At 54.9% G+C, this 57,671-nt stretch carries 51 protein-coding genes and 1 tRNA gene (2 of these 52 only partly in view); 20 read left to right on the plus strand and 32 right to left on the minus strand.

The annotated features are described in order from the left end of the window. Positions 1-362: the 3' portion of a tyrosine-protein phosphatase gene (locus tag O4G22_RS04085; RefSeq protein ID WP_094136694.1), read on the plus strand. It extends 211 nt beyond the left edge of the window; the window shows 362 of its 573 coding nt (coding positions 212-573); the start codon falls outside the window, past its left edge; the stop codon is at positions 360-362. 74 nt (positions 363-436) lie between these two features. Here O4G22_RS04085 and O4G22_RS04090 read toward each other — a convergent pair whose 3' ends face one another. Beyond that, positions 437-2,368, minus strand: coding sequence for a beta-galactosidase (locus O4G22_RS04090; RefSeq protein WP_306702233.1), 1,932 nt, complete (start codon positions 2,366-2,368; stop codon positions 437-439). A 202-nt stretch (positions 2,369-2,570) separates the two neighbouring features. Here O4G22_RS04090 and gpmA point away from each other — a divergent pair, with 202 nt between their 5' ends. The 4 genes from gpmA to O4G22_RS04110 all read left to right on the plus strand — a co-directional run bounded on the left by gpmA (position 2,571) and on the right by O4G22_RS04110 (position 7,126). Beyond that, the gene (gene gpmA / locus O4G22_RS04095) at positions 2,571-3,335 is read left to right on the plus strand and encodes a 2,3-diphosphoglycerate-dependent phosphoglycerate mutase (protein WP_094136693.1); all 765 of its coding nucleotides are present in this window, start codon (positions 2,571-2,573) and stop codon (positions 3,333-3,335) included. A 17-nt stretch (positions 3,336-3,352) separates the two neighbouring features. Then, positions 3,353-4,375: a 2-hydroxyacid dehydrogenase gene (locus O4G22_RS04100; protein WP_022198101.1), complete on the plus strand. Its 1,023-nt coding sequence runs from the start codon at positions 3,353-3,355 to the stop codon at positions 4,373-4,375. A gap of 130 nt (positions 4,376-4,505) precedes the next feature. Continuing rightward, entirely contained in the window at positions 4,506-5,654 is a 1,149-nt protein-coding gene (locus tag O4G22_RS04105; RefSeq protein ID WP_306702234.1) for an acyltransferase family protein, read from the plus strand. 113 nt (positions 5,655-5,767) lie between these two features. After that, positions 5,768-7,126 (plus strand): DHA2 family efflux MFS transporter permease subunit, encoded by a 1,359-nt coding sequence (locus tag O4G22_RS04110; protein ID WP_306702235.1) that lies wholly within the window; start codon positions 5,768-5,770, stop codon positions 7,124-7,126. Positions 7,127-7,148: 22 nt separating this feature from the next. Here the strand turns inward: O4G22_RS04110 and O4G22_RS04115 are convergent, their stop codons facing one another. After that, entirely contained in the window at positions 7,149-7,616 is a 468-nt protein-coding gene (locus tag O4G22_RS04115; protein WP_306702236.1) for an acyl-CoA thioesterase, read from the minus strand. 229 nt (positions 7,617-7,845) lie between these two features. On the opposite strand from O4G22_RS04115, the gene O4G22_RS04120 reads away from it, so the two are divergent. The 3 genes from O4G22_RS04120 to O4G22_RS11565 all read left to right on the plus strand — a co-directional run bounded on the left by O4G22_RS04120 (position 7,846) and on the right by O4G22_RS11565 (position 9,743). Beyond that, complete coding sequence (locus tag O4G22_RS04120) at positions 7,846-8,106, plus strand: hypothetical protein (RefSeq protein ID WP_290489378.1); 261 nt, start codon at positions 7,846-7,848, stop codon at positions 8,104-8,106. 362 nt (positions 8,107-8,468) lie between these two features. After that, positions 8,469-9,368, plus strand: coding sequence for an SDR family oxidoreductase (locus O4G22_RS04125; protein ID WP_306702237.1), 900 nt, complete (start codon positions 8,469-8,471; stop codon positions 9,366-9,368). A 165-nt stretch (positions 9,369-9,533) separates the two neighbouring features. Next, positions 9,534-9,743, plus strand: coding sequence for an alginate lyase family protein (locus O4G22_RS11565; protein WP_306702424.1), 210 nt, complete (start codon positions 9,534-9,536; stop codon positions 9,741-9,743). Between the two features lie 95 nt (positions 9,744-9,838). Here O4G22_RS11565 and O4G22_RS04130 read toward each other — a convergent pair whose 3' ends face one another. From O4G22_RS04130 to O4G22_RS04150, 5 genes are all read right to left on the minus strand, one after another. Beyond that, positions 9,839-10,348 carry a thermonuclease family protein gene (locus tag O4G22_RS04130; RefSeq protein WP_290489374.1) on the minus strand — a complete coding sequence of 170 codons (510 nt, stop codon included), beginning with the start codon at positions 10,346-10,348 and terminating at the stop codon, positions 9,839-9,841. A 206-nt stretch (positions 10,349-10,554) separates the two neighbouring features. Further along, positions 10,555-10,749 carry a hypothetical protein gene (locus O4G22_RS04135; protein ID WP_094136685.1) on the minus strand — a complete coding sequence of 65 codons (195 nt, stop codon included), beginning with the start codon at positions 10,747-10,749 and terminating at the stop codon, positions 10,555-10,557. Between the two features lie 16 nt (positions 10,750-10,765). Then, the gene (locus tag O4G22_RS04140) at positions 10,766-11,281 is read right to left on the minus strand and encodes an IbrB-like domain-containing protein (protein WP_094136684.1); all 516 of its coding nucleotides are present in this window, start codon (positions 11,279-11,281) and stop codon (positions 10,766-10,768) included. Then, positions 11,278-12,573, minus strand: coding sequence for a phosphoadenosine phosphosulfate reductase (locus O4G22_RS04145; RefSeq protein ID WP_306702238.1), 1,296 nt, complete (start codon positions 12,571-12,573; stop codon positions 11,278-11,280). The genes O4G22_RS04140 and O4G22_RS04145 overlap by 4 nt, the downstream gene beginning before the upstream one ends. 783 nt (positions 12,574-13,356) lie before the next feature. Next, positions 13,357-13,431: transfer RNA gene (locus O4G22_RS04150), tRNA-Asn, on the minus strand. Between the two features lie 166 nt (positions 13,432-13,597). Here O4G22_RS04150 and leuB point away from each other — a divergent pair. The 4 genes from leuB to O4G22_RS04170 all read left to right on the plus strand — a co-directional run bounded on the left by leuB (position 13,598) and on the right by O4G22_RS04170 (position 18,450). Beyond that, positions 13,598-14,707 carry a 3-isopropylmalate dehydrogenase gene (gene leuB, locus O4G22_RS04155; RefSeq protein ID WP_306702239.1) on the plus strand — a complete coding sequence of 370 codons (1,110 nt, stop codon included), beginning with the start codon at positions 13,598-13,600 and terminating at the stop codon, positions 14,705-14,707. A 132-nt stretch (positions 14,708-14,839) separates the two neighbouring features. Then, on the plus strand, positions 14,840-15,880 hold the full coding sequence (locus O4G22_RS04160) for an NAD(P)/FAD-dependent oxidoreductase (RefSeq protein ID WP_306702240.1): 1,041 nt from the start codon (positions 14,840-14,842) through the stop codon (positions 15,878-15,880). 84 nt (positions 15,881-15,964) lie between these two features. Continuing rightward, positions 15,965-16,840, plus strand: coding sequence for a rhomboid family intramembrane serine protease (locus O4G22_RS04165; RefSeq protein WP_306702241.1), 876 nt, complete (start codon positions 15,965-15,967; stop codon positions 16,838-16,840). Between the two features lie 74 nt (positions 16,841-16,914). Then, positions 16,915-18,450 (plus strand): YifB family Mg chelatase-like AAA ATPase, encoded by a 1,536-nt coding sequence (locus O4G22_RS04170; RefSeq protein ID WP_306702242.1) that lies wholly within the window; start codon positions 16,915-16,917, stop codon positions 18,448-18,450. A 106-nt stretch (positions 18,451-18,556) separates the two neighbouring features. Here the strand turns inward: O4G22_RS04170 and O4G22_RS04175 are convergent, their stop codons facing one another. The 10 genes from O4G22_RS04175 to lysS all read right to left on the minus strand — a co-directional run bounded on the left by O4G22_RS04175 (position 18,557) and on the right by lysS (position 29,165). After that, positions 18,557-19,138: a PEP-CTERM sorting domain-containing protein gene (locus O4G22_RS04175; protein ID WP_306702243.1), complete on the minus strand. Its 582-nt coding sequence runs from the start codon at positions 19,136-19,138 to the stop codon at positions 18,557-18,559. Between the two features lie 458 nt (positions 19,139-19,596). Then, the gene (locus O4G22_RS04180; RefSeq protein ID WP_345784516.1) at positions 19,597-20,886 is read right to left on the minus strand and encodes an O-acetylhomoserine aminocarboxypropyltransferase/cysteine synthase family protein; all 1,290 of its coding nucleotides are present in this window, start codon (positions 20,884-20,886) and stop codon (positions 19,597-19,599) included. Positions 20,887-21,149: 263 nt separating this feature from the next. Beyond that, a complete protein-coding gene (locus tag O4G22_RS04185) occupies positions 21,150-22,397 on the minus strand; it encodes a radical SAM protein (RefSeq protein WP_297406857.1) in 1,248 nt (415 codons plus the stop codon). Further along, entirely contained in the window at positions 22,390-23,451 is a 1,062-nt protein-coding gene (locus tag O4G22_RS04190) for a radical SAM protein (protein WP_306702245.1), read from the minus strand. The genes O4G22_RS04185 and O4G22_RS04190 overlap by 8 nt, the downstream gene beginning before the upstream one ends. 70 nt (positions 23,452-23,521) lie before the next feature. After that, on the minus strand, positions 23,522-24,340 hold the full coding sequence (locus O4G22_RS04195) for a hypothetical protein (protein ID WP_297545717.1): 819 nt from the start codon (positions 24,338-24,340) through the stop codon (positions 23,522-23,524). A gap of 141 nt (positions 24,341-24,481) precedes the next feature. Then, on the minus strand, positions 24,482-24,916 hold the full coding sequence (locus O4G22_RS04200; protein WP_102735582.1) for an exosortase system-associated protein, TIGR04073 family: 435 nt from the start codon (positions 24,914-24,916) through the stop codon (positions 24,482-24,484). A gap of 57 nt (positions 24,917-24,973) precedes the next feature. After that, positions 24,974-25,984 (minus strand): NAD(P)H-dependent glycerol-3-phosphate dehydrogenase, encoded by a 1,011-nt coding sequence (locus tag O4G22_RS04205; RefSeq protein ID WP_295979668.1) that lies wholly within the window; start codon positions 25,982-25,984, stop codon positions 24,974-24,976. A gap of 1 nt (position 25,985) precedes the next feature. Beyond that, a complete protein-coding gene (gene plsY / locus O4G22_RS04210; RefSeq protein ID WP_295979669.1) occupies positions 25,986-26,630 on the minus strand; it encodes a glycerol-3-phosphate 1-O-acyltransferase PlsY in 645 nt (214 codons plus the stop codon). A gap of 251 nt (positions 26,631-26,881) precedes the next feature. Beyond that, entirely contained in the window at positions 26,882-27,667 is a 786-nt protein-coding gene (locus O4G22_RS04215; RefSeq protein WP_295979670.1) for a PP2C family protein-serine/threonine phosphatase, read from the minus strand. 16 nt (positions 27,668-27,683) lie between these two features. After that, entirely contained in the window at positions 27,684-29,165 is a 1,482-nt protein-coding gene (gene lysS, locus O4G22_RS04220; RefSeq protein WP_290489353.1) for a lysine--tRNA ligase, read from the minus strand. Positions 29,166-29,473: 308 nt separating this feature from the next. Here lysS and nifJ point away from each other — a divergent pair, with 308 nt between their 5' ends. Then, entirely contained in the window at positions 29,474-33,052 is a 3,579-nt protein-coding gene (gene nifJ / locus O4G22_RS04225) for a pyruvate:ferredoxin (flavodoxin) oxidoreductase (protein WP_295979673.1), read from the plus strand. A 245-nt stretch (positions 33,053-33,297) separates the two neighbouring features. Here nifJ and O4G22_RS04230 read toward each other — a convergent pair whose 3' ends face one another. Further along, complete coding sequence (locus O4G22_RS04230) at positions 33,298-33,486, minus strand: hypothetical protein (RefSeq protein ID WP_306702246.1); 189 nt, start codon at positions 33,484-33,486, stop codon at positions 33,298-33,300. Beyond that, entirely contained in the window at positions 33,483-33,920 is a 438-nt protein-coding gene (locus O4G22_RS04235) for a cupin domain-containing protein (protein WP_306702247.1), read from the minus strand. Before O4G22_RS04235 ends, O4G22_RS04230 begins: the two co-directional genes overlap by 4 nt. A 124-nt stretch (positions 33,921-34,044) precedes the next feature. On the opposite strand from O4G22_RS04235, the gene O4G22_RS04240 reads away from it, so the two are divergent. Beyond that, positions 34,045-34,365: a winged helix-turn-helix transcriptional regulator gene (locus O4G22_RS04240; RefSeq protein WP_094136664.1), complete on the plus strand. Its 321-nt coding sequence runs from the start codon at positions 34,045-34,047 to the stop codon at positions 34,363-34,365. 78 nt (positions 34,366-34,443) lie between these two features. Here O4G22_RS04240 and O4G22_RS04245 read toward each other — a convergent pair whose 3' ends face one another. Genes O4G22_RS04245 through O4G22_RS04255 form a run of 3 tightly spaced genes read right to left on the minus strand, consistent with a single transcriptional unit; the run spans position 34,444 to position 37,702 of the window. Further along, a complete protein-coding gene (locus O4G22_RS04245) occupies positions 34,444-36,576 on the minus strand; it encodes a glycoside hydrolase domain-containing protein (protein WP_306702248.1) in 2,133 nt (710 codons plus the stop codon). A 53-nt stretch (positions 36,577-36,629) separates the two neighbouring features. Further along, positions 36,630-37,397 carry an imidazole glycerol phosphate synthase subunit HisF gene (gene hisF / locus O4G22_RS04250; protein WP_094136662.1) on the minus strand — a complete coding sequence of 256 codons (768 nt, stop codon included), beginning with the start codon at positions 37,395-37,397 and terminating at the stop codon, positions 36,630-36,632. Further along, the gene (locus tag O4G22_RS04255; RefSeq protein ID WP_297603069.1) at positions 37,361-37,702 is read right to left on the minus strand and encodes a hypothetical protein; all 342 of its coding nucleotides are present in this window, start codon (positions 37,700-37,702) and stop codon (positions 37,361-37,363) included. Before O4G22_RS04255 ends, hisF begins: the two co-directional genes overlap by 37 nt. 2 nt (positions 37,703-37,704) lie before the next feature. Here O4G22_RS04255 and O4G22_RS04260 point away from each other — a divergent pair, with 2 nt between their 5' ends. Then, complete coding sequence (locus O4G22_RS04260; RefSeq protein ID WP_306702249.1) at positions 37,705-39,453, plus strand: TrkH family potassium uptake protein; 1,749 nt, start codon at positions 37,705-37,707, stop codon at positions 39,451-39,453. 10 nt (positions 39,454-39,463) lie between these two features. Further along, positions 39,464-40,168, plus strand: coding sequence for a potassium channel family protein (locus tag O4G22_RS04265; protein WP_094136660.1), 705 nt, complete (start codon positions 39,464-39,466; stop codon positions 40,166-40,168). Positions 40,169-40,257: 89 nt separating this feature from the next. On the opposite strand, the gene hrpA is transcribed toward O4G22_RS04265, so the two are convergent. The 3 genes from hrpA to O4G22_RS04280 form a co-directional block, all read right to left on the minus strand. Further along, complete coding sequence (gene hrpA, locus O4G22_RS04270; RefSeq protein ID WP_306713945.1) at positions 40,258-43,953, minus strand: ATP-dependent RNA helicase HrpA; 3,696 nt, start codon at positions 43,951-43,953, stop codon at positions 40,258-40,260. 67 nt (positions 43,954-44,020) lie between these two features. After that, positions 44,021-44,503: an acetolactate synthase small subunit gene (ilvN, locus tag O4G22_RS04275; RefSeq protein WP_094136658.1), complete on the minus strand. Its 483-nt coding sequence runs from the start codon at positions 44,501-44,503 to the stop codon at positions 44,021-44,023. Positions 44,504-44,624: 121 nt separating this feature from the next. Then, positions 44,625-46,088 (minus strand): trypsin-like peptidase domain-containing protein, encoded by a 1,464-nt coding sequence (locus O4G22_RS04280; protein WP_290489338.1) that lies wholly within the window; start codon positions 46,086-46,088, stop codon positions 44,625-44,627. A 250-nt stretch (positions 46,089-46,338) separates the two neighbouring features. Here O4G22_RS04280 and holA point away from each other — a divergent pair, with 250 nt between their 5' ends. Together holA and mnmG are read left to right on the plus strand one after the other, a co-directional pair. Beyond that, positions 46,339-47,445 (plus strand): DNA polymerase III subunit delta, encoded by a 1,107-nt coding sequence (gene holA / locus O4G22_RS04285; protein WP_306713946.1) that lies wholly within the window; start codon positions 46,339-46,341, stop codon positions 47,443-47,445. Continuing rightward, positions 47,445-49,331 carry a tRNA uridine-5-carboxymethylaminomethyl(34) synthesis enzyme MnmG gene (mnmG, locus tag O4G22_RS04290; protein ID WP_306702252.1) on the plus strand — a complete coding sequence of 629 codons (1,887 nt, stop codon included), beginning with the start codon at positions 47,445-47,447 and terminating at the stop codon, positions 49,329-49,331. Before holA ends, mnmG begins: the two co-directional genes overlap by 1 nt. A gap of 460 nt (positions 49,332-49,791) precedes the next feature. Here the strand turns inward: mnmG and O4G22_RS04295 are convergent, their stop codons facing one another. Then, complete coding sequence (locus O4G22_RS04295) at positions 49,792-50,052, minus strand: dihydrofolate reductase family protein (protein ID WP_306713947.1); 261 nt, start codon at positions 50,050-50,052, stop codon at positions 49,792-49,794. Continuing rightward, complete coding sequence (ribD, locus tag O4G22_RS04300; RefSeq protein WP_306713971.1) at positions 50,040-50,861, minus strand: bifunctional diaminohydroxyphosphoribosylaminopyrimidine deaminase/5-amino-6-(5-phosphoribosylamino)uracil reductase RibD; 822 nt, start codon at positions 50,859-50,861, stop codon at positions 50,040-50,042. The genes O4G22_RS04295 and ribD overlap by 13 nt, the downstream gene beginning before the upstream one ends. Positions 50,862-51,262: 401 nt before the next feature. On the opposite strand from ribD, the gene O4G22_RS04305 reads away from it, so the two are divergent. Then, positions 51,263-52,105 carry a hypothetical protein gene (locus O4G22_RS04305; RefSeq protein ID WP_306713948.1) on the plus strand — a complete coding sequence of 281 codons (843 nt, stop codon included), beginning with the start codon at positions 51,263-51,265 and terminating at the stop codon, positions 52,103-52,105. A 69-nt stretch (positions 52,106-52,174) separates the two neighbouring features. Here O4G22_RS04305 and O4G22_RS04310 read toward each other — a convergent pair whose 3' ends face one another. Further along, entirely contained in the window at positions 52,175-52,903 is a 729-nt protein-coding gene (locus O4G22_RS04310) for a LamG-like jellyroll fold domain-containing protein (RefSeq protein WP_306702254.1), read from the minus strand. A gap of 283 nt (positions 52,904-53,186) precedes the next feature. On the opposite strand from O4G22_RS04310, the gene dnaN reads away from it, so the two are divergent. Beyond that, positions 53,187-54,287 (plus strand): DNA polymerase III subunit beta, encoded by a 1,101-nt coding sequence (gene dnaN, locus O4G22_RS04315; RefSeq protein ID WP_094136651.1) that lies wholly within the window; start codon positions 53,187-53,189, stop codon positions 54,285-54,287. Positions 54,288-54,575: 288 nt separating this feature from the next. Here dnaN and O4G22_RS04320 read toward each other — a convergent pair whose 3' ends face one another. The 4 genes from O4G22_RS04320 to O4G22_RS04335 all read right to left on the minus strand — a co-directional run. Continuing rightward, positions 54,576-55,016 (minus strand): hypothetical protein, encoded by a 441-nt coding sequence (locus O4G22_RS04320; RefSeq protein ID WP_297404513.1) that lies wholly within the window; start codon positions 55,014-55,016, stop codon positions 54,576-54,578. A 102-nt stretch (positions 55,017-55,118) separates the two neighbouring features. Continuing rightward, positions 55,119-56,171, minus strand: coding sequence for a hypothetical protein (locus O4G22_RS04325; protein WP_306702255.1), 1,053 nt, complete (start codon positions 56,169-56,171; stop codon positions 55,119-55,121). 410 nt (positions 56,172-56,581) lie between these two features. Continuing rightward, entirely contained in the window at positions 56,582-57,313 is a 732-nt protein-coding gene (locus tag O4G22_RS04330; RefSeq protein WP_094136648.1) for a L,D-transpeptidase, read from the minus strand. Positions 57,314-57,343: 30 nt separating this feature from the next. Then, positions 57,344-57,671, minus strand: partial view of a LysM peptidoglycan-binding domain-containing protein gene (locus tag O4G22_RS04335; RefSeq protein ID WP_290489323.1) — the 3' portion only. Its footprint extends 146 nt past the window's final position; the window shows 328 of its 474 coding nt (coding positions 147-474); the start codon falls outside the window, past its right edge — the gene reads right to left on this strand; its stop codon occupies positions 57,344-57,346.

The following is a 57,671-nucleotide window of genomic DNA, read 5'->3' on the forward strand; positions in this document are numbered from 1 at the left end:
GGGAATACCACAACGACGCCGGCAAGGCGGAACATACCGGATTGCGCCTGTACCGCATGAGACTGGCGGCAGGAAAAGTAACCCGGAAAGAACTCATGGACTGCCTGCTGATCATCAGCAGCGCTCCCAAACCCATTTTGGTGCATTGCTGGCACGGCTCCGACCGCACCGGCATTGTCTGTGCAGCCTACCGCATCGTCATGCAGAACTGGACATCGGAAAAGGCGCTTGAAGAACTGATGGATGAACGCTTCGGACACCACCAGTCCTACTACTCCAACCTCGCGGAACTGATCAAAAATACGGACTGGCAGGCATTCAAGGAAGAATTCCGGAAAAAACAGCAGGCTCAGGGCATCTGACACCCGGGCCACTCCCATGAAGCGATTTCATGGAAACAGCCTTTTCAGCATCGTAGGCAGAAAGCCCGGCGGCTTTACCACTGGTTATCCAGATTTTTGGTATTTATCTTTCCGGGTTCCTTGTTGCGTTCCTTCATGCCGCGGACAGGTTTGGGTTCCTTTTCATGCAGGTCCAGAATATCAATCACATTCTCCCCTTTTTTCAGGAATGGAGCCGGAACATACAGCCTTAATTGAGGGCCCACATTCCAATACCGTCCCACGTTGATTCCGTTCACCCATACATACCCCTTGACATAGCGGGACATGTCCAGAAACGTGTCCTGAGGCTCTTCAATATTCACGACGGCCCGGAAATGCGCTCCTTCCCGTTTCTGGGAAGGCCCCTTTCCTTTGGGAGCACGCACAATGGAGTCGGCTTTCAGGGGAAGCGCCCTCACCGTCCAGTTCTTTAACTCGCGCGTTCCCAGCTTCACAGGGCCGTACACCCCCTTGCAGTCACTCTCCATGCTGATATGGAAATTGATATGCCCCATGGCCTCCACCAGAATTTCCAGCATTCCCGGCTTCCTGCGCTCCGGCAGCTTCACACTCTTCTGCCCCAGCCGCCGGTCCAGCGTGCCGACCAGCTCCCCGTCCAGATATACCTGGGCATAGTCATTAACATTGGCGAATTCCAGCGTTTCAGGCGGTCCTGCCGGAACGGCAGTGCTGTAAACGGCAATGCCCTGATTCTGATTCCACTGTTCGAAATAGGGAGGCTGAGGGAACTTGCTCCGGAAAGGCTTGGGCAGGTTCTCCCAAAGGCCGGCATGCACTGCGGGCGTGAACTCCGGAATTTCCATGGCCGGAATGTCTGCGGGAGGTTCCGGCACCGCGGCTTCGGGGGGCAACTTTTCCAAGATGATTTCCCGCATCTGGGCATAATATTCATTCATCCGCCCCTGCTCATCCACGGGAGAGCCGTAATCATAACTCGTCAGGTCCGGCTGGTATTTTCCCGGCCCCCCGTTGTTGGCTCCGGCCGAAAATCCGAAATTGGTGCCTCCATGGAAAACGAACAAGCTGAAGGAGCGTCCCTTGTCCATAAACCAGCGGACATGATTGACAACGCCAGGGGTGGGGGCCCAATTCCCCTCCCCCCAGTGCCGCAGCCAGCCAGGATACGTTTCCGAGGAAAAAACGGGAACTCCCGGATTGCATTTATTAGCCACCTTCCAATGGCCGTCATTCAACCCCGGATCCAGCCCTACGGCCACGTCCGGAAGCACCACCCCTTTCAGAAAATGCTCTCCCGCGCCGTCGGATGTGTAAAAGGGGCCAAAACCCTTCCTGCTCCAGAACGCCTTCAGCCATTCCATATACTTGCGGTCTTTCCGCTGGTAGCTCCCGTACTCGTTTTCAAGCTGGGTCATCAGAATGGGCCCCCCGTTGTTGGCTAAAAAAGGTTCCGCCACACGGGCCACGGCCTCCAGATAACGCGTCTGCGCCTTCATGAATTTGGCGTCTTCCGTAGTTCTCAATTTAGCCTTGGGATCCTTCAGCAAATAATGAGGCAGCCCTCCCAGGTCCCATTCCCCGCACGCATAGGGGCCGGGACGGAACAAAACCCACATGCCTTCCTCCTGGCATAACTTGAGAAACCCTTCCAGATCCCGGTTCCCCGTCTTAAAGTCAAAGCTGCCGTCCGGCTGCTCATGGTCATTCCAGAACACGTAAAATGCAATCGTATTCAGCCCCATGGCCTTGGCGGTCCTGATGCGGTGCCTCCAGTATTCACGGGGAATGCGCTGGGGATGCATCTCCGCGCCGCGGATCTGGAATGGTTTTCCGTTCAGCATGAACTCCTGGTTCCCTTCCCCGCCGAACCCGAATACAACGGGGGTTCCTCCGGAAAGAGCGGGTTTCTGTACATTCTGGACAGCCTCAGGGCCGGCCCATGCCAATGCTCCCACTCCGACAGCCATCAGGGCGGCAGACCAACTGAAACCATATTGCTTCATCATATTGAACAGTTAATTCATTTGAAGACGGTTGCCAATAACAATTTTTCTCTCTTCTCCGAATCTGCGGAATGCCCTTCCCCTCCGCCAGAAATCTGACGGGGCCGGACGGCACGAATGCCTTCCGTTCCGTGGAATGTGATCATGTCATGTATCCTCATTCCTTTGTGCGAAAACCGGAGGGCGCCTGTCTAAATTTATCAATATGAAAACAATTGTCCTTCTGCGCCATGGAGAAAGCACGTGGAACCGTGAAAACAGATTCACCGGATGGACGGACGTGGACCTGACGGAATTGGGAATACAGGAAGCCAACCGCGCGGGCGACCTTCTGAAAGACAGGGGAATGGCCTTTGACCATGCCTACACCTCTTATCTTAAGAGGGCCGTGAAAACGCTCAACTGCGTGCTGGACCGTTTGGACCAGGACTGGCTGCCCGTCTCCAAAAGCTGGAGGTTGAATGAAAAGCACTACGGCATGCTCCAGGGACTGAACAAAAGCGAAACGGCCAAAAAATACGGAGACGAACAGGTACTGATCTGGAGGCGCAGCTATGACGTGGCGCCTCCTCCCCTGGCGGAGGACGATCCCGCCAACCCCAAATGGGATCCCCGCTATAAGGAAGTGCCGGACAGCGAGCTTCCGCGCACGGAATCACTGAAAGAAACTATCAACCGTATGATGCCCTATTGGAAAGGAACCATTCTTCCTTCTCTCCGGACGCTGGACAATATCCTGATCGTAGCCCACGGCAACACGTTGCGGGGCATGATCAAATATTTGAAAAACATTCCTGACGAACAGCTTCTTTCCCTGAATCTTCCTACCGCCACCCCTTATGTATTTGAATTTGACGACTCCCTGAACCTGGAAAAAGACTACTTTCTTGGGGATCCGGAAGAAATCCGCAAACGCATGGCGGCCGTCGCCGGCCAGGGAAGCGCAAAGAAAAAAACGCCTACAGACTAACCTCACGCCCCCTCCCTATGACCGACCATTCCTGCCGCATTGCGTTCTTTGACGCCAAGCCCTACGACCGGGATTCCTTCAATCCTGTCAATGAGCGCGAATTCCATGACGACATACGCTACTTCAAAGGGCATCTCACTCCGGACAGCGTGCCTCTGACCCGCGGTACGGACGTAGCGTGCATTTTCGTCAACGACACGGCAAACCGGGAAGTAATACGGCGCCTGAAGGAAAACGGCGTCAAATTGCTGGCTTTGCGCTGCGCCGGATTCAATAATGTGGATCTGAAAGCGGCGGAAGAAGCGGGACTGCCCGTCGTGCGGGTGCCCCAATATTCTCCCTATGCGGTGGCGGAACATGCCGTGGCCCTGATGCTCTCCCTGAACCGAAAAATACACCGCGCCTACTGGCGCACCAGGGACGGCAATTTTTCCCTTCACGGCCTGATGGGCTTTGACATGAATGGGAAAACGGCCGGCATCATCGGAACGGGGAAAATCGCCAGAATCCTCATCCGCATTCTCAAAGGCTTCGGGATGAATATCCTGGCCTATGACCCGTACCCTGACCGGCGCTTTGCGGAAGAAGCCGGCATCACGTACACCACTCTGGATGATCTGTATGCCCGGTCCGACATCATTTCCCTGCACTGCCCCCTTACTCCGGAAACGGAACACCTGATCAATACGGATTCCATCGGAAAAATGAAGGAGGGAGTAATGATTATCAATACGGGACGCGGCAAGCTGATTAACACGGAAATGCTGATTGACGGCCTGAAATCAAAAAAAGTGGGGTCTGCCGGACTGGACGTGTATGAAGAAGAAGGAGAATATTTCTACGAAGACAAATCTGACAAAATCATTGATGACGACACCCTGGCCCGCCTTCTTTCCTTCAACAACGTTATCCTGACTTCCCACCAGGGCTTTTTCACGAAAGAAGCCCTGCACAATATTGCGGAAGTCACCCTGCGCAACATCCGGGATTTTCTGGAAGGCAAACCTCTGATCAACCGCGTCACGCTCCAGTCACGCTGAACGTGTCCGGCGGGTATTTCACGGAAATACGGAACTTTCTCATCCTCCTTCTGCCGGACAGAAGGAGAAATCCGGGGAAAGACGGCAGCTTTTTATGTAAAAACCACCATTTCCCTCCGTATTTCATACTATGAACGCTCCACACCCTGCTTCCGTCCTGGCTCCCAAACCGCACTACGCCGCTTTGGACGGCCTCCGCGGGGTGGCCGCTGTCATGGTAGTTCTGTTCCACATGTTTGAAGGCAGCGCCAGGGACCTCCAGTTCCATACGGACCAGATCATCAACCACGGTTATCTGTCCGTGGACTTCTTCTTCATGCTGTCCGGCTTCGTCATCGGATACGCCTATGACGATCGCTGGGGAAACATGACCCTGTGGAACTTCTGCAAGCGGCGGCTGGTGCGCCTTCAACCCATGGTGGTCATGGGAATGCTGTTGGGGGGAATCCTCTTTTACTTCCAGGGCTCTGAAATCTTCCCGAACATCGAGCAAACCCCCGTATGGAAAATGCTGCTGGTCATGACCGTGGGATTCACGCTGCTGCCCGTTCCCGTTTCCCTGGATGTGCGCGGATGGTCGGAAATGCACCCGCTGAACGGTCCGGCCTGGTCCCTCTTCTTCGAATACGTCGCCAACATCCTTTACGCCGTGCTCATCAGAAAGTTTACCAGCAGATGGCTGGCGGTCCTGGTCTTTCTGGCGGGCTGCGCCCTCATTCACCAGTGCTACACGCAGGGCAACAACATCGGCGGCTGGACTCTGGATGCGGAACAGTGCCGTGTGGGGCTCACACGGCTCATGTTCCCCTTCTTCGGCGGCCTGTTCCTGTTCCGCCTGTGCAAACCGGGACGGATCAGGCATGGTTTCTGGTGGTGCAGCCTGCTTCTGGTGGGGGCGCTGGCGGCTCCCCATGTAGGAGGCGCGGAAAATTTCCGCCTGAACGGCCTGTATGACGCCTTCTGCATCATCGTCATCTTTCCCGCGGTAGTCTTCCTCGGGGCCAGCGACATCCCCGGAGACATTTCCGCCCGAGCCAGCCGGTTTTTGGGAAACATCTCCTATCCCCTTTATATCACCCACTATCCTATCGTATATCTCTACCTGGCCTGGGTTCACGACGCGGAAGTCCCTCTTTCCCGTGCGCTCCCCGTGGCGGCTGGCGTCTTACTCCTCTGCATTGCCGTAGCCTGCGGGTGCCTGAAGCTTTATGACGAGCCCGTGCGCGCATGGCTCTCCAAACGCGTGCTGAAGCGACGCCCTCCGGAACCCGGGGCGTAAAGCGGAACAAACATCTGCCTTGCCCCGGATGGAGCCAGGCCGGATACTGCCGGCGGTCTTTCATGGAAAAACTGCCGACATCCTTCAAAGCTCTGCGCTACCTGCCCTTTCTTGTGGCATCGGCATTCTTTATGCAAATGCTGGATGCCACCATCCTGAACACGGCCATTCCCACCATTGCCCGCAGCTTCAACAGCCATCCGCTGCAACTCCACTCCCTGGTAACGGCCTATACGCTCACCGTCTGCGTCCTGATACCGGCCTCCGGATGGATCTCCGACAAGCTGGGCTCCCGCCGTACTTTCCTGCTAGCCATCTCTGTTTTTTCTGCGGGGTCCCTCCTGTGCGCCCTTTCCACCTCCATTACCATGATGACGGCATGCCGCGTCATCCAGGGAATAGGCGGCGCCTTCCTGATGCCCGTCGGGCGCCTTGTCGTCCTGCGCTCCTATCCCCGTTCCATGTTCGTCAATGTCCTGAACATTGTGACGATTCCTGCGCTGCTGGGTCCCCTTCTGGGGCCGGTGCTGGGCGGCATCATCGCGCAGTACGCTTCCTGGCACTGGATATTCCTGATCAACATCCCGGTTGGCATGGCGGGCCTGTGGGCCACCCGGAAGCTGATGCCGGACCTGAAAGCGGTTCGGGAACAAAAATTCGACTGGCGGGGGTTCTTCCTCTTCTCCTCCTCCGCCGTGCTGGCTACAATGGGCCTCTCCTCCGCGGGAGGCGTAACCGATAAGACGCGCATGGCCATCCTCACGTCAGCCGGAGGCATTCTCCAGCTTCTGTACTGGACGCTGGCGTTCCGTTCAAAAGCCCCCATCTTCAGCCCGGCTCTGTTCCGCATCAGAAACTTTGCCATCGGAATCGCCGGCAACATCGTCTGCCGCCTAGGCGGAAGCTGTCTGCTGTACCTGATCCCGCTTTTCTTTCAGGTGGTGCTCGGTTATTCCGCCCTTCAATCCGGCCTGTCCCTGATTCCGCTGGCCCTGAGCAATTTACTGGCAAAAACGGTTGCACCGCGTCTGCTCGGGAAATTTGGTTACCGGAACATCATGGTCGTCAATACCTTTACCATAGGCGTTCTGCTGGCCTCCTTCCATTTTGCAGGCCCCGGAACCCATGAGCTCATTCTTCTGGGCATGCTCGCAATGCTGGGCGGGGCCAACTCCATTCAGTTCACCTGCATGAACACTCTGACGCTGATTGACCTCCCCAATGCAGACGCCAGCAGCGGAAACTCCCTGCTTTCCACAATCATGCAGCTCTCCATTGTTGTCAGTATTGCCGTGGCTTCCCTGCTGCTGGACAGTTTCGGCGGCCATGCGGCTACCTCCGGGAAAGCTGTGGAAGCCGCCTTTCATGCCACTTTCGCCACCATCGGCGCCATTGCCGCGGCCAGCTCCTTCATCTTCGCCCTGGTGGACAAAGACAAGGGAATCACCCGCAAACGCAGAAAAGCAGCCTGAAGGGGAAAACCTCCGCCCCTGTTCAGGAACAGGAAGAGGGGCCTTCCGCCTCAAGGGAACAGCACTGCGCAAACCGGGCGCGGGACTCTTCCAGAGTAATCGGTTTCTTATCCTCCCCCAGGGCTACATAAACCAGCTCCGCCTCGGTAATCTTGGCAATGTTATTGCAGAGCTTCTTCAGGCGTTCCGCGTACACCTCCACCTTCACGGTAATGGAAGTGCGGCCCACCCTGACAATCTCCGCATAAAAGGAAACGACGTCGCCCACCAGCACGGGAGCTTCAAACGTCAGGCTGCTTACCGCACGCGTCACAATATAGCGGCTTAACGCATAGCGCATGGCGGTATTGGCTCCCGCCAGGTCCACCTGGCTCATCACCCAGCCGCCGAATACTTCCCCGCTTTGATTGGTGTCCGCAGGCATGGGTTCCACGCGCAGAGCGGGAATGCGCCCTTCCGGGAGCCGGGTATGATGATATGTATTTTCCATAAATAAGAATAATTATAAATTAATGAAAACATGCTTATCTATCACAGCCCTCTTGTAAAGGGTAAAACGCGGAAGCGGAAAATGGGGGGCGCCGGCACGCTCTGCGGGAAAAAGAAATCAACCAGAAATAAAATGCCTTCCCAGATTGATTATTGCTGGACGGGCGGATTTCCGTGTCTTATCCCGGGGCTTTTCCACCATGGCCGGCAAAGGCGGTTGTCCATTACTCATGGACCGCAACCATGAATCCAAAATGAAAAAAGTGGACGGAGAGGAACATCCCGCTTCCGACTTTGCCTACGTTCCCGATCCGGAAAAGCCTTCCACCTGGAAACTGCCGATTTTCAATATGCGCCATGTAGGAGGGGCCCTGGCCGCCATGACCGGCGACTATCGCGGCAATCCCGTTGAAATACCGGAAAGAGATCGCCGTGCCGTCATGAAAAAAATCCTGGCCAGGAAAGTGAAACTGGAACAGGAGGAAAACTGATTCCGTTTTCTTTCATTCCGTTTTTCCGCTTTTAAAAAGAAATTTAATTATTCGAAAATTATCAAGCATCCCAAGGATGTTTTTCTTTAAGGCGGATTGGGAAATTCAACCAGATTCAAAAAATCTGAAAATCAAACATCTTTCTCCGGTCTATAAAAACAACATGCATAAAATTCCTATATAAATAAATATCAATGACATATTGAAATAAAAACATGTCTTCCCCTGAACAGGCCGTTCGAATCCAGGTCATCACGGATAGGAAATGAAGAATGCCGGGAAAAAATGCTGCCGGTCATTTCCCGCATGGCAGCGCTTTTCCCCTTCCGTCAACTCCGTCCCAAAATATAACTGATGATAAAATGAACACAGAAGACATTAATAAAATACAGGACCCGCGCGGCGAATTCCGCCAGGAAGGATATGAACAACAACAGCAGAAAGCCCCCGGCCTGCAATCCGAAATGAAACCCGTGCCGGATTCCGGGGAACAGAGCTACCATGGCTGCAACAGGCTCCGTGGCCGAAAAGCCCTGGTCACAGGGGGAGATTCGGGCATAGGCCGGGCGGCGGCTATTGCCTACGCACGCGAAGGAGCCGACGTAGCCTTGAACTATCTTCCTGAAGAACAAAGCGATGCCGAAGAAGTGGCGGAACTCATCAGAAAGGAGGGCCGGAAGGCCGTCCTGCTGCCGGGAGACCTCAGCGATGAAGCCTTTTGTAAAAAACTCGTCAGGGATGCCCTGGAAAAACTTGGCGGGCTGGACATCATGGCCCTGGCAGCCGGCAAGCAAGTGGCGGTGGAAGATATTCGTGACATTACCACGGAACAATTAACCAAGACATTTGAAGTAAATGTGTTCTCTCTGTTCTGGGTTGCCAGGGAAGCCCTTCCGCATCTCAAGCCGGGGACGAGCATCATTACCTGCTCATCCATCCAGGCCTACCAGCCCGGCAAGAACCTGGTGGACTATGCCTCCACGAAAGCGGCTATCATCGCGTTCAGCCGCGCCCTGGCCAAGCAGGTCGCTCCCAAAGGCATCCGGGTCAATGTGGTGGCTCCCGGCCCCATCTGGACAGCTTTGCAAGTAACCGGAGGCCAGCTGCAGAAAGACCTGCCGGAATTCGGACGGAAAACGCCCCTCAGAAGGGCAGGCCAGCCTGTAGAGCTCTCCGGACTGTACGTCTTTCTCGCCTCCCAGGAATCCAGCTTCATTACTGCGGAGGTCTTTGGCGTTACCGGCGGCATGCATCTGGCCTGATGCGGAATCCCTATCCGCAGGCCACACCTCCGGATAACCGGGAAAGCGGCCGGAAACGGCTCTGCAAAGAAATCAGGGCATGGCTCCATTTCCCGGTTATCCCGGAAAAAGATTCCTGCTTGAATAGCAGGTAATGGCATTCCGGAGGTTTTAGCACGGGGATACCTGGCGCATCTTGCAGAACGCATGGGCGACAAAAACTACCGTTACCGGAAAACGCCCGCCGGTGCTTCCATCCAGAAAGCTGTGTACTATCTCCTGCCTTACCGCGCCAACCCTGAAACATGGCCCCGGCAAGGCTCCGGGGCAAACACTCCCCTTCCCGCCATCTTTGAACCGGCGCAGACGGGCGGGACACAACGGAAACGCTCCTGAACCACGCCCGCCGTTAAAAACGCCCGTTGTTCCTGCTTATTGAACATTCCCTGTTCAGCAGCATTATTAACGGGACCGTTTTCACGGAAAACGGCTTAATAAGAAATTTCCCCGGTGTTTTTTCTGTCAGATTTTTCCTTTCTTTTTGCTGCTTTCCATTCCCACGGAGATATGGGATTCGGGTCAGACCAGATGCCTTTTTGGGCCTTTCTGGCATCCCTTTCAAGAGAAACGAGCTTCCGGCTGGCGGAAAAATTTTTATAAATCCACGCCCATCCTTCCTTTACCATCTCTTCGTTGACGAACATTTTTCCATGCCATATTTCCCCTAAAATACGGCCGTACCTGTCATTCCCGGTATACCGGACTGTAACCGTCTCTCCCCAAATCAGCTTTTCCAGGTATTCCTTGGCGCCTTCATACCCGTCCTGCCCCCTTTCCGGCGTATCAATGCCCTCAAGCCGTATCCGGTGCGTACGCATTTGTTCAGGCGTCTTTTCCAGAAGAATAACCGTGTCGCCGTCAATCACGTTAATCACTACTCCCCTCATACTTTCGGCAAAAACCATGCAGGGACTTATCAGGAAAACCAAAAGCCATTTCATGAAAAATGATATAATCTAAAAAATATCAGGCCGCAACTATTCTTTAGAGGAACTGTTCCCGCACTGTTCATGCGACCGGGAACGAAGGGAAACCTCTCCGGCATCCACAGGCAATCAACCATGCGGCCATGGGGAATGGACTGCAAGTTCAGCAAGGAGAACCGGACGCCCTGCAGCATTCAACGGCATGGGATGAATCATCTTACTCATTTCTTCAATTCTTCTGCTATTCTGCCGAGATTCTTTTCCGTTGCCTTTCTCAATTTCTCCTGCTGTTTCCAGTACCACGCCGTTCTTTCCGATACTCCGGCCTGCTTCGCCAGCCAGCGCACGGCTCCGCTCGTGTCACAGCCCGTTTTCTTCTGAACGGCTTCCAGAAGTTGAGCGACATATTGATTCATGGATTCCGGGGCGATATTATTTCGATTCCCATGCCTGGCTGAATTCCCCCTCCCGGAACAGGGAGGCAATCCCGCTGAGCTGCTTGAGGCGCAGCAATTCCTCCGCGTCCATTCCCAGGTTTTTAAGTATCCACGCATCTGACATGCCCGCCTCCGTCAACTCCTGGATAATACTGGTCATGAGGGCGATATTATGAGATCCCCGGGCACGGTTGTGCCTGATGGTGGAAGCCATGCGGTTTCCAAGAGGCTTGTCGATTACGGCCACCGGCATCATGCCGCCCTCCCGTTCGTAAATATCGCGGTAGGTTTTCATAATCTGGCAGCGGTGGAAACCGTCCACGATTTCATAGGTCCCGTCCTCCAGCTTATAGCAGACAATGGGCATCGTATAGCCGTCCTCCTTGATGCTCTGGTAGAGCAGCTTCATTTCGGGGGGCGCCACGCTGTTCGGGTTGTAAGCGTTGGAACGTATCTGGTCCAGAGGAACGCGCCGGATTTGGTAAACGGGAGATTGATAGGAGCTTTTCATAAAATGTTGCGATATTTATTGACGGCGGCCCGGCGCCGGGCAATCGCTCCCTTGGTTGGGCCGAATCCGGCGTACTTGCAAAAGTAGTCGTTCTTCATGATGCAGATGCACATGCGCTTGTAGGAAGGCACCTGCCGGAAATTGCTGACCGGCATGTCGTCAGGGTAGCCCATGAACCGGACGACGTCGCGGTCGACGTAACGGCCCGACTTTCCCGTCACGGTCGCCAGCGGATAGGCGGCCAGCACTTCATCGGCAGTTCCGGGATCGACGGTGCCCCCTTTCATCCAGTACTTTTTGGACCTTTCCAAAATGTTGTTGTAGTGTTCCGCCGTTTTCCTGTTCATTGTAGAAAGCAGGAATTCATAATAGGACTTCCAGGTATGGCCGGGCGGCAGTTTAATGGTTTTCCAGCCCATGGCCGTCGTGCCTCCGTACAAACCCGTAAAATTGACGCCGTTGACGCGACCGACCATGCGCGCCCAGTTGGCAGGATCAATAACTTTGTAAAGCTTCAGGCTTTCCTGGGCGCAGTCATTGAACGGGCTCGCCACCCGCATCTGCCCGATCGTGAGGCCTGCCTGGTACAGGAGGTCATAAAGGCGGTTGTAGTCAAAACCAAAGCGGGCATTGGCCGTCCAAACGTCACTGACGCGCCAGTCATAAAGAGGGTAGGCGCTGACGGTCATGGCATCAGCCTGTGTAATCCACTTCCTTCCCTCATAAGACGTCCTCTTATTGCCGCGGGCAACGGCGGCGTATCTGTTGAGACTTTCATCCGCCCGCAGCCCTACCATGACGGCAGTGCTTCCGTGTTTTTTGGCAAAATGGCGTGAAAGCTTATCCTGGAATTCATAGTCCACCATGCCGTGCCGGAACGGAACGTCCAGATTCTTTTCGTTGACTACATAGGGATTCTCCGGCATAGGCCGCACCCACAGTTTTTTTTGGGCGGCGCTCCACGGCGTCCAATAGGGTTCCCCTAGGGAGCATGCGGACTGGGCCCTGATCGGCACACAATACCACATTTTACGGATGCCGGGGAATTGCTCCAGAAATGTTCTGGTCACATACTCGGTCGTCATCTGGTATTGGGCCTCATAATCAAGGTGGTACATGGACAGTTTGTCCAGCAGGCCCTGTTCGGCGGCGTAACGATAGCAGAGATTAAGCATGACGCCGCTGTCCTTGCCGCCCGAAAAGGACACTAGGACATTGTCAAACTCCCGGAAACAATAGGCAATGCGTTCTAAAGCCGCCTCATAAACATTTTTATCCAGATATGTTTTCACAATTTTTCCAAAGCCTGGTTTCCGCCATCCGCCGCCAGCTCCCTGCCGGATGAGAACACGCCGCCCCGGATACGGTCGCCGGAAGCCATACATTTTCCCTGAAACCGCTCTTGAAGCCTGCAGTTCATAGGGATATCCCCTGTTCTTTCAAACAGGATTGCAGCGCTTTTATTCCTGCATAAATAAGCAACATCATGTTTTTTCATGTTTTCAAACGCGCAGCATCTTATCGTCCGCTATTTTCCGTCAGCAATACCAACCTACTGAATTATTGCGGCAGGTCAATGTTTTTACTGCAATTATTTCAGTAATTTTATTGTCATCGCTCTTCTTCTCAAAATACCCGCGCTTTTTAGCGAGTAACGCCATTACCGAAACGCCTTGCCTATGGCGTCATGACCTTCTTTCCCTCTCCACGGCATCCCCGCCATGTTCAGAATGCACAAAGCTGCGGCGGCATACACGGTCCCGGAATAGGAGACGCGGAAACGATAATCCGCTTAAAATGATCGTGGCCGGGAAAAGCCCCCTTTTCCTTGTTACAACCCGGGATCCCGACAGAACATGAATCTCCGGCGCACTCCTTAAACATGCCGCCAGATTAGCGCTTCAGGCGTTTCATGATTTTTTCTGAAACGCCAATGTTACGCCAAAACGGAATCAAAAAATGATATACGGCCAGCATTTATGGCTGTTTTTCCGTGGTTTTTTACACTTCCAGCCTCAAAACAGGCAAAAAAGAAGCCCTGTAATCCATTAAAATTACAGGGCTTAGAAAATTAGTGGCTCCCCCGGTTGGGCTCGAACCAACGACCTAGTGATTAACAGTCACCCGCTCTACCGCTGAGCTACAGGGGAGTTTGCATTCCATGGAACGCGGAAGGGTTTTTACTGGAGGCGCAGGCGTTTGGCAAGTACTTTTTTACTCTTGCAGGCTTTTTGACGCAAAAAGATTTCCGCGGCGCGGTCATGGCAACGGTGTTTTCTTGACCTTTGAAGGGAGAATGACCAGACTTTCAGCGACATGAGTGAACATCACCATCATATTGCTGTCCTGGCCGGCGACGGCATTGGGCCCGAGGTTATGGCAGAGGCCCTGAAGGTTCTGGATGCCGTAAGCGGCAAGTTCGGCTTCACTGTAAGCCGCAAGGAGGCTTTTGTGGGGGGGGCGGGCATTGACCACTGCGGCAAGGCCCTTCCCGAAGAAACCATTCGCGCCTGCGAAGAGGCGGATGCCGTTCTGTTCGGCTCCGTGGGCGGTCCCAAATGGGAGCATCTTCCCGCCAATGAACAACCGGAACGCGGAGCCCTGCTGCCTCTGAGAAAACATTTCGGCTTGTATGCCAACCTGCGTCCGGGCGTATGCCTTCCGGCCTTGACCCATGCCTCTCCCATCAAGAATGAACTGATTGAAGGCGGATTTGACATTTTATGCGTCCGGGAATTGACTGGAGGCCTGTATTTCGGCCAGCCCCGTTTCCGCGAACAGGAAGGAGACGACGAAGTCGTCGTGGATACCATGCGCTACCGTAAAAGCGAGATGGTGCGCATCGCCAAAGTGGCGTTCGAGGCCGCGCGCGGCCGCCGCAAGCGCGTCACCAGCGTGGACAAGGCCAATGTGCTGACCAATTCCCTGCTGTGGCGCGAGACGATGATTGAAGTTTCCAGGGATTATCCCGACGTGGAACTGTTGCATATGTACGTGGACAATGCCGCCATGCAGCTGGTGCGCAATCCCCGCCAGTTCGACGTGCTGGTGACGGAAAACCTGTTCGGCGACATTCTTTCCGATGAAATGGCCATGATTTGCGGTTCCCTGGGCATGCTTCCCAGCGCCAGCCTGTGCCAGGGTGCGCAGGACAACGGCCTGTTCTTCGGCCTTTACGAACCCTCCGGAGGCTCCGCCCCGGACATTGCCGGCAAGGGCATTGCAAACCCAATCGCCCAGATTCTTTCCCTTTCCATGCTGTTGCGCTACTCTCTGGGAGAAAAAGCCGCGGCAGACGCCATTGACGCCGCCGTCCGCCGCGTCATTGACCAGGGCTTCCGCACGGGCGACCTGGCTACGGGAGCGCCCGGAGAAATCCGCGTGAACACGGCGGAAATGGGCGACGCCATTATCGCCGCCCTGTAAGCAGGGCCCATTCTTCCGGTGCCGCAGGCCCCTTCCCCTGCGGCATTCCTTGCTTTCGGAGGGAAGGGATGTCCCCTTCCCTCCGTTTTCCTCTCTCATTTCCGGGATTTTCCGGTTCTTCATCCATCTATCATGAACATCCTTATCATTGGCCAGGGAATTGCCGGAAGCTGTCTGGCGTGGGAATTGAAACGCCTCGGCGCGGATTTCACGGTCGCAGACCGCCCCGTGGCGGAAACGGCCTCCCGGGTGGCGGCCGGATTGGTGAACCCCCTGACGGGCCGCGCCTTCCGGCCCGGATGGCGGCAGGAAGAATGCCTGGCGGCGGCAGAAGCCTTTTACCCGGAGACGGAACGGGAATTGGGCGGGTCCTGGTGGCAGAAAACTCCGATTTTCCGTGAAGTGGAGACGGAGGACCAGTTTGAAATCTGGCAGGAACGCCAGACGGCTCCGGAATCCTGCGCCTATGCCGGGCCTCTTTTTCCATGGCCGGAACACTGGGAAGGGCGCGGGAAAGCCGCTTATACGCGAGGCTCCGCCGTGCTGCACGTGGAGAACATGGTTACCGCCATGCGGCGGTTCTTTATGGAACAGGGCCGTTTTGTGGAAGCGGATGTGTCTCCCGCAGATATCCGGCCGGACGTAGACGGCCTTTTCCGCTGGAACGGCCGCACGTTTTCCCACATCGTCTGGTGTACCGGCTGGGAAGCCGGACTCCATCCGGACATGTCTCCGCTGAAGGGGCGCCCCTCCAAAGGAACTATTCTGGATTTGGATTTGAAAGAGCTGGACTGGCATGCCGGCGTCCTGCATTTCGGGCACTGGCTGGTTCATAACGGTTCTTTCTGGCGCTTCGGGGCCACTTACGCGTGGGCGTGGGATGCGCCCGGCATTCCGGAAGCCCCCGCCGTCCAGGAATTGATGCTGGATCTGGTTAAACGCTATTCAGGGAACATGGACGTCATCCGCGCCCGAGCCGCCGTCCGCCCCATCATCCGCCGCAGCCAGCCGGTCGCCGGCCCCATTCCCGGGCTGGACGGCCAGTTCGTCTTCTCCGGGCTCGGCAGCAAGGGGGTGACCACGTCCCCATGGTCCGCTGCCCAGCTTGCCGGGCATCTCGTGCACGGAGCGGACCTGCCGCCGGATCTGTTGCCTGCCGCGCTCTGGAAATAATGCGGGACGCCAGTCGCCCTGCCTTGAACGGAACAGCTATTTTCCTTGTCAAAAGGCTCTGAACGCGATTACATGCGGCCTTATATGCGAGCGGAGAAAGAGAACTGGGGAGATACGGTACGGGAGCGTCTGTTTGACCAGCGCAGCGCCGTCATGGTGCACTGGCTGATTCTGCTCAATGTAGTTGTCTTTATCCTGGGGTTCTTCTTCCAGGTGGACATCCCAAGGAATATTTACCCGCCCGTTCATTTGGACTTGATCCAGCTTTACGGGGCTTACAGCGAATATACGTGTTTTCACGAGGGGGAATTGTGGCGGTTGTTCACCTACCAGTTTCTTCACGCCAATCTGGGGCACATCATGTTCAACATGATTGCCCTGTGGTTTTTCGGCCCGGTTGTAGAGGAGCGTTTCGGCCATGGGCGTTTCCTGCTGTATTACCTGTTTTGTGGCGTGGCGGCGGCTCTGTTTTCCTCCCTGCTGGGGTACATGGGATTCTTTGATCCGGAATGGCGCTTCATTCCCATGGTGGGGGCCTCCGGTTCCATTTATGGCATCATGGCCGCATGCGCGGTGCTCTTTCCCCATGCCCGGGTACAGCTTCTGTTTCCCCCGGTTAATCTGAGCGTGCGCCAGTTTGCCCTGGCCGTTCTCGGCATTGCCGCGGCCGTCATTATTTTCCAATGGAACAATGCGGGCGGGGAAGCCGGCCACCTGGGCGGCATGTTCGCCGGATTTATCCTGACATTGCTGATTCTATGGAAGGAAAAGCTGTCTTCTTCCAGACGAAGGGCGGCCTCTTCTTCCCACTATTCCCCTAAGCTTTCCGGCCGCCGTCCGGCGCAGGCCAGCCCCTCTGAAAAAGAAGTGGATGAAATCATGGAAAAAATATCCAGGTCCGGCCTGTCCAGCCTGACGGAGGAGGAACGGGAAATTCTCCGGCGCGCTTCCCGTCGCTGAACTATTTGTTAGATATTTTTATATTTTTCGTTATTTTCCTTCCTTTTCTGTCATCCATTCCCTAGCATGGACGAATGATGACGCGACTGTATTCCTCCACCGTCCTGGGCGTAGATGGGGTAGAAGTGGAGGTGGAAGTGGATTTCCGCCCCATGGCGGAAAAACGCACCTTTATTGTCGGCCTGCCGGATGCAGCCGTGAAAGAAAGCGGGCAGCGCGTGGACACGGCCATACAAAACAGCGGCCTTCCCTTTCAGCAGGGCGTCTTCGTCGTCAATCTGGCCCCGGCGGATTTAAGGAAGCAAGGCCCCGGATTTGACCTTCCCATCGCCCTGGGAATGGTTGCGGGAGCGGCGGAAAAGGAGATGGACGCTTCTGACTGGTGCATTGTAGGAGAACTGGCCCTGGACGGAACCGTCCGCCCCGTGCAAGGCATTCTGCCGCAAATCATGGAAGCGCGGCGCATGGGCAGGAGACGCATCATGCTGCCGCGCGCCAACGCCTGTGAAGGGCTGCCCGTGCAGGGCGTGGAGATTTATCCCGTTTCTTCCCTGAGGGAAGCATGGCATCTGCTTACTTCCGAAGCCCTGCCGCCTCCATTTACGGGTTCAGGGCAAGAGGTGCGCGCTTCCCGGGACAAAGACGCCGCTGTGGATTTTGACGAAATCAAGGGGCAGCCTTATGCACGCCGCGCCATGGAGATTGCGGCGGCAGGAGGCCATAATATCCTGCTTTGCGGCTCTCCGGGGTCCGGCAAATCCATGCTGGCGCAAAGACTCCCGACCATTCTTCCGCCGCTGAGTCCGGAGGAAGCGTTGGAAACCAGCAAAATCCATTCCGTATGCGGCCTGTTGAAACGGGGGAACGGCCTGGTGGATCAGCGTCCGTTCCGGGCACCCCACCACACCATTTCCGATGTCGGACTGATGGGGGGAGGAGCAAACATCACGCCGGGAGAAGTATCCCTGGCCCACAACGGCGTTCTCTTTCTGGATGAATTGCCGGAATTCCGCCGCTCCGCTCTGGAAACCCTGCGGCAGCCGCTGGAAACCGGCCAGGTAGTCATTTCCCGCGCTTCCGGCACCATGACATTCCCGTGCCGTTTCATGTTGGCTGCCGCCATGAACCCGTGTCCCTGCGGTTATCTGGGAGACAGGAGACGGGCCTGCACCTGCCCCCCGGCGCAGATCGCGCGCTACCGCCGCAAGATTTCAGGCCCGCTGCTGGACCGGTTTGACCTGCTGATGGAAGTTCCCGCCGTGGATCCCTCTATTCTGGCCTCCGCGCCTGCCGGAGAATGTTCCGCCAGTATCCGGGAACGCGTGGCGGCCGCACGGCGGCTCCAGGCCAGCAGATACGCAGGAACGCCTTTCCGCAATAATGCGGCCCTTTCCGGAAAAGCGCTCCAGAAATATTGCCGCCTGCAGCCGGAAGGACGGTCCATCCTGCTCCGCGCCGTGGAAGAGCTGGCCCTTTCCGCCAGAGCCTATGACCGTATTCTCAAGGTGGCCCGGACCATCGCAGATTTGGAAGGAACTTCCGATATTCAGGATGCACATTTGTACGAAGCCGTGCAGTACCGGGCTTTCGAACAATCACTGAGGGATTAGAGCGCCATTAATCCCTTTTCTTTCGCAGCCAGCCAAAAATTATTCTCGTGCTGAAAATAGAAAAGAGGCAGCTTTTCAGCTGCCTCCCGAATAACGAAGGTATTTACTATGAGCGTCTGCGGCGCAACAGCATAGCTCCCAGACCCAGCAGGCCCAAAGACGCGGCGGCAGGCTCGGGCACCGTTTCATAGGAAACCTGTATACCGGTAATTGTATAAGCGGAAGTAGCGGTTCCAGCGCCACCGCGCACCCCGGCGACTACCTTATACCCTTCTTCCCAGGTAAGGGGAGCATCCGACATATCCAGGGAAACTGTTGTTGTTTCCGATGTAGAAGTAAATGAGAAATTCTGTACTCTGGAGAGCTCCTCAACCAAACTGCCGGTTGAATCATATACGGCAAGCACCATGGAATAACTGGTGATGACGGAAGAAGGAGTATTGCAGGAAAACGTAATGGAAGAAACGGAATCACCCTGCTGCGGCCCTCCAAGAACCATGGCGAAGGAATCCCCGCTAACTCCGGCACGTCCGCATAATGTAATGGTTCCTGCATTGTCCTCATTCACCCAAGCGCCTTCATTATTTACCCCCCAATTTGAAATGGAATTGTTATTGCCGCCGGCATATATTCCATTTTGCAGGCCCTTTACTTTGTCCAGAAGTTGTTGCCCTGATGTTCTCGCCATAGTGGCCGTCTGTGTTACGCTTTGCGATTCAGGAAGCTCGGCAATAACCGTAGCCGCCTGGACGGACATCATACATGCGCAACTGGCTGACAAAATATAATGATAGACTCTCATAACGCTTTGCGTTAGTTAGAGGATTGTTAATCCGTTGTCAACATAAAAAATTGAAAGAGCGGTATTCCGGCAGGGGACTTCTTTTTTGAGGTAAGTGTCTTATAGAGACCACTCCTTGCGTTTCTTGCATTTTAACAGCTGCACATCATTTCATAAATCATTGATTATTATCAATCAATAAGATATTGCGAACTATTCTTGAAGGAAATAGTTTCAGGTTTTCCCTCCTGATATTGCGCAAAGAAAAAGAGCGGATTAACAATCCGCTGTTCCTTTTATCCAATCCCTGATGATGAAAAAAGCCGCCTCAGCAACAGTGAGGCGGCCCTCTCCAAGAAGAAACTTTAACGAATAACTTCCAAAGCCTGTTTGAGATCCGCAATAATGTCTTCCGCAGCTTCCGTCCCTACGGAAAACCGGATGAGGTCAGGCCGTACGCCCGCCTCCATGAGCTGTTCATCCGTCAACTGACGGTGCGTATGGCTGGCGGGATGGAGAACGCAGGTGCGGGAATCTGCTACATGGGTCACGATAGCGGCCAGTTTCAGACTGTCCATAAACTTGATGGAACGCTCACGGCCTCCCTTGATGCCGAAGGTTACTACGCCGCAGGATTGGCCGCCGCGGAATTGCTTCTGCGCCAGTTCATAATACTCATTGGAAGAAAGCCCCGGATAATTGATCCAGGCAACATCTTCCTGCCCTTGCAGGAATTCCGCCACTTTTTGCGCGTTTTCACAATGCCGCGGCACGCGCAGGTGGAGGGTTTCCAGGCCCAGGTTGAGCAAAAAGGCGTTCTGCGGGGACTGGATGGAACCCAGGTCGCGCATGAGCTGGACAGTCGCCTTGGTGATGTAGGCGCCCTTGCCGAAGCTTTTGCTGTAGGAGAGACCGTGGTAGGAGGGGTCCGGTTCCGTCAACCCCGGGAATTGATCCCTGTGCGCCTCCCAGTCAAAATTGCCGCTGTCCACAATCACGCCGCCTACGGCGGTGGCATGGCCGTCCATGTACTTGGTGGTGGAGTGGGTGACGATATCCGCGCCCCATTCAAACGGACGGCAATTAATGGGAGTGGCAAAGGTATTGTCCACAATGAGAGGAACGCCGTGCGCATGGGCAATGTCCGCCATTTTACGGATATCCAGCACGCAAAGCGTAGGATTGGAAATAGTCTCCGCAAAGAAAGCCTTCGTATTGGGACGGAACGCTTTGGCGATTTCCTCCGCCGGGGCGTCCTGGTCCACGAAAGTAACTTCAATGCCCATTTTCCGGAAGGTGACGGCAAAGAGGTTGTATGTGCCTCCGTAAATGGCCGCAGCGCTGACGATATGATCTCCAGCCTCGCAAATATTGAAAACGGCAAAGAAGGAAGCCGCCTGGCCGGAAGACGTCAGAATGGCGGCCACACCGCCTTCCAGTTCAGCGATTTTTCTGGCAACCGCCTCGTTGGTGGGGTTCTGGAGGCGTGTATAAAAAAAGCCGGATTCTTCCAGATCAAACAATTTTGCCATTTGTTCGCTGGTCTCATACTTGAACGTCGTGCTCTGGTAAATGGGCAATACGCGGGGTTCGCCCTTTTTAGGCGCCCAGCCCGCCTGCACGCACAGGGTTTCCGGTCTCAATTCCCGATTCATCATGCGGGGCATGCTATGCCATGCCGCCTGCCTTGTAAAGCAGGGAAAACCAGACGTATGGCCAAATCCGTCCCATTCCCCGCCGAAGCGCGCTCCCGTGTTTTTTCCCGGCATAAAACTCCCTGTCCCCGGCAAATCAGCTGCAAAGGCAGGGGCGTTTTACCTGCGCGCGGGACGCTCCTACGATGGAATGAAACGGCAATTCCGCCAATGGCCTTTTCCCGGAACCAACCGTTTTCCGGCAAATGAAGCCGGGCGCATGATTACCTGATTTCCGGCAAGGGGGTGGAAATTTCCTCTTCCGTCAGATAGCAGCCGGGATCTGATCCGTACCAGTGCCCATTGGCAAACGCGGCACGGGTGCGGAAGCCTCCGCCGCACAGGGCGAAGTGAACGCAGCGGCCGCAACGGCCTTCAATCTTTTTCTGCCGTTCCAGAGGGTCGTCAGAGCCGCGCAGCTCAGGCAGCATCTCCACCGCGGCTCCGGCCCTGGCGTCCCATAAATCGGAAAACCGGTCATTCTTCACATTGCCCAGAGTAACGGATTGCCAAAACTGGTCCGGATGCACGGCTCCCTGCGTGTCAATGTTGGCGATGCCCCGGCCGGAACTGTTCGCGCCGCCGCCATTCCACTGGAGCAGGCCAAGGGTTTCCTTCGCCAGAGGGGAGCCTTCCCGGAGCTGGCGCAGAAGCAGGTAAATGCCGTCCGCAGGCTGAGTCACAGTCAGCACTTCACGGTTTTTCCCCTCCGCTTTCCATTCCTCCACACGGGCAATCAGCGTATCCATGGCATTCCGCGCTTCTTCCTGGGTCAGGGTTTGCACTTCCACGCCGCGGCCAGTGGGAACCAGATGGTAAAAACAGACGCGCTGGATGTCGTTGGCGTCAATAAAGTCCAAAATCCGGCCCATGCACTGCACATTGTTGCGGGTCAGCGTCAGGCGCAGACCTGTCTTCTGCCCCACTTCACTGCAAAGCCTGAACCCGCGCACCGCCTGTTCAAAAGAACCTTCCACGCCGCGGAATTTGTCATGAACGGCGCCAATGCCGTCCAGGGAAATGCCTACGTACGCCACGCCCAGTTCCTTGAACCGCGCTGCGGCCTCCGGCGTGATGCGGGTGCCGTTTGTGGAAATGGTCACCTTCAGCCCTTTCCCGGTGGCACGTTCCAGCAGTTCCATAAAGCGTGGATGCACCAGCGGCTCCCCTCCGGAAAAAAGGAGGGCGTTCACCTTGTAGCCCGCCAAATCATCAATGACCGCGCAGCACTGGTCCCAATCCAGCTCCCCCTCAAATTTCCGGGCTGAGGCATCCGCATAACAGTGTACGCATTTGAGATTGCAGGTGCGCGTAATGTTCCAGACCACAATGGGCTTGCGCACGCGGGACGAAGCCGGCGCACAGGAATCCACGGCGCCCCCTGCAAAACGGCCGTGCCCGTGGCCCTGTCCGTATCTCAAATGGTCCGCGGGCTGTTCCGCCCCTGTCCAAAGTCTGGTAATATTAATCATGGTGTTGTGAAAGCCTGGGCTGATAAGGGCAAAGGTTGTCTTCCGCCATCATGTCTCCGTAAACGGCATAGGCGCGGGACCGGGACCCTCCGCAGATGGAACGGTACTCACACCGTCCGCATTTGCCCTGCAACGCATTGTCATCCCGGAGCTTGAGGAAAAGAGGGTGCGTACGGTAGATTTCTCCAGGGTCATCCGTCCGGACGTTCCCTGCCGTCATGGGCAGAAAACCGGAGGGCTGGATTTCTCCGGTATGGGAAATAAACATAATGCCTTTGCCGTCCCGGGTGGGGATGGCGCGGCGGGCAGGCTTGCTGCCCTGGGCGCGGGCTTCCTGAAGCGCCACGCGGCGGTAATGGTGCCCTTCCGTAGTTTTAACGCCGAAGGATACCTCATGGCTTATCCTGCTCAGTTTTTTCCAGACGGCTTCCACTTCTTCCGCGGCAGGCATTTCATCCATGGCGGCGCGGCCTGTGGGCACCAGAAGAAACACGCTCCACATGCCCGGCTTCATCTTATTCATCAGCTCCACAAAGTCGTCAAATTCTCCCAGCGTGCTCCTGGTGATGGTGGTGTTGATTTGCAAGTGCATGCCGGCTTCCTTCGCCATTTCCGCAGCCCGGAGAGTCCGTTCATATGTGTGGAGAACGCCGCGGAAAGCGTCATGGGTACTCTCATGCGCGCCGTCCAGGCTCAACGACATGCTCTGAACTCCGGCTTCTTTCAACGCACGGAAATCCGTGTGCAGCAGCCGGGCGGTAGCAGCAGGGCTCAAGGCCACATGCAGCCCCTTGCCGGAAGCCGCACGGATCAATTCCAGAATATCCGGCCTCATGACCGGGTCGCCGCCCGTCAGCACCAGCATGGGAGGCCGCAGTTCCGCCAACTGGTCAATCAGGCGCAATGCCTCCTCATGGGTCAATTCATCCGGGTGGGGACGCGGCTGGGCTACGGCGCGGCAATGTCTGCACGCAAGCGCGCAAGCGCGCGTCACTTCCCAGAAAACCAGGAAGGGGCGTTCATTGAGATCTGTTTCACTAAAAACCGGGCGCATTTCTCAGGACAGTCAATTTAGAACAATTATAATTTTTGACCAGCTCAAAAGGACGCATCCCCTAAAAAGTTCACTTAACCGCCTCTTCACGGATTTTTTGAACTTCCTTAGGCAATTCGGAAAGGGAATTCACAGCTTCCTTCAGGCTCCTGGAAGCATCCGGAGAAAGCATGATGGCCGTCACATGCTTGACAATGGGCTGCATCATTTCCACAAGTTGCTGCTGCACTCCCATCAGCTTGGCCTGCTGGTTGCGGGTGAGAGGCGGCAGGGCGGCCTGTTTTTTGGCGACGTCCAGCAGAGCTTCCCGGTAACGGCCTATCTGTTCCACAGCAGCCTTGCTGGTTTCTTCATCCTTTGCCTTGGCCAGGGAATCATGAAGCTTTCTGACTTCATCCACAGTTTTGACCAGCAGGGTTTCATGCGTGTTGCCCTCCGCATCCTCCGGGAATGGCTCCGCATGCTCGGCCTTGTCCCGGGAAGCCTGCGCCAGTTCTGTCTGGACAGACCGCAAATCCGCCAGGGCCTTTTGCAAATCGGGCGTAAGCAGTCCTTCCTTCTTTAAACGGGCCAGGGATTCTACCAATTTGCCGGAAATTTTCTGCACTTCCGTCATCTGGGCAGAAACCTGAGCCTGCTCCTGGAGTGTAGCGCCGGGAAGTTCCAGCTGCCTTTTTCCAAGATCCAGCAGTTTTTCGCGCACTTTTTTAACTGTTTCCACAGCAGTGGCCGCGCCGGGTTCATCCGTCACCTTATCCAGGGCTGCCGCAATTTCATGCATGCTGGCAACGCTCTGTCTGGTCAGGGAAAGATGAGAGTCCTGGGCAAATGAAGGAGCTGTCATGAAGACGGCAGCGCCCAAGCCGATGAAAGCAGCGGTTTTATTCATAATATGGAAGCCTTTCCGGCATGGAAGAATACGTTTTCCTCCCTTCCCCGTCAATGGCGGCTATTGTCAGGGCTACTGCATGAAAAAAGGGCTGCCCGCAAGCAAACGGACAGCCCTTCTGAGATTTTTAACAGCCCGGCCTTAATCACGCTGCTGGCGTGAATACTTGTAGTAGCTCTGGAAGCTGAGTTCCGCAGGGAATTCGCTCAGACCGCCATTGGGATTGTACTCCTTGAGGCCGCTCATGCCGCAACGTCCTTGATACGGAGGCTTGTACGTGCACTTGTAAGTGGGAGCCCAGAAGGTGACAAGTTCATAGATTCCGTAGCCCATGCGCTCAAACATGGTAGCGGTGCCATCAACAATGCCTACGGAAAAACCGGCATAATCTCCTTCGCGGCTCGTCCAGTTGATGATTCCCAGCGGAATTTCTTCAACGGAATAAATAAGGTTGGCGATGGCGCGGCCCAGCTTGCGGGTGGGGGTGTATTCGGAAGCGGGGGGAGCCTGAATGTCCGCGCTGGCGACGCCAAGGACGCCGGCGGCAAAAAGAGCTGAGATGATGGCACGTTTCATACTGATTGTTTATATAGTATAATTTGTCGAGGAAAAGCAACTCAAAAAAACAGAAAATCAATCCGACTCCGGCCGGGGGTCACGCGTCATAAGTTCCGCAAGCGCTTCCATCGGCGGCTTGGATTCATAAAGAACGGAATAAACGGCGTCAATCAGGGGAGTCCTGACATCCAGCTTCCGCGCAATTTCATAGACGGAAAGGGTGTTGGGCACCCCTTCCGCCACCATGCCCAGGGTATCCAGGATTTCCTGGAGGCTTTTCCCTTCCGCCAGTCTCCGCCCCACCGTCTGGTTGCGGGAATGGCGGGAATAGCAGGTAACGATCAGATCGCCTACTCCGGAAAGGCCCATGAAGGTTTCCCTGCGGCCCCCGCTGGCGACGCCGATGCGCGTCATTTCAGCCAGGCCGCGGGTCAGCAGAGCGGCCTGGGCATTGTCCCCCAGATTCAGTCCTTCGCATAAGCCGGCCCCGATGGCAAAGACGTTCTTAATCGTTCCGCCCAGCTGCATGCCGATAATATCCGTAGCGGAATAAACACGGAAGGTTTTGGATGCAAATATCTGCTGCGCCCAATCCGCATATTTCGGATCTTCAAATCCAATCAGGGAAGCGGACGGAAGGCCCAGGCAGATATCTTCCGCATGATTGGGACCGGAAAGCACGCCTATGGGGTTGGAGGGCAGATATTCCTGGAGGATTTCCGTCATTCTTTTATGGGTTCCCTGTTCAATGCCCTTGGTGCAGGAGACGATGACGGCATCCGGCAGCACCGGCAGGCTGCGCAGCTGCTGGGCCACGGAACGCATGGCCACGGAAGGGACCACTACCACAATGAGCCCCGCGTCCCTTACCTGATCCAGGTCGCAAGTAGGATGAATATTGGGGGCCAGAGGAAGGGCGGTTTTCGAAAGGACCGGGCTGCGCCTTGTTTCGGCCAGCTGCCTGGCCTGAGCCTCTTCCGGCGTCCACAGGACGACTTCACATTCCCGGGTCGCCAGAACCATGGAGAGGGCCGTGCCCCAGGAACCGGCGCCAATGACTGCTATTTTATGTAACCGATTCATCATCTTACTTGGACTTTTTGGAATAGAAGGAGTGCTCCGTTCCGTTGAGAAGCCTGATGATATTGGAACGGTGCTTGAGAATCACCAGCGCGCCCACTAACGTGAAAAAGGCGACGTAAAGTATCTGGGGGGAAACTGCCCCGGCCTGGCAAAGCGGATAAATCCACCATCCGGCGGCAATCATCACCACAGCGGCCACCAGGCTGGCCAGGGACACGATGCCGGAGATTCCCATAACCACCAGCCAAGAAGCCAGAGCCACGCAAGCCACCACCGGATTGAGGGCAAATAAAACCCCCGCGGTTGTCGCTACGCCTTTTCCTCCCCTGAATTTCAGGAAACAGGTGTAAGTATGACCGAGTATAACCGCGAAACAGGAGAGAACGACCAAGACATTGAAATCCCAGCCGCCCGCATCCCCCGTCAGGGACGGCAGCCAGTTCAAAGTGCCGAATACAGGAATGAATCCCTTTAAAAAGTCCAAAATGAAAACGGAAAGGCCCCATTTCCAGCCCAGCACGCGCCACGCGTTGGTAGCGCCTATGTTGCAGGAACCCTGCTGCCTCAGGTCAATTCCTTTGACTCTGCCGGCAAGGTAGCCGAACGGAACCGCTCCAATCAGGTAATAGAAAACTATCCAGGCGATCATGTTGTGTGAATTGTATTCTACCCCTCCGCCAGTCAAATGACAATGGGGAAATCAATTCCGGCCCAGTTCTTTCCGGAGGAGCCGCTCCCGTAAAAGAGCTCCATGCCTGAAGCTTCCTTCAACTCCGCATCTTCAGCATTCTCCGTCTCCCTGCCTGCGGAAAAAGCCTTGTTCAAAGCGCAATAAAAACAACGCGGACATTTTCCGCCCGTACAAAACCATGCTCCCGCATTTCCTTTGCCGGAATCAGCTTATTTCGCGCCCGCACAGGGTTTTCGCATGACGGCGGCCCAGACGGAAGCATTATCCTGCTGGGGCTCCAGCATATCCTTCACCTGTTCCATGATAGTTTCCACCAGCTCCCGGCTGGAACAATCCCTGGCCTTTTGAAGAGCCAGGAAAGAAGGTTCTCTCAACAGCTCGCTCCAAACCTGCAGGCCATCCGAACAGGCCAGCACCGCATCTCCCGGATGCAGAAGCAGGGGCATGGCGCTGATATCCACCAGTTCCATGGGGCCGCCCATGACGGCGGAACGGAGAACGGAACGCTGCCGAAGCGCGCCTTGAAGGGACATTTTCCCTTTCCGGTAAAGGCAATCCGCAATCGGTCTCATGGAATGGTCTTCATTCAGACGGTCCATGCGGAAACTGTCTGCCCCGCTCCATAAATAAAGGGGGGAGTCCCCCACACTGATCCACCACAGGAAATGGTCGCGGATGAAGACGGCCAGCAACGTGGTCCCGGATTCCTCCGGTTCCTTCTGAATGGCGGCCAACGCCCTGTTGGCCGCATGCAGAGCAGCCGTTAAACGTTCCGGGATATCCTCTATGCCGCTTTCCGCAAATACTGCGGCAAATTCCTGCGCTACCACACAGGAGGCGCGATCCCCGCGAAGATGCCCTCCCATGCCGTCGCACACAATGCCCAGCATCCCGCCGGCGGCGGGAAGACTTTTAACCACGTCTTCCTGTTCGCGGCGTTTGCCGATCCATTGGGCGGAAGCGCAATCCAGAATATCCAGGGTGCTGGAAGCCATGCAACAGTGGTTTGGATTAACTGTCCTTACGTTTCAGCTGCGGGAAGAGCAACACGTCGCGGATGGAGGAAGCCCCCGTCAGCATCATGACGACGCGGTCGATACCGATGCCGATGCCGCCTGCGGAGGGCATTCCGTATTCCAGCGTCTCAATGAAATCATAGTCCACACGCTGGGTCTCTCCGGCAGCCTGGTGTTCCAGGCGTTCCTTTTGCACGTCAGGATCGTTCAATTCCGAATAGCCGGGGGAAATTTCCTGCCCGTTGATCACCAGTTCATAAACGTCCACCACATCCGGATTTTCCCGGTTCAGTTTGGCGAGGGGGACCAGATCCTTGGCCACGTGGGTAACGAAGCAGGGGTTCATGGTCTTTTCCTCCACCAGTTTTTCATAAACCTGCTGGGAAACGTCCACATCTTTCATATCCGGGCTGATTTCCACTCCCAGCTCTTCACAGCGGGCGCGGCGCGCTTCGGGGGAAATGTCAAACCAGTCTTCTCCCGCCACGCCGCGGATCAGGTCCTGATAGTCGGCGCGTTTCCAGGGACGGGTGAGGTCGATGGTGTAAAGCACGTTGCCCTCCGCGTCCTTGTGGTCAATCTGAAGGCCCCCGCAGAATTTTTCCGCCAGATGGCAGATGAGTTCCTCCACCATATTCGCCATGGTTTCAAAATCGCCGCAGGCGCAATAGGCTTCCAGCATGGTGAATTCCGGGTTGTGGCGGCGGTCAATGCCTTCATTGCGGAAGCTGCGGTTGAGTTCGAAAATTTTGGTGAAGCCGCCCACCATCAGACGCTTGAGGAAAAGCTCCGGGGCAATGCGCAATGTCAACGGCATATCCAGCGCGTTATGGTACGTTTCAAACGGCTTGGCGGCGGCGCCACCGGCCACATCCTGAAGCATGGGGGTCTCCACTTCCAGATATCCGCGTTCCTGGAGAAAGCGGCGGATTTCCGCAATCATGAGGGAGCGCGTAACGAACAGGGAGGCGCTTTCCTCATTGGAAATAAGGTCCAGGTGGCGCTTGCGGTAGGTGACCTCCTTGTCCGCCAATCCGTGCCATTTGTCCGGCAGGGGGCGGAGGCTTTTGGAAAGAATGGTCAGTCCGGATACCTTCACGGTAGGTTCTCCGGTACGGGTCAGGAACGTGGTTCCCTTAATGCCGACCCAGTCCCCGCGATCCAGGAGCTTCCAAAGCTTCCAGGTAGTTTCATCCACCTCATTCTTATGCAGGAACCCCTGGATTTTCCCCCGTACGTCCCCAATGACGAAAAACTGGGACTTGCCCATGTCGCGAATAGCCAGAAGGCGGCCGGCGACGGCTACCTGTTTGTCTTCCTGGAAATCGGCTTTCAACCCGGCGGGAGTGGTGGTCACGTCAAATCTTGCGCCATAGGGATCAATTCCCAGCTCGCGGATTTTGGCGAGCTTGTCGCGGCGCACGGCAATAAGTTCGGATTCCGTCGTGGTCGGATGTGCCTGCTGTTGTTCGGACATAGTGCGGGGATTCTAAAGGCTTGCTTCCGTTTTGGCTAGCGCATTGTCAGGCAGAGGAGCATTTTTGACAGCCGGGGTTGATCCGGAACACGCCTCGGCCTTCCCGCCGCTCTTGCAAAAAGCCCGGACAGAACCACATAAAACACGATATTCAAAGGAATTGAAAAGAAACTGGTCTTATTATTAAAAAATGACCCGCAAAACCCCACATACGCATAATTGCTTTTACCTTTGGCATCAGACATGTTATAAATATCCTCGTTAAGACGCACCTTATTTATCAATCTTATAACTATCCGTGCAGACTTATGAGTGATCAGACAACCGTAACTTACAGCACGATTGACGCTAACGAAGCCGTAGCCTCCGTAGCCTATCGTTTTTCTGAAGTCATTGCCATTTACCCCATTACACCATCTTCTCCGATGGGCGAATCAGCTGAAAGCTGGGCCGCCGTCAACAAGAAGAACCTGTGGGGCACCGTTCCCTCTGTGGTAGAAATGCAGAGTGAAGGCGGCGCGGCAGGCACCGTTCACGGCGCCCTCCAGACCGGAGCGCTGGCAACCACGTTCACCGCATCCCAGGGGCTCCTGCTGATGATCCCGAACATGTTCAAAATCGCAGGGGAACTGACTCCCGCCGTGTTCCACGTGGCCGCCCGCTCCCTGGCCTACCAGGCCCTCTCCATCTTCGGCGACCACAGTGACGTGATGAGCGCCCGTTCCTGCGGATGGGCCATGCTGTGCGGCTCCTCCACCCAGGAAGCGGCGGACTTCGCCGTCATTTCCCACGCCGCCACGCTGGAATCCCGCATTCCTTTCATCAACTTCTTTGACGGTTTCCGCACGTCCCACGAAATCGGCAAGATTGCAAACATCACGGACGACACCCTGAACGGCATGATCAAGCAGGAATGGCTGGATTCCTTCCGGGAACGGGCCCTGACTCCCGATGCTCCCGTCCTGCGCGGCACTGCCCAAAACCCGGACGTTTACTTCCAGGGACGTGAAACGGTCAACCGTTTCTATGAAGCTACCCCGGCCATTGTCCAGAACGCCATGGACAGGTTCGCGGAACTTACCGGCCGTTCCTACCATCTGGTGGACTACACCGGCGCTCCGGACGCCGAACGCGTCATTATCCTGATGGGATCCGGCGCTGAAGCCGTGGAAGAAACGGTAGAAGCCATGATGACCCGGGAAAACGCCAAAGTGGGCGTGCTGAAGGTGCGCCTGTTCCGTCCCTTCCCCGCCGCCGAACTTGTCAAGGCTCTTCCCGCTACGGTCAGGAAAATTGCCGTGCTGGACCGCACCAAGGAACCCGGCTCCCAGGGAGAACCGCTCCACCAGGACATCATCCAGGCCCTCTTCGACGCCCAGGCCAACGGCACGCTGCCCTTCACCGACGGCATGCCCAAGGTGGTAGGCGGACGCTACGGCCTCTCCTCCAAGGAATTCACCCCCGCCATGGTCAAGGGCGTCTATGACAACCTGGCTCTGGACACTCCCAAGAACCATTTCACCATCGGCATCAACGACGACGTGCTGGGAACCAGCCTTCCGTATGATGAAGATTATTCCACGGAAGCGGACGACGTGACGCGGGCCATGTTCTTCGGCCTCGGGTCCGACGGCACCGTAGGCGCCAACAAGGACGCTATCAAGATCATCGGCCAGCATACGGACCTGTATGTGCAGGGCTACTTCGTGTACGACTCCAAGAAATCAGGCTCCTCCACCATCTCCCACCTGCGCTTCGGCCCCCGTCCGATCAAGTCCACATACCTGATCACCAAGGCAAACTTCCTGGCTCTGCACCAGCCCTCCCTGCTGGATCTGTTCGATTTCCTGAAGAATGCCGCCAACGGCGCCACTTTCCTGATGAACAGCCCGCATCCTGCGGACAAGCTTTGGGACACGCTGCCCGCCCGCATGCAGCAGCAGATTCTGGACAAGAACATCAAGCTCTACACGATTGACGCCTTTGCCGTAGCGCGTAAGACAGGCATGGGCGGCCGCATCAACATGATCATGCAGACCTGCTTCTTCAAGCTGGCCAGCGTGATTCCCGCGGATGAAGCTATCGGCTACATCAAAAAGGCCATTGCCAAAACCTACGCCAAGAAGGGGCAGGATGTTGTTGACAAAAACATTGCCGCCGTGGACGCCACGCTGGAAAATCTGCATCAGGTGGACACAACCGGCAAGACTGTCAACGGACACGCCATTCCGTCCGCCATGTCCCCGGACGCTCCGGACTACGTCCAAAACATCCTCGGCAAGATGATGTGCGGCGAAGGCGACAGCATCCCGGTCAGCCAAATGCCTGTGGACGGCACGTTCCCGAACGGCACGTCCCAGTACGAAAAGCGCAATCTGGCCCTGGACCTGCCGGAATGGGATCCGACCCTTTGCATCCAGTGCGGCAAGTGCACCGCCGTTTGTCCGCACGCGGTCATCCGCAGCAAATTCTTCTCTCCTGACGCCCTTGCGAACGCTCCGGAAGGGTTTGAATGCCTGGATGCCAAGCATCCGGACTGGAAGGGAGAAAAATTCGTCATTCAGATTTCCCCGAACGACTGTACGGGCTGTACGCTCTGCGCGGACGTCTGCCCCGCCAAGAGCAAGACGGACCCGACGCACAAGGCCCTGACCATGGTTCCGGCCGGGAAGATTCACGACAAGGAAGAAGCCAACTGGAACTTCTTCCTGAGCCTTCCGGACGTGGACCGCACCAAGGTAAAGACGGATAACATCCGCTCCATGCAGGTGCTGCGCCCGCTGTTCGAATTCTCCGGCGCCTGCGCCGGCTGCGGTGAAACCCCGTATGTAAAAATGCTCTCCCAGCTCTTCGGCAACCGCCTGGTGGTAGCCAACGCTACGGGCTGCTCCTCCATTTACGGCGGCAACCTGCCCACCACCCCGTGGTCCCATGACTCCGAAGGACGCGGCCCCGCCTGGGCCAACTCCCTGTTTGAAGACAACGCCGAATTCGGTCTTGGCTTCCGCGTCTCCCTGGACAAGCAGATGGAACACGCCATTGAGCTTCTTCATGAAGCCGCCGGCGTCGTGGGCCAGGAACTGGTGGACCGGATACTGTCCAATCCGCAGAAGGATGAGGCGGACATCGCCCAGCAGCGTGAAAACATTGAAGAACTCAAGAAGAAAATCGCCGGCAAGCCGGAATGCGCGCGTCTCCTGACCCTTGCGGACAAACTCGTCCGCAAGAGCGTGTGGATTCTGGGCGGCGACGGCTGGGCCTACGACATCGGCTACGGCGGCCTGGACCACATCCTGGCCAGCGGACGGAATGTGAAGGTGCTGGTCATGGATACGGAAGTATACTCCAATACCGGCGGCCAGTGCTCCAAATCCACCCCGCGCGCCGCAGTAGCCAAATTCGCCACGACCGGCAAGCCCGGCGTGAAGAAGGATCTGGGGCTCATGGCCATGACTTACGGCAACGTGTACGTGGCCTCCGTCGCCCTCGGCGCCAAGGACGAACACACGCTGAAAGCCTTTGTGGAAGCGGAAGCCTATGACGGCCCGGCTCTCATCATCGCCTACTCCCACTGCATCTCCCACGGCATCAATATGGCCAAGGGCCTGCAGCAGCAGAAGGCATGGGTGGATTCCGGCCGGGTTCTGCTCTACCGCTATAATCCGGACCTGACCCGCCAGGGCAAGAATCCGCTGATTGTGGAAGGCAAGGGCCCGAAGGGCGATCTGCGTGATGTGCTGCTCAGCGAAAACCGCTTCAAGCTTCTGGCGAAGACCAATAAGGAAGGATTTGAAAAACTCCTTGAAGAAGCCCAGAAGGATGTCTGGCACCGCTGGAACCTGTACCAGAGCATTGCCGGCATGGGTGCCGACAAGCCCGCAGAATAAGGCAAAGGCCGCTTAACTTCAACGCCCCTGTCCGGTGTATCCGGCAGGGGCGTTTTTTACTGCCGGATATTTCATGGGGAACAAACCATGAATATTTGGGAGGGGCCGTTTTTCCACCATGAAGCCGTGCAAGCAGGCTTTCCGAGCCAGAGCCGCCTTCCCTGAAAGCCGGAATTCAGTCTTTCCACCCCTGCAACACAGAATAAGAACGCCCTATTATAGGGCTCCATTTCCGAACGGAGGTTCTAAAGGTCTTCCAATACAGCCGCAGCCTCCGCTGCCGACATGCCCAGGGCAAAGGCGAGCACTTCATGCGGCCAGGGAAATACCGGTTCCCTCACGCCCTCCCACCAGAAAAGCGCGGCCCTTCTTTCCTGCGGGCCGCGCCAGCGGAGAAACCGGAAAAAGGCGTTAAAGCAGGAATGCCTCTTCAAGATTCCCGGAAATGGTGCACACCGGAGGAAGAGCATACCATTCCGGATGCCGTATCCGGAAAGTGGACCACATCGGGCGTCAGGCGGGTGCCCACATCCAGATAGACCAGCTTCTCCGTTGCGGATCCGTTGCGGATAACATGCGCTCCCTCCGGGCTGGCGGGGAATGCAATCGCATCCCCTTCTTTCAAACTTATTTCACCCTCAGGAGTACGCACAACGGCATGGCCCCTGATGATATAAAATACCTCTTCATTCACTTCATGGTAATGATAGCCATAGGCGTACGCCCCCGGCTCCACTTCCACGAAACTGGCCGCACATTTTCCGGCATCCGCTTCCTGAATGACGGGTTTTACCGCAAAGGAATTGCCGTCCCGGCTAATAACCTGAGGCTCCGCCTCCTTGTAATTGGCAGTGATGATCTTGTTCATGGCATTATCTGTTCATGCTTGCCGTAACGGCAGGCTCTTATTAAAATAGGCGGCAACATTCTTTCTGTAAAGTAGGCAGAAAATAGTGCCCTAGGTTCCTGAAAGAAACCATCTCTTAAAATAAATGACTTATCATATTTCATCATGTCCTGTTGAGACGACTCTCCAACTGATTTCCTCCCGCTGGAAAGTGCTCATCCTCCGTGATCTGCTCCAAGGCACCCGGCGGTTTGGAGAGCTCCGCAAGTCCGTTGGTCCTGTGACGCAGAAGGTCCTGACCGCGAACCTGCGTTCCATGGAAAAGGATGGTCTCCTTACGCGAAAGGTGTACGCTGAGGTGCCTCCGCGCGTGGAGTACACTCTTACGGAACTGGGACGCAGCCTGCGCCCCATCCTGGCCTCCATGGAGGAATGGGGATCTCAATATCAAAGAAGAAACCGCTGATTCTCCCTGTCCGGCGTCTGAACCAAGCTCCCGGAAAGAGATGGAAATGCAGCGGTTTCTTTTTCCTCCGCGGAAAAGTCAGCGGGAAATTTCCGCCGTTTTACGGATGATTTCACGGGCTTTCCGCACATCATCCTCATGGGAATTCCCACGGCTTTTTTCCACGGTAAAAAGCCTGGAAAGCTCTTCATCCATGCGGGCTACGGCGGCTTTTGCCTTGGGATTTTTCGCGGCCCGGGCGCGCAGGATATTGACCTTTTCAAATTCTTCCAGGCCATCCCGCAGTTTTTCAAACCGCAGGGAACTGAGATTGCCGGGATAAACCAGGTAGCAGTCTCCCGCGGGCCAGTTCCCAAAATCCGTTTTTTCAAACGGATTGCGGTTCCAGGAATTATAAGCCCATCTCAAAAAGCCGTCCAGATGATTGGCGGCCGCAAAGAGGGGAAGCCATTCCGCCTCCGCCAGCGGGGAAATAGTGAAGGTGTTGGGCTTTTTGGGATGAACACAGACGTAGAACGTCGTCTTTTTCCCTTCCTTCTTGCGCTGCGCCAGCAAATCGCCCGTGACTGTGCCTGCATGGTTAATAACGGGAGAGACGTCATAAACGTCCCGGGTCATGGCCGTAGGCCGGTTGACGGCGGAAACGATTTTGAATTCCGGGGCATACTTGTCCAGCACGTTCTTGGCCGCTTTGACCATTGCGTCCGGCCGTTCATCCAGCCCGATGCAGGTTTTGTCCAGCCATCCTTTGCTCTTGACGTGTTTGCGGAAATCCGTCAGGAAAGGCCCCCAGATAGCTTCGTAAGAGGGATCATTCGGTTTAAGGTCCAGAAACTTGTACTTTCCGGTCGCCTCATCCAGATAACGGATTTTCATGTTCCAGGGTATCATGGTGTAGCAGGATATCTGCCCCTTGACGCCCACCTCGTTCATCATGAAGGAAACCCACTTGTCAAAATTGGCGTAATTCCAGCGCATGGTTCCGTTTTTGCCCCTGACCCATTCAATCATGGGCGGGAACCAGTCATAAGTCTGGGCATTCCAGGCTTCATCAATCAGGGAGCATGTAATGGCCTTCTGCCCGGCGTCCGCCAGCCTCTTCATCACCGGTTTCATCAGCGCGAAATGCTCCGGAGACCACGGTTCCACATCATGCCAGCGGGCCACGGCCTGCGGATGCTGCCACAAGTCCAGATGAACTTGCCAATGAGCGGGAGCGGGCAGGGATTCCGGCGCCACCTCCAGAATTACCGGCACGCTGACGGGAGAGCCGCTTTCAGCGGAAACCACTATTTTTCCTTTGTACACGCCGGGTTTGGCAGACGGGGGTATATTGACTTCCACCCACACCGGACGCACGCCTCCGGCCTGCAGATCGCAGCTGTTTTCGCTGCCGATGATATCTGAAATCAGCCTGTTGCCGCCCCTGGTGTAGCGTATCATGGCCGTCCGGACAGGGATAACCTGTCCGGCAGCGTTTTTTACCCCGGCGCAGGAGGCCGATAACTGGGGCTGCGCCCGGGAAGACCAGACGGCAATCTGCCCGCCGGCGCGTTCGCCTCTCCAGCCGGAGAGACGCACGGCATCCTGAAGCATTTCCTGCCCGGGAGCGCCGTTGTAAGGAATACGGTCATAATCCTTCACCGCTGCAGCTTGCAGGCTCAGGGCGGCATCGGGGCCGTACCCTTTGATTTCCACCAGGTGCCCCCCCTTATCATTGCCGGCGCTATTGTCTAAAAAAGTGATTTTAACGTAACGGACCGTCTGCGGATTGAATTTGAAGGGAACGCCTTCCGAAGTGGCGGCAATGCTGTTGGAAGACTGATCCGCCAACATGTTCCAATTCTTCCCGTCTTCGGATCCTTCTATTTTATATTTGTAAATGCGCCCTTCCTCCCAATAGGGCCATACATGCAGGGCGGAAAGCGTGCGGGGTTTTCCCATATCTATTTGAAGCCAGACGGGAATGCCCTCGCAACCCCAGTATTTGCCGGCGTTATTCGCCTGCCCGTCCACGGCCAGTTCCGGACGGTCACTGCCGTAATGACCGGAAGCGGTTACTTTGGCTCCGGCAAATAAATTACCCGCATCGCTTGGGGTTCCTGCGGAAACCAGGGCGGGTTCATACAGGGGATGCCTCTCCAGGGACTGGGCCTGGACAAAAGACGTTAAGGCAATGGCGGAGCACAGAGGGAAAAAAAGACGGCGCATACTTTATATATACGCCGGAATTCCCTTTTCTTTCAAAAGAAAAATCATCGCCGCTATTCCGCCAAAGGACGTACGGGTATCCCTTTGGAAGCAAAGTAAGCCTTGGCTTCCGGCACCGTATATTCCCCGAAGTGGAAAATGGAAGCCGCCAGCACGGCATCCGCCTTTCCTTCCACCAGCACATCCACCATGTGGTCCAAATTACCCGCTCCCCCGCTGGCGATTACCGGAATGCGCACCGCACTGCTTACGGCGCGGGTCAATTCAATATCATAACCTGTTTTGGCCCCGTCCGCGTCCATGCTGGTCAATAAGATTTCCCCGGCCCCGCGGCGTTCCGCCTCCACGGCCCATTCCACGGCATCCAGCCCCACGAACTTCCTTCCCCCATGGGTGGAAACGCCCCACTTGCCGGAAGTCTGGCGTTTGGCGTCAATAGCGACGACGATGCACTGGCTCCCGAAAGCCGCCGCACCTTCATTAATCAATTCCGGCCGATTGATAGCCGCCGTATTCAGGGAGACCTTATCCGCACCCGCCAGAAGCATTTCGCGCATATCCTTCACGGAACGGATGCCGCCGCCCACCGTCAGCGGCATAAAACAGCATGCCGCCGTGCGGCGCACAACGTCCGCCATGGTGGCACGGCCATCGGAAGAAGCGGTAATATCCAGAAAAACAAGTTCGTCCGCCTGCTGGGCATCATACGCCCTGGCGCATTCTACCGGATCCCCGGCATCCCTCAGATTGATGAAATTGGTCCCCTTGACGACCCTGCCGTTCGTTACGTCCAGACACGGAATAATTCTTTTAGCCAGCACGGCCCTATCAAGCCATCACGGCCGCTAAAGGAAAAGCCTAAAATACGGCTTGCCGCGGGATGCCTTTTGATAAAAAATCTCTCCTTTTTGACCTGATGCCCTTTTCGGCAGCCCTGCCGCCCGTATACGCCAATAAGAAAAATTGATTGAAATTTATCAATGCCATTAACCCATTTTCCAGCGGCCCTGCCCCGCCGTGAAACAACGCAACGCGGCATCCGCCCCTTCTCGCCCGCATGTATAAAACGGCCTAAGAGCTTTTCTTCCCATGCCCAGGTGGTAAACTCCGCATCAGGCATCTCCATCCATGACTACCACACGCTCGGGATTCACCAAACTTGCAGCCGTCTGCATTGCCATTCTTCTGGGGGCGGTGGTCTGGGAGCTGGGATGGCCCCTGACGCGGACGGAATATGAATGGTCACGCCTGATTGCAGCCGTCGCCACGCTGGGCCACCTGACGGGCATTCTGGGATCCTATTTCCGGAACGAAATCAACCGCCCTTCCCTGAGGCTCCTGATTTTCCAAATCGCCAGCTGCCTCATGATTTTCCTCCTGATTGCCAGGGAACAACAGGAAGCGGGATACATGAGGTTCACGGAACTTTCCCGCCTGGTGATTACGGCCGGGCTGATTGCCATTCCCACGCTGATGTCCCTGACCAGGATTTTTGAATGGCTGGTGGGCAAGCAAAAGAGAGGCCGGCCTCTCATGGCCCCCGCCATGCAGTTTGTAGCCTCCCTGGGTGTGGTCATTCTGGCAGGCGCCGGATTGCTTCTGCTGCCTAATTCCACATATCCGGGTATTACGCTCAGTTTTACGGATGCCCTGTTCACCAGCACCAGCGCAGTATGCGTCACCGGTCTGAACACCGTAGATTTTGCCCATACCTTCACCCCGCTGGGAGAACTGTTCACGCTTGCCCTTATCCAGATTGGCGGATTCGGCATCATGACGTTCGCCTACTTCGTAGCCATGGTGGCGGGCCAGGGTTTTTCCCTGAGGGACCGCGTACTGCTGACGGATCTGCTTGATGAAGACAATCTGGGAGCCGTCGTCTCCTTTATCACCACTATTGTGGTCAGCACGCTGTTCATTGAACTGTGCGGCGCCGTCCTTCTTTATTTCTCCTGGGAAGGGAAGGACATCAACCTGATGGGGGAACCTTTGTGGTGGCATTCCCTGTTCCATTCCGTTTCCGCCTTCTGTAATGCGGGTTTTTCAACTTTCCCGATGAATTTGATGGAACCGGGCATACGCCTGTGCCACAGCGGGCAGGCGGTTATCATGGCGCTGATCATATGCGGCGGCCTGGGATTCGGCATTTACAAGGAAATCAATTCACGTCTGGCGAACCGCTTCTTTTCCAAACACCGCCGCCTGCACATGCAGTGGACCCCTTATTTCAAGCTGGTGATGATTTCCACGGGGATTCTTCTGGCGGGAGGCGCCCTGGCTATCTTCGCCGTTTCCTCTCCCCATGCCGCGGAACCGTTGTGGGAACACCTCTGGATTTGTCTTTTCGACAGCGTTACGGCCCGCACGGCGGGATTCAACATCAGCGATTACAGCCGCTATCTGCCCGCGGCCAGCCTCATTATGTGCGGTCTGATGGTGGTGGGAGGCAGCCCCGGCGGGACGGCAGGCGGCATGAGAACCACTACCTGCGCCATTGCGGGCGCGGAAATACTGCGCATCCTCCGCGGCAGGGATCATGTGGAATTTTTCCGCCGCCGCATTGACCAGCGCACCGTAGCGCGCTGCGTGATTACCGTAGTAGTCTCCTGCGCCTGGATCGGCTGTTTTACCGTCCTGATCTGCGCCCTGGAGCCCTCCATGAGCTCGCTGGATATCTTCTTTGAAAACTGCAGCGCTTTTGCTACGGTAGGCGTGTCGCGGGGCATCACCCCAGATTTAAGCGATCCTTCCAAATATCTTCTTATCATCAACATGCTCGCCGGCCGCGTGGGGCTCTTCGCTTTTCTCATTGCGCTGGCCGGCGCCCCCACTCCGCGGCATTACCGCTATCCATCCGTCAAAATCCCGTTAACCTGAATATACCGTTATGAGATACACCGTTATCGGCCTGGGCCAGTTTGGACAGGAACTCTGCACAGAACTTTCCGCCCGCAATATTGAAGTAGTGGCTGTCGCCTCCACGGATGAAGAATTGGAGCAAATCAAGGATCTGGTGACCTATGCCGTGGTGACGGATTACACTAATCCGGCCGCTTTGCGTGAATTGGAACTGGACGACCAGTCCGCCGTCATCGTCGCCATCGGGGACAGTTTTGAAGAAAATCTCCTCGTCGTCACGCACCTTCAGAAAATGGGCGTCCGCTATATTTACGCCCGCGTCATGAGTCCGGTGCACGAACATATTTTAAGCCAGATGAACGTGTATGCGCTCATCAACCTGTCCCGCGTGGCTTCCAAGCAGCTTGCCAGCCAGCTGGAATCCCCGGAATTCCTGCGCGTGTCCCCCATGGATGAAAACCACAGCATCGTGGAAATAGCCGTGCCGCGCATCTGGGTGGGCAAGCTCCTGCGGGATGTGGGCCTGCGCACGGAACACCACCTCAACCTGCTCACCATCCGCCGCGGGGAAGCCCAGACTCCGCAGGGCCGCCGGGAAATCCTGTCCATCCCGCGCATTCCCGTCATCGGCACTCCTTCCCCGGATCTCATTTTTGAAGACCACGACATTCTGGTCCTGTTCGGCAAGGAAACAAACCTGATTGAATTCGCCCAATTATCCAAGGGATTGTAAACCATTCTCCGCAAGTAAACTGGGTGGGGTACTCCTCCCCAGTTCAAAAAAACGGCCAAGCTGCCTTACCAGTCAGCCGCCAGTTTGTTTTACTGGTTTGATAACGCCTCAAAAGAAGCCATCAGACGTTTTTCAGAGACGCGGCCTTTGACGGAAATGGCGGGAGCGAAAATGGCCAGGCGGTATTCTTCCAGCAAATAACCGTATTGCATCCAGCGCAGGTCTCCGGCATGTTCCTCCAAAACCTGACGCCAGGGAAAATAGACGCGTTCAAAGAGGTCCAGGCGTTCCAGCTCCCTGGCAAGGGGTTGCTGGCCGATGCGCCTGATGCGCTCCGCAATTCCCTGCATGTACCGTTTCAGGTCCGGCAAGCGTTCCGCTCCATGCGCCCACAGGAAACGGGGGCGCAATAACCAGTCAAGCTGGCGCCGAAGGTCAGCCGTGATGCGCTCCGTATGGCGCACGCCCTTTTGCAACGCCATAAAGTCTCTGACGGCATGTTCCGTACCTGCCACCAGTTCCCATATATCCGCCACGTTATGCGCCGCGTCAAAAAGGTTTTGCCGCAGATTCATTTCCGCAGCAGCGAATTGTTCCGCCGTGCGCGGCAAAGGACGGCCCATAGCTGTCTCCGCAGCAACGTCCACGAGGTCTTCCGCATTGGTAGACGGTTCCCGTCCGAGCATCTGGAGAGAGAGCTTTCCTTCCATCTTCAACGGAAATTTTTTGCGGAGATGGTTAAGCTGGTCCGTCTGGCGCAGGCGCATGAAACGCAGGCATCCTTCCCGGTGGGATTCCGCAGCGCGCAGTTCATCCTCAAAAACACGGACGCCCACGGATGCGCCTTCATCCACCAGAGCCACATAACCCGGCCTTCCCGCCACATCCACCGTGTATTCCAAATCTCCGCAGAGCCATTCCTTCATGCCGGTTACGGACATGATATCCTCCGCTGTTTTCTGGAACCGGCGGGAAAGCTTTTTACCCAGGCGGTTATTCAGTTCCGCAACATCCGTGCCCATGGCAAGCTCCTCTCCTTCATCATCGCACACCCATATTTTCGTAACCAGCTCCGCAGGAAGACGGTTCATATCAAAAAAGGAGGGCGCGCAAAATTTTCCCGTTTCCACTTCCACAAATTCCGCCAGTTTCCCTGCCAGCGGTCCATCCGGTTCCAGGCCATGCCTCAGTTCCGCAAAGCAGGCTGCCTTTTGGCTGATGGGCTGGAGAAAGACGCGCAAATCCTTGGGAAGAGTGCGCAGCAGACATTCCGCCCGCTGGGCCAGATGGCCCGAACCCCCCCACTCCGGCAACCATTCGGGAATATCCGGCAACTGGTCGATATGAACGCCCAGGGTCACGCCGTCATCTTCCGCGCCGGGATCGTTCTGGTAATACACGACGTATTCCGCGCCGTTACAGGTGATTTCATCCGGAAAACCATCCAGCAGATCTTTCCCCCAGAATTCGTACATGGCTTCCTGCGGCGGAACATGCAGAGCTTCCGGGTTTTTCTTTTCCACACCGGCGGCCCATCGCAAAAAGGCCCTGGCTGTACAGCAGTCCGACGGAACAAGCCTGTTAAAGAATTCAAAAACTCCTTCCTCGCACCAGACCTGGTCCGGGCGGCGCAATTTCAGTTCTATCTGCCGAACCTCCTCCCGGAGCGCTTCCAAATGCCTGATACAGGCGGGTTTCGCACGGAAACCGCCGCCCAACAGCCCTTCGCGTATCATGATTTCCCGTGCATGGACGGGATTGATACGGCCATAGTGCACACGCCTGTTATCAATGATGCGCAAGCCGCCGCACACGACGCGTTCCACGGCGTAAACGACGCCCTGTTCCTTGTCCCACCGCGCTCCGGAATAGTGTGATTCGCACAAATGGGGCGCTACTTGTTCCACCCATTCCGGTTCCAAAATGGAGGCGCGGCGCATCCACAGGCGCGTGGTGTCCACCAGCTCCACGCCCATGACCCACTCACTCCTTTTTTTACGGCGGAACAGAGCAGAACCGGGAAAAATGCCGAAGGAACGCCCTCCGGCGCCGCGATATTCCCGGTTGTCCGCATCCCAAAGGCCGAACTGGCGCGGAACGCCCGCCAGAATGCTCCGGTGAATCATGGCAAAGGAAGCCTGCCGCTCCGCTTCCTCTTCCAAAGGGGAAATCTTGCATTTCAGGGTTTCCCTGACCAGCCTGGAAAGGTCTTCCCATAAATTGAACCATTCCATCATGCGGTTGAAATTGAGGAAATTTTTCCCGCACCATTTCCGAAGCTGGTTTTTGCGCCAGCGCTTTCCCTCCCGGAATTGCCATGCGGCCTTCCACAACTTGAGCAGGGACAGGAAGTCGCTGTCTTCTTCCTTCCACTGAGCGTGGGCCTGGTCCGCTTTCTGAACGGCATCCGCAGGGCGTTCGCGGGGATCCATGACGCCCAGGCCGGCTACAATGACCAGCATTTCCGGCAGGGCCTGTTCATGCTGCGCTTCCAGCAGCATGCGGGCCAGCCGCGGGTCAATGGGCAACCGAGCCAACTTCCTGCCTACGGGCGTGAGCTGCCGGGCTTTGTCCAGGGCGCCGATCTCCCGCAAGGCGCGGTAACCTTCCGTCACCAGTTTGGATGAAGGAGGATCCGGAAGAGGAAACTCCGGCATTTCCGGCAACCCCAGGTCTTTCATCCGGAGAAGCGCTCCGGCCAGTGCGCTGCGCCTGATTTCCGGATCCGTAAATTCCGGCCTGTCTTCCCAGTCCTTCTCACTGTACAGGCGGATGCACACGCCTTCACATACACGGCCGCAACGGCCGGCGCGCTGGCGGGCGCTGGCCCTGGAGACGGGTTCTATCTGAAGCCGCTGCACTTGGCGCGCCGGGCTATAGCGGCTGACGCGCGCCAGGCCGGAGTCAATCACGTAAATGATGCCGGGGATTGTCAGGGACGTTTCCGCCACATTCGTAGCCAGCACAATGCGGCGGTATCCCCGCTCCGGATGAAAAATCCTCTGCTGGTCCGCCAGGCCCAGCCTGGCGAACAGAGGCAGAATGCGCGTATTCTTCAGATTCCGGCCTTCCAGTTTTTCCGCCACTTCACGTATTTCCCGTTCTCCGGGAAGGAAGACAAGCACATCCCCGCGGTCGTCCAGAGTATCCAGCCAATCCACGGCACGCGCCACATGAGCCGGGAGTTCCTCATCGTCATGCAGCGGCGGCAGATAGTGGAGATCCACCGGATAAGTGCGGCCTTCTACCTGAATAATAGGCGCGCCTCCGAAGAATTCGGAAAACCCTCCGGCATCCAGCGTCGCGGAACTGATGACCAGCCGCAAGTCCCTCCGCCTGCCCAGCAAAAGCCGCAGATAGCCGAGCAGAAAATCAATGTTGAGGCTGCGTTCATGCGCCTCATCCAAAATCAGGGTATGATATTGGCGCAGATCCGGATCATGCTGCGTTTCCGCCAGAAGAATCCCATCCGTCATGAACTTCAGGCGCGTGTCCGGCCCGGTTTTTTCCTCAAAGCGCACCTGGTAACCCACCAGACCTCCCAGGTCGCAGTTTAATTCTTCCGCCACCCGGCGGGAAACGGAAGCAGCAGCCAGTCTTCTGGGCTGGGTGCACCCTACTCTGCCCCGCGCCTCCCCGGCAAGCTCCATGGCCATTTTGGGAAGCTGGGTAGTCTTACCGGAGCCCGTCTCCCCCACTACGACAATGACCTGATGCTCCCGCATCGCCGCCAGAATGTCATTCCGGCGGCGGGAAATGGGGAGATCCGGATAAGTAATGTTCATGATAAAGAGAAGAAAAAACCCTGCAAGAACGTCCTGCAGGGTTGAAGAAGAAAGCCTGAAGGTTCTTTTACTGACAGGGTTTGGGGAGGGCGATGCGACCGCTCCGGGTCAGCATCTGCACATCATAATGCTCAATGAGGGACAGGAAACGGTCTATCTTGTGCTCGCCGCCTGTCACTTCAATGGTCAGGGCCTCCCGCGTGACATCCACAATGTGGGCGTCCAGTATCTGGCAGAACTCAATGACTTCATGCCGCGTGGCGGAATCCACGCCTATGCGGGTCAGTACCGTTTCCCGGTACACATTGTCCGTATTGCGGAAATCTACTACTTCCACCGTGTTGACCAGTTTTTCCAGATGTTTGATAATCTGGTCCAGAACATCCTCCTTTTCGCGTACGACGATGGTCATCCGTGAAAAGCGCGGGTCCTGGCTAGGGGCAACGTTCAACGAATGAATATTGTAGCCCCGTCCACTAAACAAACCGGCAATGCGGGCAAGCACGCCGAATTTGTTTTCAACAAGTACGGAGATAGTATGACGAGTCATAATTTAATTTCTTAAAGGTGATGCATTGTAAGCGCTTTTGACTGCCAGTCAAGCCTGCGGACGGCGATGCCGGAAAACGTTTTCCCGAACGGAGATTCCGGCGGGAACCGCTCAGGCCGGATCAAAGCTCGTGCGGTATAATGGCGTTGCCTTCTGTCGCCTCAGGGATGCGGGGAAGCAATGTTTTTTCAGAAACAGGGCGCGCATCCACTTTCACATTGAATTGCTGCCCGTCGCGGGAAACGGTCAGCAACGCCGGCCCTTCCCTAAGGGCTTTGACCAAAGCTTCCTTGGTGCTGACACTCTGGTGATTTACGGCAAAGACCATATCGCCGGCCTGCAATATCTGCCCTACGGATTTCTTCGGATTCACCTGAATGACCAGCAGTCCCCGGGCGCCGATAGACTGCTCCTCCGCAGTCAGTTCACGCAAATGCATTCCCACTCCTTCCATGAAGTCTTCCCAAGGAGAAGGAACATTCTTTAAAATACTGTCTCCCACCTTCAGGGTGACGTTCATCTTTTGCCCCTTGCGCCAGATTTTCAGCCGGAACTTGTCGCCGATGGAAAGATTTTCAATGCGCTCCTTCACTTCCTCATCCGTCTGGATGGGAACTTCGTTGAAACTCAGTATTACGTCACCCGTTTGAAGACCTGCCTGCTCCGCCGGAGAGCCATGATTCACGATGTTGATGACCGCGCCTCCAGCCTCATGGTAATCCAGGAAGCTGCGAAGCGGAGGAGTATTGCGCACAATGTCCAGTCCCAGATACCCTTTCATGGGTCGTCCATGCTTGCAAATCTGCTCAAAGCTGTGCATCACCAGATTGGAGGGAATGGCAAACCCAATGCCGGCGTAATTTTTCTCCACGTTGGGAAGCACCGATTTGTTGATGCCGATGACCTCCCCGCGGATGTTGATGAGGGGGCCGCCTGAATTCCCCGGAAAAATGCTGGCGTCCGTCTGGATCAAGTTAATGCCGGAATCCACCAACTTGCGTTCACGGGAGCTGATAATGCCGCGGGAAACCGTCGTGCCCAGCCCATAGGGATTGCCGCATGCCAGGACAATCATGCCGGGCGCAATTTCATCACTGTTGCCGAACGGAAGGGGGGTAAAGGTCATCGGGTTTTCCACCTGCAACACGGCAATGTCCAGTTCCGGGTCCACTCCCACCAGACGTACGGAAACGCTTTTCCCATTACTCAGCGTAACGCGCAGAGCATGCTTGTTCTGAATGACATGATAAGCGGTAATAATATGTCCTTCTTCAGTAACAATGACGCCGGAACCCAAACCATGAACCGTCAGCCTTTTTTCAATCATGGAATCACCGTCCTCGGAAGGCTGTGGAACGCTTGTCACGCCTGTAGTATCTATGCTGACCAATACCCGTTCCACCAACCGGGCAACGCGTGAATATTCCTCATTGAGCTGGTGCAAAACAGGAATATCCTCCTTCTTCAGTTCAGGCTGCTGGGCCAGGGTAAACACCTCCGACCGGAAGGAAACATTTTTCTCCGTAACACGGCTGTTCCATCTCCAATAGGCAACGGAGACCACGGTCATCATAACCGTCATCATGATGACAAGTAAAGCCCGTGTCCATATGGTCGATCTCATGGAAATGCCCTGCCGTAATAACGATCAAACGATTTGCGGCTTGATCACAAGGGGATGCCTGAAAACGGAGCCCGTCAAGCTTCAGCCGCTTTTTGACATTCCGATTCCATTGATACTATTTAAGCCTTTTCTCTTCAAATGAAAAAACCTGCAAATGACAAATACGCCTTTCAACAAACCGTACTTTATGATATCATGCGGTTACGGTTTTATGGGTTCCAGCGCTTTACAACAACAAGCCATTCATCTCGTCTTCGGCACGGATGAAGGAATGGTGCGTGAAAAGGCTTCCGGCATTTTTGCCGCTCTGACGGAAGGCACGAATGAATTTTCCCATGAAATTCTGGAAGCGGTCTGCGGTGATTCCGATGAAGCGGCTCAGGTGGTACGCCAGGTTACGGAAGCTTTGCGGACCCTCCCATTTTTTCCGGGACGCAAAGTAGTCTGGATGAAGAACTGCAATTTTCTGGGAGACTCCGTCACGGGACGTTCTTCCACTACGGAAGCGGCTCTGGACTCCTTCAGGCAATTGCTGGAAAGCGGCCTGGGGCCGGACGTCCTGCTGCTTATTTCCGCCTCCGAATTTGACAAGCGCCGTTCCTTCAACAAATTCCTGCTTCAATCCGCCGTGTCGGAAGAATTGAACAAGCCGGACATCACCAAAGCAGGATGGGAAGGCAGTTTAATGCCCCTCATTAATAAGGAAACGGCGGTGCGAGGCATGAATTTCGATTCCGCCGCCCTGGAACTGTTCATTCACCGCGTCAGCGAATCCTCCCGCCAAATCATTTCTGAAATTGAAAAACTGGATCTTTATCTGGGAGCGGACAGACGCACCGTAATGCCGGAGGATGTAGAGCGCATGGTTCCGTTGACGCGTACAGGCGTTATTTTTGAAATTTCCCGGGCTCTGGAAAACAAAAAAAGCGACGCGGCTATCTCTCTGATTGACTTTCAACTGGAACGCGGTGAAAACGCCATCACCATCATGCGCGCCGCATTCATCCCTACTCTAAGGAATCTGCTGGCCGCCAGACTTTTATGTGACGCATTCAACCTGAAGCCCACCAATTTCAAGGAATTTACGGCCCGCATTTCTTCCCTGCCCTCTTATGCAGCCGCGTTAATTCCCCTGAAAAAAGACGGCTCTCCCAATGCTTACCCGCTTTTTCTGGCGGCGCAGAACGCTTCCAAATTCAAGACGGAACGGCTGAAGCAAACTTTAAAAGAATGCATGAAGGCAGATAAAGCCCTAGTGTCCTCCTCTCTTGATCCCCGCCTGATTCTGCATCGTCTTGCCATCTGTTCCGCATCCTGATGAACTCCTCCTCTTCTTCCGTTTTCCCCCTGTTTGACGTTCTCGTCGTCGGCGCCGGGCACGCAGGTATTGAGGCGGCGCTGGCAGCATCCCGTCTGGGGTGTTCCGTCGCCGTCCTGACCCATAACCTGGATACCATTGGGCAAATGTCCTGCAACCCGGCTATCGGGGGACTTGCCAAAGGGCATATCGTCCGGGAAATAGACGCCCTGGGCGGAGCCATGGGATTGAACACGGATGCCACCGCCATTCAATTCCGGATGCTTAACGCCTCCAAGGGACCCAGCGTGCGCGCTCCCCGCGCCCAGTGCGATAAAACAGCCTACCGCACAAGAATGAAAATGGTTCTGGAAACCGCCCCGGGCATACGCCTGTTTCAGGGAGATGTGGTCAGATTGCTCGTCAACGGGGAACAACAGGTAACGGGAGTTGTTACTTCTCTGGACTGCGCCATTCATGCCCGCAGCGTGATTATCTGCTCCGGGACATTCATGAAGGGATTGCTTCATGTAGGCCTTCAGCACATAACAGGCGGCCGAATGGGTTGCGCTTCTTCCAGCCTTTCCGCCGATCTTGCCATGCTGGGTTTTCAGGTGGAACGGCTTAAAACGGGAACTTCTCCCCGCGTCAATGGAAAGTCCATTGACTTTTCCGTCTGCGAAATGCAGCCTGGAGATACTCCGGAAGCCCTGTTCAGTTACCGTTCCCGCGATATACTGAAACGTGATTCCGAACCTTTTTGCACTTTGAACACATGGGGAGATGCAAATTTCCGGATGAAGCAAATGCCCTGCTGGATCACCTACACCAACCAGGCGACGCACGACATTATCCGGAAAAATTTAAAATTCAGCCCTCTTTACAGCGGTATCATTGAAGGCGTAGGCCCCCGGTATTGTCCCTCCATAGAAGATAAAATCGTGCGCTTTGCGGAAAAAACAAACCATCAGGTATTCCTGGAACCGGAAGGCCGCAGTACGGAAGAATTCTACCTTAACGGAGTTTCCACTTCCCTGCCCTACTCCGCTCAGTGCGATTTTATTCATACCATTCCCGGTTTGGAAAAAGCGCAGCTGATCCGTCCGGGATATGCGGTGGAATATGACTTCTGTCCTCCTACGCAATTGCATCCCACACTGGAAACAAAACTGGTGGAAAACCTGTATTTTGCAGGTCAAATCAACGGCACATCCGGCTATGAAGAAGCCGCGGCGCAAGGTTTGATGGCGGGAGCGAACGCCGCCCTGAAAACCCTGGGCAAACCTTCTCTGGTGCTGCGCCGCGATCAGGCTTACATCGGCGTCATGATAGATGACCTCGTTACCAAGGGAACCGATGAACCTTACCGCATGTTCACCAGCCGGGCAGAATTCCGCCTGCTGCTGCGCCAGGATAACGCAGACCTGCGGTTGGCCCCTCTGGCTTTTGAAACGGGCCTTATTACCCGTGAAACGGCCCGAAAAGCGGAAGACAGGAAAAACGCCATTGATGAAGGAATAACAAAAGCAGCCGCCCTCAAACACGAAGGGGTTTCTCTCTCCACATGGCTTAAAAGGCCCGGCAACGACTGGCCCCTATTGCCTGAAGAACTGAAAAAAATGTTCCACGTGGAACATTTGGATGCCATTGCCACGGATATACAGTACGAAGGGCATATTGAAAGGCAGAAAAAACAGGCGGAAAAAATCATACGGATGGAAAATAAAACTATTCCCACCGATATTGATTACGAACATGTCCACGCCTTAAAAAAAGAGGCTGTCATCAAGCTGGGCAATATACGTCCCGCAACTATCGGACAGGCCTCCCGCATTCCCGGAATTACCCCGGCAGATATTGCCCTGTTGCTCGTGCATCTGCAAAAACGCAGCAGGCAGCAAACATAATATCCTGTGCCTCTTTCATTCAGAAATTTAATCTGAGAGATATGCGGAGCCTGGATGATGGGAAAAACATGACAGAAGCTTCCCTGATCCGTATATGATCCCATTGTATCGCCCTGTCGTTATTGCGCGGAATTGATAAAAGAGATTCAATCCTGTTCCCTGAATTCTTTTTGTGCGACAGCAGATCCTTTTTCTCTCTGAGTAATCATCATTCCTCTGCCTGTTGCAAAAAGAAATGGAATTATCCCTTGAGTATTATTGAATACCGGTCTCTCTAATTGATCAATTTATCCATTACAAATCATTGACATACTGTCGATAACAAAAAAACAGCATGAGAAGATCACTCCAAGAAGTAAGGGGAGCAAAAAGGACTGAATAGTAAAATCTACCCGGAAATGAAAGTTACTTTCCCAAGTCTCAAATTCTTCAGATAATCAATAGACAAAGCCCTCGTCCATTAACGGTAACAGATATCTCCCCTGATGCACACATCATCTCCAAAGGCATTCACAACAGGCTGTTCAAGACAGGCTTCATGCTCCAGAAACGGACCGGACGCTACGCCGTCCGCACCGCCGCCGATAATGATGGGAGCATAAAATCCCACCCACTCATCGACCAAACGGGCTTTCAAGAATTCCCGGACCAGACAGCCTCCCGCTTCCAGAAGGAGAGTCCCTATTTTTTTATCATCATATAATTTTTTTAATAATTCCAAATAATTAAAACATTCTCCACAATCAAGGTGCGGTCACGAAATTCATCCGTCAAACAAATGGAATCCGCAGGTATGGAAGCGGCATCACGGGTCAGAATAATACGCCAGGGTTGTTCCTTGAGGAGAGAAACAGCACGATCCGGTTTCCTAATGGTCAGGGACGGATTGTCCAGACGAACGGTATTCCCTCCGGTGAGAACCGCATCGCATTCGGCACGCAGGGTATGTACAAAAGACCTGGATTTTTCATTCGTCAGCCATTGGGAGCGTTCCGGACTGCGGGAAATGCGGCCATCCAGAGACATGGCGCTTTTTGCAATTACCCAGGGACGTCCTTCCAGCATGTTCAACCTGAATCCCCGGATTAAATGATCGCATTCCTTTTCCAGAACCCCGCGGGTAACCTTGATGCCGGCCTGCTCAAGAATATCAGCCGCAGCGCCGCGGTGCTTGGGATTGGGGTCTTCCGAACCATAAACCACCCGTTTGAAACGGTATTGCAAAATAGCATCCGTACAAGGCGGCGTTTTTCCGGAAGTGCTGCATGGTTCCAGAGTAACATACAAAGTTGAATCAGCGAACAGGGCTGCATTGCCTCTCGCCACTCCGTCAGCAATGGCCTCTCTTTCCGCATGGGGCAAACCGGCTTTTTTATGAAATCCTGAACCGATTACCCGGTTTTCATGTACAATGACCGCTCCCACGCAGGGATTCGGGCTCGTAAGTCCGATCCCATTTGAGGCCAGTTTTATGGCCATACTCATCCAACGGTCATCCTGGTTTTTCGTATTCACGCCGTTTTGTAGCATGAAAACCGGAAGAAGGACAATCACGTTGTGTGATTGAAGAATATTAGGTTTAACAATATTAAATTCCTTCTTCTTCTACCGTGTGTCTAGTGTGAATAAGATTTCAAATTGCTGAAAATGAAAGTATTAAACCTCATTCCAACTGTTAATAAATTTGGTCTGCAAAAATGTGGATAACATCTGAATAAGTTATTCACATCATATTCGCAGTTAATTGGCTTATTCTTTCACAGGGTTATTGGCAGGCGCGGCTGTAAAACAGATTCGCGCATTCCTCCTTGCAGAGGCCACGGAGGAAAGCATACCATTCTTTTGTGAAGGTTGCCAAATTGATTTATATTCCGGAGAGGGATCATACTTTTCCTGCTACAAGCCCTGAAGCGCCCTTCCACGGCTTTTCTGTGGCTGGAGTGAATATAGCCGCCTACTGCGCTGCCCGCCTTCGGGAGGCGGGCTTTGAAGCGGTTTTCGATCCGGAAACTCCGGTTTGGGAAGAAAAAGGGGAAATCATAGAGGTGTCCATGCATGATTTTTCCCCGGAGGCGGCCATATGGCTTGCCTCCTGCGGGGCAGGGGAGGCAAGGAGTGAAGAGGGGTATTTGCTGGCCCGGAAAGGCGGGGAAAGCGGATTGACGCGGGTATTCACGCGGAGGGAGGCAGCAATAGAGCGTCTCGTTTATCCCTGGGATCTGCTGGAATGGCAGGAAAAAGTGATGGAGAAGATGGAATGGGAGAATTTCTCCGGGGGGGAAGGGGTTTATGTTATGGGAGCGCTCCGGGTGGGGGACGGGACCGTCATCATGCCGGGCGTGGTTGTGGAAGGGACCGTATGGGCGGGAGATGGCTGCCGCATAGGGCCTAATTGCCATTTGAGGGGTTATGTGTCTCTGGGGAATAACTGCGTAGTAGGGCAGGGAGTAGAACTGAAAAATTGTATTATCGGCGACGGCACATTGATCCCTCATTTGAGTTATGCGGGGGATTCCATCATTGGCAATGACGTTAACTTCGGCGCCGGAACGGTATGTTCCAATTTTCGCCATGATGGCGGCGAACACAAAATGATGGCGGGCGGGAGGCTGGAATTTACTGGAAGAAACAAGCTTGGAGCCGTCATTGGAAGCCATGTGCGGCTGGGCGCCAATACCGTTGTTTTGCCGGGGCGGGTTATTTCTCCCGGTACCTGGACCAGGCCGGGGGAAGTATTCACGGGGGACGTGAATGGCAGAATGGAAATTTCCTGAATGCCGAAAAGGCCGCATGCGGAAAAACGTCTCCCGGCATGCGGCCTTTGGTGAATGGTTAAAGTTGCTTCAGCAGCATCGGCGACGGCGCATCATCAGAGCGGCCAGCCCCAGCAGGCCCAGGGAAACCGCGGATGCTTCCGGCACGGGAAGCACGACGCCGTCATAAAATTTGATGTTGTTGACATCCAGAGTGCCGTTCATGGGGCGGGTATTTCCGAAAGAAGCCCCAAACTGGGAGCCTGTCAGGGCAGGGGAGGATGGATTCCACTCGGTAATCGTGCCTGCCAAAGCGCCGTTGACGTAAATGGAAAGCGTTTGGGAGGAAAGATCGGAAATGATGCTTAGATTATTCCAGTTGTCCTGCTGGAGATCTGTCCAGGTCAACCCCGTATTGATATTTCCGCCGGTTTGGCCGCCGAACCCCTTGTTGTAGAAGTAAAGTTCTCCGTTGTCAGCGAATTCCAGCACCATGCTGTTGGATTCTCCGGAGACCGTCCCATTGGTGTACAGGCTGAAAATGTCTTTCCACCCGTTGCTGGTGGAACTCAGGTTTTTCAGGTTAAAGCTCACGGTAAAACTGCCTGTGATGCCCGTTATGTTTGCGTTATAGGGAGTGCCGGAACCGCTGCCGAACGTGGCGTAATCATTGCCGGAAGTGTAATTGAAGGAGCCGTTCCAGTTGGGGGCGGTTATTTGTGCTCCTTCCGCAGTCCATTCCCAAGAATAGATAGGAGTAGCCGCGTGGGACATGCCTGCCGCTGCCAGTAAAGATAAAATAATCAATGAGCGTTTCACGGAAATTTTGAAATATGGGTTACAATCAATCCGATAGGAGGGCAGCGGATTTCTAATCCGCATAAGGATATTGAAGAAATCTGATTCCCTGGAATGGATTTTTAAGAATGCTTAAATAATCTAAAAAACCTATTCATGCAAGATATGCCCGGAGAAATTACATATTACTATATATAGTATGCTTTTAAAAAAATACTGCCAAATATTAGGGTTTGACGGAGAAATGGCTTGAACTATGAAAGGCGGTTATGAGAAGATGCGAGGCAGATAAAAGCACAGACACATGAAGTTTACCATTTCCAAGCAAGTATTTCTCGACGGGCTGAGACAGGTTGCCAGCGTCGTGTCTTCCAAGACGACGCTGCCTATTCTTTCCAACGTCAAGATTGAAGCTGAAAACGGCCAGGTACGTTTTACGGCTACCGATCTTGACGTATGCATTACTGGCGTAGTTCCCGCGAATGTGCTGCGTGAAGGCTCCGTGACCCTGCCCGCTAAAAAGCTGGTGAGCATCATCAGCGAACTTCCTGAAGCCGAAGTTCAGGTGGATGTCAACCAGCGCAACCAGGCTGCTGTGGAATGCGGCCGCTCCCAGTTTAAGCTGAACGGCCTTCCGGCGGATGAATTTCCGGAATTGCCGTCCTTTGAACAGGCAACCGTGTACCAGGTGGACCAGAATGTATTGCGGGACTGCATCCGCCGCACGGAATATGCTATTTCCACGGATACGACCCGCTACGTGCTGAACGGCATTTCCCTCTCCTTCCGCAACGGTAAAATGACCCTGGTGGCCACAGACGGCCGCCGTCTGGCGCTGGCGGAAACCGCCCTGGAATTCCCGGAAGAACAGCAGCTGGACGCTATCCTGCCCACCAAGGCTGTTGGTGAACTCCGCCGCCTGCTGGATGAAGTGGGAACCGCCACCATCCGTTTCACCCGCAACCAGGCCGCTTTTGAAATCAATGATACGTTACTGATCAGCAAGCTGATTGACGGCAATTACCCGAACTACCGCCAGGTAATCCCGACGGACTGCAAGGAAAGCATTGAACTTCCCTGTGGAGAACTGCTGGAAACGGTGCGCCGTGTCTCCCTCCTTTCCGTGGACAAGAGTACGAATATCAAGCTGAACTTCCGTGAAAACGAGCTGGAAGTGGCTTCCAGTGCGGAAGGCGTGGGTGAAGCCCATGAATCCATGACGATCACTTATGCCGGAAGGCCGCTTTCCATTTCCTTCAATCCGGATTTCTTCATGGCTCCCCTGAAGACGATGGCCGGGGATACGATTATTACGCTGAATCTCATTGATGAAATGAGCCCGGGCGTCTTGAAGATCGGAGATGAGTTCCTGTATGTGCTCATGCCGATGAGATCTCCCAATTGATTTTGGTGGCACAAAATCGTTCATACAGAGGAACAGGCGCCGTGGCAACATGGCGCCTGTTTTTTTATTTACTGAAAGTGAAGGAGATAAATATGTTATTCACACAAATGTTCTACGTGGAACATTTTTTATTTTCCATTACGGGAAAACTGTAATCTCCTCCCTTGAAAAGGCAGGATTCCTGCATGGAGTGCGAGGAACTATCACCGGAAACCTCTGCGATGGCGGAAGAATGCCATTATCGGTGAATGAAAAGATACGGCCACAGAATATTCAGAGAGCTGCATCTCACTCGCTCAACAGCCCAGGAGGAGCGAACAAGTCCGGAGCGAGATGAAAGGGATAAGAACCGGATGCCTGAAGGATGGCTTCACGAACGGAGGTCATGGAATGGAAACAGGAGCGTTCCACATTCAGAATACGTCCGTCCTTCAGTTTGATCATTAATCCGGGTTCTGCTTCATTATTTGGAGTGCATCCTATGCGTTCAATTAATTCCCACGGTATTTCCCTGCGTGAAATGCTGTTGCCCCAGAGGATGGAGGAAGAAGTGATTGTGAGAAAATAAGGTCTGCCCAGGATAACGGGAAGCCACAGAAACAGCAGAAGAGAGCCGAAAAGAAGGTTCCACCAGCCGGAACCGAAAAAAGCCCAGGCCAGACCGCACCCCAGGGTTGCGAGGATTTTTCCTCCCAGCTGATAACTGCGGTAGAAGTAATAAGTATTCATGAGTTGCGAAGTCAATGAAACATCAGACTGACCATGGAACGCTAAGTTCCCAACCGTACTCTGTACGATACCGCTTTGTTCCGGAAAAGACAAGGTGATAAGTCAGGAAATCCAGTCCAGCATTCCAGACGGTATGGAACCGCAGGAACGTATCAGGGAAAGAAAACGTTTTTCCATTTCCGGCGGCGGTGGAAAAAGACCCGGCAAGGCCCGGCCCGCAACAAGTTCCAGGGCGCCCTGGTTGTGAAGCGCCAGGGGAGGATCAATGTAACGCATTTGCGTAGGATCCGGCAGAATAAAATTAAGAGGGCGGCCTTCGTTCAGCAGGCGGTTCTTTGGAATTTCCGGCCCCCATTCATCCTCCACGCCCATATTGGCAAGCAAAATGCCGGAAGATAAGAGTATAGCCGGGTCAATAAGCCCTGACATGGCATTCCGCTTACCTGTAGCCGTAACGGCGCAGAAAGCACGCCTGGTTGCGTCAGTAAGGGCCGCCTTGTCATTTGCCTGCACAAAGGAGGCGGAAGACAGAGGTTTTCTCTCCACATCCGCTACAATGACATTCAGTTTCCGGTTGAGAGCATGCAGAGCTATTCCGCGGCCGACTTTTCCATATCCAATGACCAGCAGAGTTTGCCCCTGTTCGTTTTTTATTCCAAGAGCGTCCAGCGCCCGGAAAAAACTTTCTCCGGTCCCAAGGCAGGTTTCTATCTGTTTAATCTTTCCGGCGTCCACCATCCACACGGGTTGTGGACATGCCGCATAGCGTTCCGCGCCTGAGCGGGTCAATTCCACATATCCGCAAAGACTGGGGACATGGCTGAGCGCTCCGGCACAGTCCATGACTACATCATAAGGGCCGCCTGCCCGTTCCGCTTCCACCACGGGAATTCCATACTGCCCCAGCAATACGACTGTATCCGGATCATGGGGCATTACCGGAGAGATCGCTACTGTCAGCTTCGCTCCTGCGGCCAGAAGAGAAGCGTATTTAGCGCAGGTATTCCGGAATACGGGAGAAGCGTCAATAATCCGGCATCCTTCCAGCGGGCGGCTTTCCGACCACGTTTTATATTGATGCAGGAGAACGGGAAATTCTTCCTGCCGATAAAAGGGGAACAAATTTTCCAGAATGCGCTCCGGAGATACAGGCATAACAACAATTCAGGGGTTCTTGCAGAAGAAGGTAATCCCCATCCTGCCGTTTTCCCAGAAAAACTTCGTCAACAAAACATCTTTTGTTGAATGGTTGTTAAAGGCTGTAGCCGGTTCGTGGAAGACAAACTGTTAAGTTGTCAATGTCCGCTTGCAGGCTGAGCATTCCGAATAAGGTGGTTGATTTTACCCGGTCGTTTTATCCGGCATTTTTATTTGCCCTCCGATGAGGATTACAAAACGCTTCTTTTCGTTGTATGGCCCGCAAAAATAGTGCAATAATTCAGGAAATATAATTTTTGTACGTTATGCTTATGCCTCGGAAAAAACGGCATAGAAAAAAGGACTGCTTTTCAGGCAGCCCTTTTTAAAATTAGGTGGTGTTTTAAAGGGAGCATTGCTCCGGCAGGCTATTGCTTGCGGCCTCCGGATCCCTGTTGTTGTGCGGGAGGGATTTTCTGCGCTTCCGGCACGGGCAACGGCGTTTTCCGGATGGTAACGGGCGTTCCTATGCTGGTCTGCCTGTAGAGGATTTCCGCAACATTTCGCGGCAGACGGACGCAGCCATGAGAAACAGGATGCCGCCGAACTTTTCCTACATGCAGGCCCAGGCCCGCATTGGTAAGCCTCTGCCAGTAGGGCATGGGAGAGCCGTCAAAACGGCCTCCTTCCGGTACGGGATCCGTGGATTCGGCATTGTAGTTAATGCATTTGCCTTCGGCATCATACATTTTGCCGTAGAGGTTGGAGGCGTAGTCTTCCTTTTTGGAGATCACAGTATAGTCTCCCGTTTTGGTCGGATAGGCTTTGACGCCGGAGGAGAGGGGAAAATCCATGGCGACCAGTCCGTCCACCAGATACTGGCCCCGCTGTTCGTCCAGGCAGACGAAGATTTTCCGGGATTTTTTCGGCTGGCGGTTCAACAGGGTGTCGTCCTTATAGACGTCGTATGTTTTCCGGTAGTCCTTGCGGGCCACGAAATGAGCGTACGTAGAAGGATGAAACGGGTTTTTATACTCCGGGACGGATTTGTCCACGGTGCGCGGATCCGGCAGGGCCGCATGGCCCGTGCCGGAGTGGGAACAGGACATCCACCCCATGAGAACCACGGGGAAGACGGCCAGGAGAAAGAGAGGCTTCATAAGTGGTGAAACCGGGAGGGGTTTCCCGGATTACTTGGAACGCGGGATTGTCAGCTTCTGGTTGATGTGAATCAGATCGGACTTAAGGCCGTTAGCCCTCTTGAGAGCCTTGACGGAGGTGCCGTTCCTGCGGGCGATGGCTCCCAGCGTATCGCCTTTCTTCACGGTGTAGGTGCGGGCCTTGGGAGCGGATTTACGGGAGGAGCTCTTTCTGGCAGCTGCGCTGCGGGAGGATTTGGTGCCGGACGTGCTCTTCCGCGCGGATGATTTTTTAGTGACGGAAGGTTTGGCAGGGGGATTGTAAGCGTAGCTGGAGGAATTCTGAACCGGGCTGTAATGGCCGGATTCGTAAGCGGGA

This window comes from Akkermansia muciniphila, from assembly GCF_030848305.1.
In the GTDB taxonomy this organism is placed as follows: Bacteria; Verrucomicrobiota; Verrucomicrobiia; order Verrucomicrobiales; family Akkermansiaceae; genus Akkermansia; species Akkermansia muciniphila_A.

Excerpts from the sequence above, each read along its gene's own strand:
- holA (WP_306713946.1), top strand. The coding sequence starts at position 46,339 with ATGGGTTCCAGCGCTTTACAACAACAAGCCATTCATCTCGTCTTCGGC.
- O4G22_RS04265 (WP_094136660.1), top strand. The coding sequence starts at position 39,464 with ATGAGATACACCGTTATCGGCCTGGGCCAGTTTGGACAGGAACTCTGC.
- O4G22_RS04160 (WP_306702240.1), top strand. The coding sequence starts at position 14,840 with ATGAACATCCTTATCATTGGCCAGGGAATTGCCGGAAGCTGTCTGGCG.
- O4G22_RS04190 (WP_306702245.1), bottom strand. The coding sequence starts at position 23,451 with ATGCGCCCGGTTTTTAGTGAAACAGATCTCAATGAACGCCCCTTCCTG.
- O4G22_RS04135 (WP_094136685.1), bottom strand. The coding sequence starts at position 10,749 with ATGAATCAATATGTCGCTCAACTTCTGGAAGCCGTTCAGAAGAAAACG.
- O4G22_RS04200 (WP_102735582.1), bottom strand. The coding sequence starts at position 24,916 with ATGAAACGTGCCATCATCTCAGCTCTTTTTGCCGCCGGCGTCCTTGGC.
- plsY (WP_295979669.1), bottom strand. The coding sequence starts at position 26,630 with ATGATCGCCTGGATAGTTTTCTATTACCTGATTGGAGCGGTTCCGTTC.
- O4G22_RS04320 (WP_297404513.1), bottom strand. The coding sequence starts at position 55,016 with ATGAATACTTATTACTTCTACCGCAGTTATCAGCTGGGAGGAAAAATC.
- O4G22_RS04120 (WP_290489378.1), top strand. The coding sequence starts at position 7,846 with ATGGACCGCAACCATGAATCCAAAATGAAAAAAGTGGACGGAGAGGAA.
- O4G22_RS04180 (WP_345784516.1), bottom strand. The coding sequence starts at position 20,886 with ATGAATCGGGAATTGAGACCGGAAACCCTGTGCGTGCAGGCGGGCTGG.
- O4G22_RS04105 (WP_306702234.1), top strand. The coding sequence starts at position 4,506 with ATGAACGCTCCACACCCTGCTTCCGTCCTGGCTCCCAAACCGCACTAC.
- O4G22_RS04195 (WP_297545717.1), bottom strand. The coding sequence starts at position 24,340 with ATGAATAAAACCGCTGCTTTCATCGGCTTGGGCGCTGCCGTCTTCATG.
- nifJ (WP_295979673.1), top strand. The coding sequence starts at position 29,474 with ATGAGTGATCAGACAACCGTAACTTACAGCACGATTGACGCTAACGAA.
- mnmG (WP_306702252.1), top strand. The coding sequence starts at position 47,445 with ATGAACTCCTCCTCTTCTTCCGTTTTCCCCCTGTTTGACGTTCTCGTC.
- O4G22_RS04280 (WP_290489338.1), bottom strand. The coding sequence starts at position 46,088 with ATGATGACGGTTATGATGACCGTGGTCTCCGTTGCCTATTGGAGATGG.
- O4G22_RS04325 (WP_306702255.1), bottom strand. The coding sequence starts at position 56,171 with ATGCCTGTATCTCCGGAGCGCATTCTGGAAAATTTGTTCCCCTTTTAT.
- O4G22_RS04090 (WP_306702233.1), bottom strand. The coding sequence starts at position 2,368 with ATGATGAAGCAATATGGTTTCAGTTGGTCTGCCGCCCTGATGGCTGTC.
- O4G22_RS04215 (WP_295979670.1), bottom strand. The coding sequence starts at position 27,667 with ATGGCTTCCAGCACCCTGGATATTCTGGATTGCGCTTCCGCCCAATGG.
- O4G22_RS04205 (WP_295979668.1), bottom strand. The coding sequence starts at position 25,984 with ATGATGAATCGGTTACATAAAATAGCAGTCATTGGCGCCGGTTCCTGG.
- O4G22_RS04330 (WP_094136648.1), bottom strand. The coding sequence starts at position 57,313 with ATGAAGCCTCTCTTTCTCCTGGCCGTCTTCCCCGTGGTTCTCATGGGG.
- O4G22_RS04175 (WP_306702243.1), bottom strand. The coding sequence starts at position 19,138 with ATGGCGAGAACATCAGGGCAACAACTTCTGGACAAAGTAAAGGGCCTG.
- O4G22_RS04185 (WP_297406857.1), bottom strand. The coding sequence starts at position 22,397 with ATGATTAATATTACCAGACTTTGGACAGGGGCGGAACAGCCCGCGGAC.
- leuB (WP_306702239.1), top strand. The coding sequence starts at position 13,598 with ATGAGTGAACATCACCATCATATTGCTGTCCTGGCCGGCGACGGCATT.
- lysS (WP_290489353.1), bottom strand. The coding sequence starts at position 29,165 with ATGTCCGAACAACAGCAGGCACATCCGACCACGACGGAATCCGAACTT.
- O4G22_RS04235 (WP_306702247.1), bottom strand. The coding sequence starts at position 33,920 with ATGAACAAGATCATCACTGCCAATTACAAGGAGGCGGAGCCTCAGGTT.
- O4G22_RS04140 (WP_094136684.1), bottom strand. The coding sequence starts at position 11,281 with ATGAAAAGCTCCTATCAATCTCCCGTTTACCAAATCCGGCGCGTTCCT.
- O4G22_RS04260 (WP_306702249.1), top strand. The coding sequence starts at position 37,705 with ATGACTACCACACGCTCGGGATTCACCAAACTTGCAGCCGTCTGCATT.
- O4G22_RS04115 (WP_306702236.1), bottom strand. The coding sequence starts at position 7,616 with ATGGAAAATACATATCATCATACCCGGCTCCCGGAAGGGCGCATTCCC.
- O4G22_RS04255 (WP_297603069.1), bottom strand. The coding sequence starts at position 37,702 with ATGGAGATGCCTGATGCGGAGTTTACCACCTGGGCATGGGAAGAAAAG.
- O4G22_RS04125 (WP_306702237.1), top strand. The coding sequence starts at position 8,469 with ATGAACACAGAAGACATTAATAAAATACAGGACCCGCGCGGCGAATTC.
- hrpA (WP_306713945.1), bottom strand. The coding sequence starts at position 43,953 with ATGAACATTACTTATCCGGATCTCCCCATTTCCCGCCGCCGGAATGAC.
- O4G22_RS04100 (WP_022198101.1), top strand. The coding sequence starts at position 3,353 with ATGACCGACCATTCCTGCCGCATTGCGTTCTTTGACGCCAAGCCCTAC.
- ribD (WP_306713971.1), bottom strand. The coding sequence starts at position 50,861 with ATGCTACAAAACGGCGTGAATACGAAAAACCAGGATGACCGTTGGATG.
- O4G22_RS04165 (WP_306702241.1), top strand. The coding sequence starts at position 15,965 with ATGCGAGCGGAGAAAGAGAACTGGGGAGATACGGTACGGGAGCGTCTG.
- O4G22_RS04240 (WP_094136664.1), top strand. The coding sequence starts at position 34,045 with ATGACTTATCATATTTCATCATGTCCTGTTGAGACGACTCTCCAACTG.
- O4G22_RS04170 (WP_306702242.1), top strand. The coding sequence starts at position 16,915 with ATGATGACGCGACTGTATTCCTCCACCGTCCTGGGCGTAGATGGGGTA.
- gpmA (WP_094136693.1), top strand. The coding sequence starts at position 2,571 with ATGAAAACAATTGTCCTTCTGCGCCATGGAGAAAGCACGTGGAACCGT.
- O4G22_RS04130 (WP_290489374.1), bottom strand. The coding sequence starts at position 10,348 with ATGAAATGGCTTTTGGTTTTCCTGATAAGTCCCTGCATGGTTTTTGCC.
- O4G22_RS04245 (WP_306702248.1), bottom strand. The coding sequence starts at position 36,576 with ATGCGCCGTCTTTTTTTCCCTCTGTGCTCCGCCATTGCCTTAACGTCT.
- ilvN (WP_094136658.1), bottom strand. The coding sequence starts at position 44,503 with ATGACTCGTCATACTATCTCCGTACTTGTTGAAAACAAATTCGGCGTG.
- dnaN (WP_094136651.1), top strand. The coding sequence starts at position 53,187 with ATGAAGTTTACCATTTCCAAGCAAGTATTTCTCGACGGGCTGAGACAG.